Below are 41,127 nucleotides of genomic sequence, written 5' to 3' on the forward strand. Positions count from 1 at the left end.
TACAATTTGTAATTTAAATTCGTAAGAATATTTTTTGGACATAAAATAACCCCCAAAAGTTAGATTTTTAACTCTAACTTTTGGGGGTCAGTACACTGATCGTTGGTCTTTTTTAATTTAAGGGATCGATTACTTGGACGAATATTCCAGAACCTGTCGGCAATCCAATGACGACCTGTTCTTTGTTAGGGTCTTCAAGAATGATTAACTGCCCATATTGATCAATTTCTTTGACCTGGTAGATAGCACCTAGGGCAAGACCTTTTTGGTCCATATAATGCAAGTGACTTGTTTCTTCACTGGTAGCTACAATTTGAAAGTGATCGCCTGCTTGCAGACTAGCTAAATCTGTACGTTCTTGGCAAGTCTCGAGTAAATTGATTCCAGGCTTGGGGATCACTGAACCATGGGGATCGTGGCTAGGTTCTCCCAAATAATGATAGAGTCGGTTTATTAATTTGTCTGTTGATACATGTTCTAATTGGTCGGCCTCCTGGTGAATCTCATCCCATGAGTAGCCGAGGTGTTCGTATAAGAAGACCTCCCATATACGATGTTTTCGGATAAGGTCACTGGCTAAGTTAAGGCCCTTTCGAGTAACTTTCACGCCTTTATAGGGAATATAGGTAACTAATTCTTCTGCGACTAAGCGGTTGATCATTTCGGTGACTGAGGCAGCTTTTACCCCGACTGCTTTGGCGATGGCTTTGTTAGGGATCATCTGGGTATCACCACCAAGCTCTAAAATAGCTTTTATATAATCCTCTTTACTTGGTGTCAAGCTAATTCCTCCTCACTCTATTTTTATAATGATTATACCTTATTCAAAAGAAATTATAAAATTTTAAGAGAGGAAGCTCGTTAAAAAGTCAGCCAGTCTTTTCTGGTATTTTAGTTGACTTTTTAATGAAGACACAGTAAACTATTGTTTAACTAAAGGCATTAATAGAAGATAGTAGAGCGAGTCTAGGACGGTGCAAGCTAGACCAATATCGTAGGCAGCTGATAGGTAATAATTGGATAATGAAGTGCTAGCTCAGCTAGAATTAGGGTGGAACCGCGACTACAATCGTCCCTTTGATAACCAGTTTGGTTAATCATTGGGCTTTTTTTGTTGACAAAAGGGAAAGTAGGAGAAAGAATGCAAAAGTTAACAATCCAAGAAATGATCATGAAATTACAAAATTATTGGGCTGAACAAGGTTGCCTCATTCTACAAAGTTATGATACGGAGAAGGGGGCAGGGACAATGAGCCCCTATACCTTCTTAAGGTCAGTGGGACCTGAACCCTGGAATGCAGCCTATGTTGAACCTTCCAGACGTCCAGCAGATGGACGTTATGGAGAGAATCCTAACAGACTTTACCAACACCACCAGTTTCAAGTGGTGATGAAGCCTTCACCCTTGAACATTCAAGAATTGTATCTGGATAGCTTAGTTGTTTTAGGAATTGACCCTCTTGAGCATGATATTCGTTTTGTTGAAGATAACTGGGAAAATCCATCTCTTGGTTGTGCGGGCTTAGGTTGGGAAGTTTGGATTGATGGGATGGAAATTACTCAGTTCACTTATTTCCAACAAGTTGGAGGACTGAAATGTTATCCGACTACCTCTGAAATAACCTATGGTTTAGAGCGTCTGGCTATGTATATTATGGATGTTAACGATGTTTATGAATTAGAATGGGCTCCCGGTATTAAATACGGAGAAATCTTCAAGCAACCGGAAAAAGAACACTCAACCTATTCTTTTGATGTATCCGATGTTGATTTATTATTTAATAACTTTACTGCCTATGAAGCTGAAGCGCTGAGACTGATTGAGGAAGGTCTCGTTCATCCCGCCTATGACTACATTTTGAAGTGTAGCCATACGTTCAACTTGTTAGATGCCCGTGGCGTTATTTCAGTATCTGACCGGGCAGGTTATTTAGCTCGAATTCGTAAAATGGCTCGAGGAGTTGCTAGTCAATTTGTTGCTGAGCGACAAGCACTTGGATACCCGCTACTTCATGATGAGTCAGAACGAGCCAAGGCATTAGAGGACTAGGAGGATAGGATAATGAGCCATTATTTATTTGAATTAGGTTTAGAAGAAGTTCCCGCACGTTTCTTGTTAGGCATTCGTGATCAATTAAGTCAACGAATTGCTGACTTCTTAGCAGAAAAGCGGATCGCTTATGAAGAGATTGAATCATTTGCTACGCCAAGAAGAATTGCTGTTCGTATCCACAATATTGCTGACAAGCAAGCAGATATTCAAGAAAAAGTTAAAGGACCTGCTCTAAGAATTGCTCAAGATGATCAAGGGCAATGGACTAAGGCTGCTGAAGGCTTCGCTAGAGGGCAAGGTGCCAGCGTTGAGGAAATTATTGTTGAAGATTACAAGGGAGAAGACTATATTTATGTCGATAAGTTTATAGCCGGTCAAGCAGTCGAGGAAATATTAAAGGAAATACCTACGATTCTACAGGCGATGAACTTTCCCGTTACCATGCACTGGAGTAATTTGGAAACTAGCTTTATTCGACCTGTTCATTGGATGGTATCACTATTGGACAATCAGATTATTCCTTTTGAATTTGTCGGTATCACTAGTTCAAACCATACGCGTGGTCACCGGTTTTTAGGAAGTAAAGATATCGTCCTAGAAGATGAATCTCAATACGAGAATGCATTAAAGAAAAATTATGTGATCGCGAGCTTTGAAGAGCGCCAAGCCATTATTCGCCATCAAGTTCAAGAAATTGCTCAAGAAAACACATGGCGTATTCCGATGGACCTAGACTTATTGGAAGAAATAACAGCTATTGTCGAGTGGCCCACTGCCTTTTATGGTGAGTTCGAATCTTCTTATTTAGAGGTTCCAGAAATTATTCTTCAGACTGCGATGAAAGATCACCAACGCTATTTCTATGTTCAAGATCCGACCACTGAAAAAATGTTACCTTACTTTATTTCAGTGCGTAATGGAAATCAGGAGCATTTAGAGAATGTGGTCAAAGGAAACCTAAAGGTTTTAAAAGCTCGCTTAGAGGATGCTCTATTCTTCTACCAAGAGGATCTAAAGCATAGCTTAAACTTCTTTAATGAAAAACTAGACTATGTTAATGAGCATCAGGCCATTGGAACTTATGGTGAAAAAGAAGCCCGTGTAGAGGCTCTGATTCAATTAATTGCAAATCAACCAGGCAGAAGTTTGCCAACAGGGGAAGCAGTTGAAATAGCTGGGGAGGCTTCACGGTGCTATAAATTTGACTTAATGACAGCAGTAGTGGATGAATTTCCTGAACTGCAAGGGCAAATGGGTGAAATTTATGCTGAATATTATGGCTTAGACGATGCGGTAGCTAGGGCTATCGGTAGTCAATATTTACCTAATCAAGCTGGCGGTCAATTGCCAGCCACGGAAGCGGGCGCTCTCTTGGCCATGGCTGATAAATTGGATACTTTGATCCAATTCTTTGAAGCTGGTATTATACCAACGGGATCTAATGACCCGTTTGCTCTTCGCCGTCAAGCGAGTGGTATTGTTGAAATTATGCTTGATCGTCGTTGGGACTTTGACTTATTGACCATTCTTCATCAAAAGGTCTTGGACCCAGCTGTATTAACTGCTATCAAGGAATTTATCCAAGCTCGCGTCTCTAATCATCTGGATGCAGATGGGGTAGATTATGATATTATTCAATCTGTTACTCAAGTCAACCATTTAGATTTATTAGTAATGGTGGATACTGCTAAACGGATGCAGACATTGAAGTTGGATGATCCAGCTACTTATCGTAACTTTGTTGAGCAACTGACACGAGTTGTTAACCTAGGCCATCAAGTTGAAGTGATTCAACCTATTTCAGAAACGCTCGCTCAAACATCATCAGAGAAGGCTTTGATCTCACAAGTCATGGGGCTTGACCTGTTAGTTGAGCAAGTTGAATTATTTGGCACCCTCTATCGATTAGCTCCAACGATTGAAGCGTATTTTGAAGATAATATGGTTAATACCGATGATCCTACGATTAAAGGTAACCGTCAAGCGACCTTAAAAGTCCTTACGGAAGCGGTATTTAACCTATTTGATCCTAGACAATTAATTAGTAAATTTTAAAAACACTTAATCTTGATTAGAAAGGAGGCATTGGATGTCAAATTTTTTAGACACAGCTAAAATTCACGTTCAAGCTGGAAAAGGTGGGGACGGTATGGTTGCTTTTCGTCGGGAGAAATATGTTCCTGACGGGGGTCCTGCTGGAGGTGATGGCGGAAAAGGTGGAAGTGTCATTTTTTATGTGGATGAAGGTTTACGGACACTACTCGATTTTCGCTACAATCGCCACTTCAAGGCTAAAAACGGTGAAAACGGAATGAGCAAAGGAATGTATGGGGCAGGTGCAGATGATCTTTATGTCGCTGTCCCACCAGGTACCATTGTCAGAGACCTTGAGACGGGTCAACTGTTAGCTGATTTGACTCATGCCGGCGATGAGGTGGTCGTGGCTCAGGGAGGCCGTGGAGGCCGAGGCAATATTCGTTTTGCCACCCATAAAAACCCAGCGCCCTCCATTGCAGAAAATGGAGAGCCAGGCCAGGCCAGAGAACTATCTCTTGAATTAAAGTTATTGGCAGACGTGGCTCTTATTGGTTTCCCGTCTGCCGGTAAGTCGACCCTCTTATCAGTTATCTCTAATGCTAAACCTAAGATTGCCGATTACCCATTCACAACCCTAGTTCCTAACTTAGGTGTAGTTAAATTAGGTGTTGACCATGAATTTGTTGTTGCTGATACGCCAGGCCTGATTGAGGGTGCATCCGAGGGTGTTGGATTAGGTATTGATTTCTTAAGACACATCGAGCGAAGCAAAGTACTAGTTCATGTTGTAGATATGGCAGCCACTCATGGACGTGATCCCTTTGACGATTTCCAGCAAATAATGGAGGAACTTGAATCATATAATGAACGCCTTTTGCTACGTCCGATGATTATTGTTGCTAACAAGATGGATGAATCGATTGCTTGGGAGAACTTAAAAGATTTTAAAGAGAAATTAACTAGTTATTACCAAGCACATCCTGATATAGCAGTCAAAGACTTGTACGAAATATCTGCGTGGCAAAATAAGGGAGTCAAGGAATTGCTTTGGGCTATTGATAAAGAGATTCAAGCTACTGACTTCATCCCACTACAAGAAGAAGTTGAAGACGATCATGTTCATTATCAGTTGGAAGAGCAAGAAGATGATTTCCAAGTACATCGTCTGAATGGCGATTATTATTTAGTGACGGGTGCCAAGATTGAAAAGTTGTTTGAGATGACTAACAAAGCCCATGATGAAAGCATGCAACGATTTGCCCGTCAGATGAGAGCCATGGGAATTGATCAGGCTCTTAGAGATAAGGGAGCTCAAAGCGGAGATACAGTTGAAATTTCTGGTTACCAATTTGAGTTTTTTGAGTAGGTGATAGCATGAAGACAAAACGATCTGACTTTTTTGATGGTCTAAAAGGCCTAGCTATGCTCTTCATCTTAGCCTATTATTTCTTTCAACATTTGGTACCAGGTGGCTTTTTAGCAGTTAATATGTTCCTTTTTATTGCTGGTTTCTTTAACTTTAGACATTTTTATAAAGCCAGTACTAAGGGTAAGAAAGTTAATACATGGTTGTTCTATAAACGTCGGTTTAATCGTTTGTTTTTCCCTATGTTAGCAATGATTATTTCTGTGGCTGCATTTATTCTCTTGTTTGCCAGAGATTATCTATTTAACTTGCGGAACATGGCTTTTTCAGCCTTAGCTTTTTTGAATAACTATTATCAAATATGGCAAAATCAATCATATTTTGTTCAAGCAGCTAATCCATCGCCTTTTACCCACTTGTGGTATGTGTCTTTATTAGGACTTTTACTACTATTAACACCTCTTTTAGTGAGATTGATTTTTTCATGGAATAAAAAACCAGCTGTGGCTGTCAATTTCTTATTAGTTATTTCACTGATCTCAGCCAGTTTAATGGCTTATTGGTTTCCGGAAGGCGGAGATCCGACACGGGTCTATTATGATTTATTGACACGTGGTTTTGCCTATACCTTAGGTGGGGCTCTTGGATTTATCTTGCCTTTGGAATTAAATCCAAAGCCGTTAAATAAGAAAGCTAAACAATTACTGAACCTCATAAGTATTAGTTCGCTGGTATTAATCTTACTGATGGTTGTTTTCATGTATGGGACTCAGGCCTTTGCCTATCGCTTTGGTATGCTCTTATTTACCTTGTCAACTGCGATTCTAATTGCTTCAGCTATCCATCCTGAAACCTGGATCAATCGTTTAGTCACCTTGAAGCCTTTTAGCTATCTCGGTAAACGAAGTTATTCAATTTATCTATGGTATTACCCTATATATTTAATTGTTCCTAGTTTAATGGGAAGTTTCAGTTCAAATTTATGGCTAACTGTAGCCATTCAGTTTATCGTTTTAATGCTTTTAACAGAAGCTTCTTATCGGATATTTGAGCAACAGACTATTAGTTTACCTTTTGGACAGGATTTTAACTTCAAGAAAGCTCGAGCTCAAGTTCGTTATCTTAAAAAGCATCCTAAAGGACTTCGAAAAGTTAAAAGCTTGACGGCTGGTTATTTAATTATGGCTTTCTTAGCCGTTATAGCCTTAGCTATTGCTCCTGAACAAAAGGGTGAAATGGCCAATCAATTACAAGAAGTCATTGAAAGTAACCAAGAATTGGCTAGCTCAACTCAAACAGAAGACACTCAAAATACGAAAGTCGTCAACCATATTGAAGGTTTAAACCAAGAAGAGTTATTATATGCGAACGGTTTAGAAGTGACCTTTATTGGTGATTCAGTTCTTTTAGCTGCTGCAGAGGAGATTCAACAAGTCTTTCCTAAAGCGGTTATTGATGGAGAAGTGGGTCGACAACTATACAATAGCCTACCGGTTGTCAGTGGCTTAGCTAGTCAGGGATTGCTTCAAGATACAGTTGTAACAATCTTAGGATCCAATGGCACCTACACTCAATCTCAGCTAGAAGATTATATTCAAGCAATCGGACCAGACAAAGACATATTCTTTGTCAATGTTCATGTTAACCGGGTATGGCGTGAAGACGCCAATCAAAGGCTTCTAGAAGCGGCTCAACGTCACGGAAATGTTCACATCATTGATTGGGCTTCCCGAGTTAATGACAATCCACAGTGGTTGTATGAGGACGGTGCTCATCCAAATCCAGAAGGCGCTCATGAATTTGCAGTTCTTATTGCTCAGGAATTGTACCGACAAAGATAATAAGAAGGTTTTGACTCTTAGAATGAGTGAATACACGAGCAATCAATATTTTTAACATCTATGATCTAGCCCTCGGCTGAATTCTTGCTTAGTGACTAAGAATTTAAGCTGAGAAAATCAAGGCATTTTACTAGGTCATGGATGTTTTTCTTTTTTTATATTCGACATTTAGATCTAGGATAAATATAATAAAATGATGAAAGGGTGATTGAGTGGAAATTCAATTTTTGGGAACTGGAGCAGGTGTTCCGGCAAAATCAAGAAATGTTAGTTCCTTAGCTTTAAAATTATTAAATGAAATCAATGAAGTTTGGTTGTTTGATTGTGGGGAAGCTACCCAGCACCAAATCTTAAAAACTAGTTTGAAACCAGGTAAAATCAGCAAGATATTTATCACCCACCTACACGGTGACCATATTTTTGGCTTGCCGGGTCTATTAAGCTCGAGGTCTTTTCAAGGGGGTGACAATCAAGCACTCACAATCTATGGACCACCAGGAATTAAGGATTTTGTTCTGTCTAGCTTGAAATTCTCCAAGTCCAAGCTCAGCTACCAACTCGTTATTAATGAATTGAATCCTCAAGGGGGACATTTCGATATTGGTCATGGTTATCGTTGTGATTATTTACCCTTGGATCATGGGATCTTGAGCTTGGGTTACCGGATAACAGAACCAGATAAAGAAGGAGAATTGCAGATTGACAAGGTCAAGCATGCAGGTATACCGGAAGGACCAATGTATGGATTATTAAAGAAAGGAGAAACCATACAATTAGAAGATGGCAGAATATTTGATGGCAGGGACTTTATTGGTCCCAAGCAGGCAGGTCGAGTGCTAACCATTCTCGGTGATACTAGGCAACATCCAAATATTGATTGGTTGGCTGAGAATGCAGATGTATTAGTTCATGAAGGAACCTACGGTAAAGGTGAAGAAGAAATGGCCAAAAAACATTTCCATTCGACGGTTACCCAGGCTGCTCAAACGGCAAAACGGTGTCAGGTCAAAAGGCTATATTTGAATCATATTTCAGCCCGTTATCTAGGTCCGGATGCTAAGGCCTTGCAAGTCGATGCACAAAATATTTTTCCTGCCAGTCGCCTTGTCTATGACTTAAATGAATTTGAAATTCCTTTTAGTTAAACGACTTATTAGCTGTTTTTTGGCAGGGCATTTGATACAATGAGAGTTAGTTATAATATTAAGGAGGCCACATCATGAAAGGGCAGTGGAAAGTAGTCTTAGCTATTTTGGTGTTAATTTTAGTGGTGACATTTGCTATTCAAAATACGGCAACAGCAGAAGTTGATTTTATCTTTTATCAAACGCAAGTTCCTCTAGTGTTAGTGATATTATTTAGTGTTTTAGTGGGGGCGATTGTTGGACTGATCGGATCAATGACCGCTATCACCCGCAATAACAAGAAAAACAAAGAACTTCAAAAAGAAGTGAATCGTCTTAAGGATGAACGCAATACGCTTACCTTAAGTAAAGATAAAACAATTGCTGATCTTAAGGCTCAAATCAAAGATATCGAATCCAAGCAACACAATACAACAATTATCCCTCAAACTCAGTACAACGGGGACACAACAGAGGATTTAATTGACGCAAAAGATCCCTTAATTTAAGAAGGGGGTTAGAGTTCATGAAAAGAAATTTAGCCAAATACCAGTGGGAATATCCAAAAGATCGAGGGCTAGATTGGCAAACATTTCAAGCTGAAGTTAAACAAGCGGGGGCAAGTTACCATCCCGCTTTTTTAGAGTTGGCCTATAATCGGGGATTAGATACTTATACAAAACTAAAACAGGCTACTGACCAAGAACCGCAAATCTTTCACGATCCTTATCTCTTTTATCAAATGGATCTGGCAGTTAATCGCTTGCAAGAGGCCATTGCCAATCAGGAACAGATTACTATTTATGGAGATTATGATGCTGATGGGATTACCTCAACCCTAATCATGTATGAAGCCTTAGAATCCTTAGGTGCGAGGGTAAACTATTACCTACCTAATCGATTTACTGATGGTTATGGGCCTAATCTTGAGCGCTATCAAGAGTTGGTGGAAGCAGGGACTGAGTTGATATTGACAGTGGATAACGGGGTGGCTGGATATGAAGCGGTCTCATGGGCTAAGCAAGCAGGAATTGACGTAATAATTACCGATCATCATGAAATGCAAGGAGATTTGCCGGAAGCTTATGCCATTATTCATCCTCGCCATCCTCAAGGTCAGTATCCCTTCGGAGATTTAGCTGGTGCGGGTGTAGCCCTAAAGCTAGCTAGTGCCTTGTTGGATGAAATACCGGTGGAAGCCCTTGAGCTAGCAGCTATAGGAACGGTTGCCGATCTAGTTCCCTTGACTGATGAAAATCGGACCATTGTACTGAGTGGTTTGTCCTTGATGAAAGCGACTAGTCGCCTTGGATTAGCGCGCTTATTGGCTTCTCAAAATATTAATAGCGAAGATATCGATGAAGATACCATTGCTTTTATAATTGCACCAAGACTTAATTCTCTAGGCCGCTTAGGCGATCCGACCCCAGGTTTGGAGTTACTGGCAAGCTTTGATGAAGGCTTAGTGGACCAGTTAGTTGATCAGACCAATCAAGTCAACCAAGAGCGTAAAGATCTCGTAGACCAGATCTATGAGGAGTCACGAACATTGATTGAAAAGACTCAAGAGCGACCTTCTATCCTAATCCTATCTGGAAAGGACTGGTCTCAAGGTGTCTTAGGCATTGTGGCTAGCCGGTTGGTTGAACACTACCAACGGCCGGCACTGGTTTTCCAATATAATGGAGACTCTAATGAATACAAGGGATCGGGTAGGAGCATTCCTGGGGTGGACTTATTTCAACTGCTTAGTCAAAATTCTTCACTTCTAAAGGCTTTCGGTGGCCATGAGCAGGCAGCTGGACTAACAATTGGCTCTGAGAATTGGGAAGCCTTTAAGACGACCATATTAAGCCAGGCTGACGGCTTCCAAGCTCAAATTCAAAAGCCTGAAGTCAAAAAGATTGACTTGGTATTAAATCCTGAAGACGTAACCCTTGATCTAATTGAAGAAATTAATCAATTAGGGCCCTTTGGCATGGGAAATGAACGGCCATTGATTGCTATCGACCAAGCCCAAGTGCAAAAGATAAACTTTATAGGGAGTCAAAGGAATCATGTTAAGCTATCCATTTCAAGTTCTGACCAGTCTAATTCATTGTTAACGGCAATAGGGTTTTCAAAGGCTGATCAAGCCCAGGATATTCAAGAAAATCAGCAAATTAATTTATTAGGTCAGCTTTCGATTAATGAATGGCAATCACAAAAATCCGCGCAACTTTTGATAGAAGACTTATCTATCGAGGGGAACCAATGGATTGATTGGCGGTCTAGCCGATTATCTCCGGATATTTTTACTTTGGAGGAGGCCCTTTATGTCTTTAGACATCAACGATTGCTTGACTATTATCAAGATAAAATTCCTAGTAGTAGTATGGCAATGCTCTATAATCAAGATCAAGAGATTCCCAGTCATATAGAATCCTTGGTGATAGTAGAAGCGCCTAAGGATCTAGGCTATCTAAATAAGCTATTGGCTTTGGATTTAGCTAAAGTTTATTTAGTCAGCTATGTCCAAGAATCAAAATATCTAGCAGGAGCTCCTTCACGACCTGATCTGATTAAACTCTACGCTTATTGTAAACAAGTCAATCAATTTGAAATTAGGCCACAGTTAGCGTCAATTAGTTCTCAGCTCAAGCTATCCCAAACTAAACTTAAAATCATGTTTTTGATGTTTTTGGAAGCAGGATTTGTTACAATTAAGGATGGTTGGCTTGAAATGAACCGTGTAACTACCAATCAAAAGGTTGATTTAACTCAACTTGACTCCTATAAGGACTATTTAAAGATGATGGAAATAGAAGAATTGCTTAATTATCAGTCTTTGGCTGATATTAAGGATTATTTTGAAGGGAAGATACAAGATGATTGATTTAAAAGAATATATCGCAGCTGTACCTGACTATCCGCAAGAAGGAGTTATCTTTAGAGATATTACTCCTTTAATGGCTGATGGCCATGCTTTTAGTTATGCTACCCAACAAATTGTCGATTACGCTAAAGAGCTCGAAGTTGATGTAGCAGCTGGACCTGAAGCGAGAGGATTTATTATTGGGTGCCCCGTAGCCTATGCTCTGGAAATTGGTTTTGTTCCGGTACGTAAACCAGGAAAATTACCAAGAGAAACCGTTGAAGTCGAGTATGATCTTGAATATGGCACTGACACCTTGACGATGCATAAGGATGCAATTAAGCCAGGACAGAGAGTCCTAATTATTGATGACCTGTTAGCAACAGGTGGAACTGTAAAAGCAACGATTGATTTAGTTGAAAAACTAGGTGGTATCGTAGTCGGTTGTGCTTTTCTGATTGAATTGGAAGGTCTTAAGGGGTCTGAAAAATTAGAAGGGTACCCTTACAAGGCTTTACTTAAATATTAATTAGCAGAAATAATTTCTGTTCAATTAAAGCTTTGATCAATAGATTCAAAAATCGAATATTCCTGACTTAGAATCCTTGTGATCTACTCTTTGTCAAGGCGTGTGTCCCTTGTTCTCTAAGGGATGGATTCCTTGGTATTTAGCCAGATCCGTGGTTTAAGCTACTTTCTAAGTCAGGGATGTTCGATTTTTGTTTTTAAACAAATACGTAGGGCAGACTGACCATCAGGTTTTACTATTTATTGCGATAAATAACAAGTAAGAGATGGAATTCAGCTATTTTTATGAATACTTTATGAGGGTCGGCTCTTTGAAAAGGCTAACAAATTAGATTTAGATAAAATTTCTTTTTTAGCTAGCACCTGGTTTGACAAAGTGACAACCTATAATTATTATGAGAATGTCACTTTTTCATTTGAATAAATACCAAGGAGGATTTATGGCCAAGTTATCAGTCCGAAATTTGACCAAAATTTTTGGCAACCAAGAGCAAGTTGATCAAGCCCTTGACCTTGTCAAAAAGAAGGTTGATAAAAATGAAATTTTAAATCAAACGGGAGCGACCGTTGGAGTCTATGATGCAAGCTTTGATGTTAATGAAGGTGAAATCTTCGTTATAATGGGCTTATCTGGTAGTGGGAAATCGACTCTTATTCGTTTGTTGAATCGTTTGATCGAACCAACTAGTGGGGATATTTTAATTGATGGTGAGAATGTTTCAGATATGGATAAATCGACCTTAAGACAGACTCGCCGCGATAAGATTAATATGGTTTTTCAAAGCTTTGCTTTATACCCTCATCGCACCCTCTTAGAAAATGTTGAATATGGACTTGAGGTGCGCGGAGTAGATAAGAAAGAACGTCAAGAGCGAGCTGAGAGAGCTTTAGACAATGCAAATCTCCTGGATTTTAAGGATCAATATCCTGATCAATTATCAGGCGGGATGCAACAGCGAGTGGGTCTAGCTCGGGCCTTGGCCAATGACCCAGATATTTTATTAATGGATGAGGCTTTTTCAGCTTTAGACCCATTAATTCGTAAAGATATGCAAGATGAATTGATTGAATTGCAAGCTAGTCAGAAACGGACCATTATTTTTATTACCCATGACTTGAATGAAGCGTTAAGGATTGGGGATCGGATAGCGATCATGAAAGATGGACGTATCATGCAAATTGGTACGGGTGAGGAAATCTTAATGGAACCGGATAGTGACTTTGTTCGTGACTTTGTGGTGGACGTGGACCGTTCTAAAGTATTGACAGCCGAAAATATTATGGTTCCGGCTATTTCTGTTGACGTTGAAGGGGATACTGCTAAATCGGCTCTCCACCGGATGCGACATGATGATGTTAATGTCTTACTTGCCGTGACCCCATTCAATGAATTAGTTGGATTCTTGGATATTCGAGATGTGGCCTTAGCGACCAAAGGGTCTACCAAGCTAGGGGAAATCGTGGATTCCAATGTAGTAGCAGTTGAACCGACAGCATTAGTGGAGGATTTATTTGACTTAATGAATAATTCACCTGCTCCGATTGTTGTCGTTGATGACGATCAAAAAGTTCAAGGGGTAATTAGACGTCGTACTATACTTGACGCTCTGACACCTGAAGATGCAGAGGAGGATGAAGGATAATGCTTGAAAATATTCCAACGATACCAATGGCGCCTTGGATTGAGAAGGCTACTGCTTGGCTCACCGAAACATTTGCAGGAATGTTTAATTTTTTGCAGGCAAGTGGGAATTTATTGATGAATTCAATGACCGAAGCACTTCACATGGTACCAGCCATTGCCTTGATTATTATTTTACCGATTCTATTATATTTTATTTCTAATCGTAAGTTAGGCTTGAGTCTATTTGCTCTTGTCGGCCTATTCTTTGTTTACAACCAAGGTTTGTGGTCGGCCATGTTATCAACCTTAACCTTAGTGATTATGGCCAGCTTGATCTCAGTTGTAATAGGGATCCCATTGGGGATATTAATGGCCAAGAGCGACCGGGCTGAAAGTATTATTCAGCCACTCCTAGACTTTATGCAGACTATGCCTGCTTTTGTTTATTTAATTCCTGCCGTGGCCTTTTTTGGTATCGGTATGGTTCCTGGGGTCTTTGCATCTGTGATATTTGCCTTACCGCCGACCGTTCGGATGACCAATTTAGGTATTCGTCAGGTTTCAACTGAATTAATTGAAGCGGCGGATTCTTTTGGATCAACAGCTTGGCAGAAGCTCTTTAAGGTCGAATTACCTATAGCAAAGGAAACGATTTTCTCTGGTATTAATCAGACAACAATGTTAGCTCTTTCGATGGTTGTTACGGCTTCCATGATTGGGGCACCCGGACTTGGTGAAGGCGTCTTGACGGCCTTGCAGAGAGCTAGGGTAGGAAACGGCTTTGTTAATGGTTTGGCCTTAGTTATCTTAGCTATTATTATTGACCGTTTCACTCAAGCATTAACCATGTCACGAGTTGAAGTGAGCCAATTAGCAGATTCGCGAGTTAAGCAGAGACGTTTTGGGCAAATTATTTTGTCAGCTTTGGGAGTTCTCTTATTACTAGGAACTTCCTTCCAAGCTTTTGGAGGTATGGGAGATAAGATTCAGGTTGGAAGTACCCAGTATGATAGTGAAATTGCCTCAGCGCATGTCATCAAGAAGATTCTTGAAGATGAGGGCTTCGAGGTTGAATATAATGAACTTGATCCTGCGGTTCTCTTTTCTTCGCTTTCATCTGGTGATATTGACTTTACTGTATCGCCTTGGTTGCCAGTTACCCAAGGACCCCTATATGAACGCTATCAAGGACAATTTATTGATCTAGGCCCTAACTTGGAAGGTCCTCAAAACGGTTTAACGGTTCCTAGCTACATGGGTATAACTAGCATTGAAGACTTAAACACTCAGGCTAATCAAGTAATCACAGGAATTGAGCCTGGTGCTGGTATTACTGAAATGACTGAGGCGACGCTTGATAGTTACCCTAACTTGCAATCATGGAGTCAACAGACTTCTTCAACAGGAGCCATGTTGATTGAATTAGAGACGGCTATAGCTAATCAAGATGAGATTGTCATTACGGGTTGGACGCCTCATTGGATGTTCTCTGAATATGATCTTACCATGCTTGAAGATCCTAAGGAGACAATGGGAACGGAAGAGAACGTGCATACCTTAACCCGTCAAGGATTCCAAGAGGACTATCCTGAAGCTCAGAAAATTATTGATAACTTTTTCTGGGAAATTGAAGATATGGAATCTGTGATGTACGATATGCACCTAGGCATGACTGCAGAAGAAGCAGCTGCTAAATGGGTTGAGGAAAATCAAGAGAAAGTCGCTAGCTTCAAACGTTAACGTTTAGAATAACCCGCTTTTAAAAGCGGGTTATTTTTATGCTATAATAAGCAAGCTAGGGGTAGGAGGTGTCATTATGCGTCAAATTAAGCAAGCAAAGTATATTCAAATTGCCAGTCAATTAGCCGAAATGATCGCTAATGGTGAAATTAAAGAGGGGGAGAAAATATCTGCTAGAGGCTTTATCTCACAAACTTATCAAGTCTCATTCGAGACAGGACGTAAAGCTCTGATTGTCTTAAAAGATTTAGGGATTGTTTCTACCTTCAAAGGTAGCGGTTCCTTTGTAGCTTCCCAAGCCAAAGCCAAGCAATATGTTAAACAGTACAAGGATATTCAGAGTTTAGAAGAGTCCCGGTTGGAAATTTTGGATAATTACCAACAACAAAAAGCGATTTGGCAACAGTTTGAAAAGCAATTAAACCAGTATATGGATCAAATGCATAAAACGATAGATTATTATCCTTTTGTTCCCAATGAACTTTTATTAACAGAAAAGGCTCACTGGCTCAACTTGTCGGTAGCAGATATAAATCTATGGCATCAAACGGAAGCGACCTTGGTGGCTGTTCGTCGTCAGGGAGAATTGGTGATTTCCCCTGGGCCTTATTTTATCTTACAGGAGCAAGACCGGCTCTACTATGTTGGCCCCCTCTCATCGATTGAGCGAATGTATCATTTATTCTATGGTGAGGACGATTCCAAGCTCCAGCTTAACAAATAAAAGACTTTGGGCTATAATACCTGGGAACAAAAAAATCCCCTGAGGGGATTAAATCTTAGAATTGACGGTAAAGACTAACAACTTTGCCTAAAATGGTCACTTCATCTAGGATGATATCATCCATATAGTCATTTTCAGGTCGCAGAATATAGTGGTCTTTTCTTTTATAAAATGACTTGCAGGTTGCTTCATTATCAGCTGTCAAGGCAACGACAATCTCGCCATTTTCGACGGAAGGTTGCCTTCTAACGGTAATAAGGTCCCCATTTAGAATGCCTACGTTGACCATCGAGTCGCCGACAATTTCAAGCATAAACAGATCTTTAGAATCAAAGTGGGCTAGATCGGGAGCAATCGGGAAGAAATCAGTTGCTTCTTCAACGGCTAGGATAGGAGAACCAGCGGCTACCCGGCCCAAAACTGGTATGGACGTTGGTTGAATACCTAATTCGTCTAAGCCTTTTTGGGTTAATTCGATGGCACGTGTTTTAGCTGAGTCTTTAATGAGGTAACCATTTTGTTCTAAGCGGGAGATATGGCCATGGACGGTTGAGGTGGAAGCTAGTCCAACGGTTCGACCAATTTCTCTAACCGTTGGTGGATAGCCGTTATCTTGAATGGCATCGTAAATACAGCGAAGCACACTCAATTGTTTATCTGAGATGGTTGTCATAGTTTCACACCCTTAATTATTGTTGCTACAATTATAGCATGGCTTAGAGGTGTTTTCAAACAAATGTTCGCAAGGAGGAAATGATGTTAAGTAAAGAAAAAATGGCTCGCCTGAACGAATTGGCAGCCAAGAAAAAGTCAGGCACACTCACTGATCAAGAGCAAGCCGAGCGTAAGGCTCTACATCAGGAATATTTAAAATCGTTTAGACAATCTTTTGCAAATAATGTAGAGGGAATCAAAATTGTAGATCCTAAAGGAAATGATCTCACCCCAGAAAAGGTAAAAGATATTCAAAAAGAAAAAGGATTGCACGGGCGCGATCAGGAACTTTAATTAGGCATAGTATTTTACTTGGATTTAAGATAAGATACTTAAGTAGAATTAGTTTGGAGGAATGTAAATGGAAACTTGGATTTGGATTGTGATTGTTGTTATCGCTTTGATTGGTGGTTTTGCGGGAGGCTTCTTTATGGCTCGCCGTTATATGATGGATTATTTCAAAAAAAATCCTCCTATTGATGAGCGTATGATCACGCAGATGATGACTAGTATGGGACAGAAACCATCTAGAAAAAAAGTCCAACAAATTATGAATTCAATGAAGGTTAGAGATTAATAAAAGGCCCCTCCAGCTTTTTGGAGGGGCTTCTCTTTTATTTTTTTCCATCAATCAGTTGATTCAGCTGATTCCATTGCTTTTGAATAGTTTGGTCAATTTCGGCTAGCTTATCTTTATCGTATTTAGTCGAGGAATCGTAGGCAATGGGTTGACCAAATGCCAAGTAAGCTTGCTTACGCATAATGAATTGGATAAAGCCAATTGGAGGCTGAATGGCAACAGGAATAATAGTTGCTTTGGATAATTTCTGAATAAAGGCAGTTCCTGGCTTTATCTCATCACTATGCCTGCTACCGGTAGGGAAGATTCCTAAATTTTTATCACCTTGTTTGAGTAAGGTTGCCGCGTGCCGTATACTTTTTGTGGATGGATTTTGCCGGTTCACAGGAAACACATGCCCTTTATTGAGCAACCAGGCTAGTGGTTTAAAGCGAAACAATTCTTCCTTGGCCATAAAGGCCACGACTTTCGGTTGAATAGCTGCGGCTAAGAAGAAGGGGTCCGTATTAGATTGGTGGGTAGCAGCAAAAATAACAGGCTGATCCTTAGGAAGATGGTCTAAGCCATAAATTTTGCTTTTTCCATTAAAAATGAGCAGAACCCATCTGATAATTGATACGAGTATTGAATAATTGATCATAATATTTATCCTTTCCAAACGAGCTAAGTTTATTTTAGCAGTTCAGGGTGGATTTATCTATGCTAAGAAAGGAAGGATGACTGATGAAGAATTGGCGCTGGTTTATTCTAGGGATTCTCCTATTGGGGGTTCCATTAAGGTCAAGAGCAGCTGAAGTAAATTTATTGGCAGCTTTCCCCAGTGATCCCCAAGCATTTACCCAAGGACTTGAAATGAGCCCTGAAGGTAAGCTCACTATCGGAACTGGGGGTTATGGCAGCTCCTCAATAGGTTATTTGAATTTAAAGACAGGTCAAGTTGAAAAAAGGGTAGACTTACCAAAGGCTTACTTTGGGGAAGGAATTACCTGGAGCCCGGATTATTTATATCAATTATCATGGCGGGAAGGCAGTTTATTGATCAGACATCCTCATGACCTAAGACTTGTTGACAAGATCCCTTATCAAGGAGAAGGATGGGGGCTCGCTTATGATTCAGAAAGTCAAAGTTTATGGATGAGCGATGGCAGTAATAAAATCTACCAACGAGATTTGGACAACTTCGCTATTATGTCTACTTTGGATGTTAAATCTCAAGGGCGTCCGATCAATCGTTTAAATGAATTAGAATGGGTTGACGGTTTTATTTTTGCTAATGTTTGGTATACTATGACTATTATTAAAATAGACACGATGACTGGACAAGTGGTTAAAACTTATGACATTCAGCCACTAATTGATCAACTTGAATTAAGTGAAGACCAGCTGGCTCAAATGGACAGCCTCAATGGTATCGCTCATATTGAAGGAAATCGCTTTTATTTGACCGGCAAGCTTTATCCAGTTGTCATGGAAGTTGAATTAATGGAATAAGGAGCACGATATGACTCAAACAAAGAATAGTCCGATTCGCTATGAACTAATCAAAGAAGAAAAAAATACAGGTGCCCGCCTTGGAATCCTTCACACTCCCCACGGTTCATTTGAAACTCCTATCTATATGCCTGTCGGGACCCTGGCCACAGTTAAAAGCTTGTCACCGGAAGAATTAAAGGAGATGGGGGCTGAGATTGTCTTATCCAATACCTATCACTTATGGTTACGCCCTGGTGAAGATATTGTGGAAGAAGCCGGAGGCCTTCATTCATTTATGAATTGGGACCGGGGAATTCTAACGGATTCTGGAGGATTTCAAGTCTTTTCATTGTCCGATATTCGCAAAATAAAAGAAGAAGGTGTTCACTTCAGAAACCATATTTCTGGAGAAAAATTATTCCTATCGCCTGAAAAAGCCATCCAAATTCAAAATGCGCTTGGAGCAGATATTATCATGTCCTTTGATGAGTGTCCTGATTTCCACCATACCTATGAATACGTAAAAGATTCTATCAATCGGACCACTCGTTGGGCAGAACGGGGTCTCAAGGCTCACCAAAGAAGCCAAGATCAAGCACTTTTTGGTATTTGTCAGGGGGCTGGCTATAAAGATTTAAGGATTCAACATGCCCGAGATATGGTTAGTCTTGATTTTCCGGGTTATTCAATTGGGGGTCTGTCAGTGGGTGAGAGTAAGGAAGAGATGAATCAGGTACTGGACTACTTGACTCCTGAACTACCCAAGGATAAACCGCGTTATCTCATGGGAGTTGGTTCACCAGATGCTTTAATTGATGGTGTCATCCGTGGTGTAGATATGTTTGATTGCGTTTTAGCCACCCGTATTGCCCGTAATGGAACTTGTATGACCCACTCCGGCCGACTAGTTGTCAAAAATGCTAAATATGCTCGTGACTTTAACCCGATTGATCCTAAATGTGATTGTTATACTTGTAAAAACTATACGCGGGCTTATGTGCGTCACCTTATAAAATCAGACGAAATCTTTGGTTTGCGACTCGCTTCGATTCATAATGTTCATTTCCTATTGCAATTGATGCGCGATGTCCGTCAAGCGATTCGAGACGACCAGTTATTAGAATTTCGTGAAGCATTTTTTGAAGAGTATGGCTATAATCAGCCTAATGCAAAGATGTTTTAAGTGAAATCCCGTTCTATTCGTGTTAGACTTGAACTATTAGTTAGTTTTATTGAAAGGAGATATAATTCATGGAATTAATTGGAACTTTACTACCCATGCTTGTCATGTTTGGTATTTTATATTTTATGATGATCCGGCCTCAACAAAAGGCGGCTCAACAAAAGAAGAATATGCTGGAAGAATTAAAACCTGGTGACAGTGTGGTTACCCTAGGGGGATTACACGGTGTGGTTGATGAGGTGAGTCAATCCAGTCAGACGGTTGTGCTAGATTGTGAAGGGGTATATCTTACGTTTTCACTTCAAGCTATCGGTCAAGTGACTCAAGGCGGCAATATTGAAGAGCGTCAAGAAGAGATTGAGCGCGCTAATGAATTAGCCAAAGACGAAAATCTTTCAGACCTAGATTAACCCATTATTTAACCGGCCCCTTCAGGCCGGTTTTCTTTCTTGTGCTCTCGAACAAATGTTTGTATAATGGCAACAAGGTGGTGACAAAATGCAGTACGGGATCTTAACTTTTAAGGAGCCAAAGCCGAATTACTCCAAAAAGATACTTCATGTTGATATGGATGCTTTTTATGCTTCTGTGGAAGTAAGAGATAATCCTAAACTACGTGACAAGCCAGTTGTAATAGCCAGACATCCAAGGCTAACAGGTGGACGAGGGATCGTTGCTACCTGCAATTATAAGGCTAGAGAGTACGGGATTCATTCCGCCATGTCCGCCCAAGAAGCTCTAAATCGTTGTCCTAAGGCTATTTTTATTCCTGGACGCCATGATTATTACCGGCAAGTATCCAATCAAATTAGGGAAATATTTTTTTCCTATACTGATTTAGTGGAACCAGTGGCTTTAGATGAGGCTTATTTGGACGTAACACATAATAAGAAAAAGGCGCCCTCGGCGACCCTCTTAGCGCAAGAAATTCAAGCTGAAATCTATCAAAAGTTAAAGCTAACTTGTTCGATTGGGGTTTCTTATAATAAATTCATTGCTAAACTAGCGTCGGATTTCAAGAAACCGCATGGTATTACCTTGGTTGATCCTAGTCAGGCACATGAATTTCTGATGCAATTGGCTATTGAAGATTTTCATGGTGTTGGCAAAAAATCTGTGCCTCATTTTCATGAATTAGGCATCAAAAATGGTTATGACTTATATCAATGGGATTTGAAAACTTTAGAGTATCATTTTGGAAAGATGGGACACTCCCTTTACTTTAAAGTAAGGGGTATTTATGATGCGCCAGTTAACCCCCAGAGGGAAAGAAAGTCTTTAGGCAAGGAAACAACATTTGGCCAATTCTTAAGACAAGAAGGCGAGATCCAACGCGCCTTGGAAAAATTAACCCGACAGGTTAGTGATCGTTTAATTGAACTCAATATTAAGGCGACCACCGTCACGCTAAAGGTTCGCTATGAAGATTTTCAAACTCTGTCTAGACAAATTCAGCTCAAACAGGCCTTTAATGATTACGAGACCTGTTGGGAAACGGTATGGGACCTATGGATGGAACACGGTCAGTTAGAGAAATCGGTTCGATTACTGGGAGTTTCCGTATCAAACTTCCAAGATTCCGCCTATGAGTGGCTGGAATTAGATCTTGAATAGGATATCGTTCGTCTTTAGATAAGGAAATATGCTACAATAATTGAAGATAATCGCTTTCTTAATGGGTCTTGTAAAGGGCGTGAAGAGATGGGAAGAAAACAAAGACTAGTAGTCGATTACATCAAAAATTTGCCAATAGGTGAAAAAATATCTGTCCGCGGTCTAGCCAAGCAACTCGATATTTCGGATGGGACTGCTTATCGAGGAATTAAGCAGGCTGAAGATAAAGGTTACGTATCAACGATTGAACGGGTGGGGACCATCCGAATCGAACAAAAAGCTACACGTCACCGGGAATTACTCACTTTTAGAGAAATAGCACGGATAACAGGCGGAGAAGTTGTGGGTGGTGTCAATGGTTTAGATAAGCCTCTCAATAATTTCATTATTGGTGCGATGAGGGCTGAAGCTGTGAGCAAATACTTTGCAGCCAATACCATAATTATCGTTGGTAACCGTGAAAATATTCAACGACTGGCTCTGGAGAATAATGTGGCAGTCCTATTAACCGGTGGTTTTAACCCGAGTGCCTCAATTATAGAGTTAGCCAACACCAAACAACTACCTGTTATTCAAACCACTCATGATACTTTTACGGTTGCGACAATGATCAACCGGTCACTTTCTGACCAAGAAATTAGTCATGAAATTATTACAGTTGCGGATATTTATACGCCTCTTGATCAATCGGTAGCGTTACAGAGTGGTGATACGGTTGCTGATTTTCGAATATTGGCCAACCAAACCAGCTTATCGCGCTTTCCGGTGGTCTCAAATGGCCGGTTGATAGGCGTGATTACAGCTAAAGACTTAATGGGTTATAGTGAACAGACGCCGATAGAGCGTATTATGACCAAAGATCTAGTCACTGTTCAAAAGCATATGAGCGTTGCGTCAGTCTCTCATAAAATGATCTGGGAAGATATTGAGATGATTCCAGTGGTCGCTGACAATCAAAAGTTATTGGGCGTTGTTTCTCGTCAAGATGTGATGCGAGCCCTCCAGAGCGTCCAACAGCAACCCCAAAATATCAATACTCTTGAAGATGAAATCACAGCTTACATTGAAGAATTTCCAATTACAACTGAACGTTATTCTTATGATTACCGAGCCCTGGTCCAACCTCAGATGATTAATAGTTTAGGGACCATATCCTACGGCGTTTTGGTTGAACTGATTACCTATGCTGCCAATCAAAAGGTTCTAGATGCGACTAGTTTAAATAATATTGTTGAGCAAATCGATTTAAATTACTTTAACTTGATTCAAATTGGCAATGAAATTCAATTTTCAGTGGAAATATTTCATCTAACGAGGCGGTCGGCGCTGGTTGAGGTTAATGTTTATATTGAAAATAGTTTGGCCGCACGGGCCATCCTTACCCTGCAAATTATTGAAAGGAACTAACAAATGTATTTTACAAATCAAGACGTCGATTCCTTTATCGATGCCATTGGCCGTTACCAAACAATCATTATTCACCGACACATACGGCCGGATCCAGATGCTCTAGGCTCCCAGCTAGGACTTAAAGAATTAATTCTTTATAACTATCCAGATAAAAATGTCCTAGTAGCCGGTAGCTCAAGCAAAGGTTTAGCATGGATGGGTCAGATGGATTCAGTGAAGAAAGAGGACTATACCAATGCCTTAGCTATCATCTTGGATACGGCTAACCGTCCAAGGATTGATGGGGATTATTATGACCAGGCAGATGTCATTTTGAAGTTGGACCACCATTTACTGGTTGATTCCTATGGTGACTTGGAAATTGTTTATTCCCAAGCTTCTTCAACAAGTGAAATGATAACCCTACTGTCTTCTTCATTGGGAGACAAGCTAGCCATGAATGCCAAGGCTGCCAGTTTGCTCTATGCTGGTATTGTCGGTGATACTGGTCGCTTCATTCATGATAATACGACGCCACTTACTTTTGAAATGGCAGCCTTTTTAGCCAAACAGGATATCTCAACATTTCAAATTGCCGATCACTTTCAAACGATGTCAGTTAATCAGGCCAAATTTCAAGGTTATATTCTGGAGCAAATTCAATTATTGCCGGAAGGAGTAGCCAGTGTCGTTATTAGTCGAGAAGATTTGAAAAACTTTGATATTAGTGAGGAACAAACGAATTCAATCACTAATTTGCCAGGCTTAATTGATGGCATGAAGGCCTGGGCCATCTTTATTCAGCAAGAATCGACGGCCCCCAATTGGCGGGTCAGACTTCGGTCTAAAGGACCAGCTATTAATCAAATTGCTGAGCAATTTGGTGGTGGTGGCCATGCTAAAGCAAGTGGGGCTAATGCAGAATCAAAAGAAGAGATGGATCAAATTATTCACTTATTAAAACAAGCTGTTAAAGACTATCAAGCTAATCTGTCAGAAAAGGAGTGATTCCTTGAAATTCACAGAATTACCATTAAAAAATGAACTAATTCAAGCGATTCAAGATTTACATTTTAATGAATTGACACCTGTCCAAGAAGAAGTTATCCCAAGGGCATTGGCTGGAAGTGATTTAATTGTCCAATCTCAAACTGGGTCCGGTAAGAGCCATAGTTTCCTGATTCCAATCATGCAAGCTATTGATCCTGAACGGGCAGAAGTTCAGGCCGTGATCACTGCGCCTAGTCGGGAGTTAGCCAGTCAGCTATTTGAGGTAGCGCGACAACTTACGACCCACTTTGAGTCCAACATTCAAATTGTAAATTATATAGGTGGAACAGATAAAGAACGCCAATTGGACCGTCTTAGATCTGGTCACCAACCTCATATTGTCATCGGTACGCCTGGTCGGATTTTAGACTTAATGAGTGAACATGCCCTCTGGGTGCAAACAGGGAAAATCATGGTGGTTGATGAAGCCGATATGACTTTGGATTTAGGTTTTCTACCGATTGTCGATGAAATTGCTTCGAGAATGCCTGATTCTCTTCAGATGATGGCATTTTCTGCAACCATTCCTCAGCAATTATCTATCTTCTTAAACAAATACATGGATCATCCGGAAACTGTGGTGATAGAGAATCGCGAGATTATCTCCCCTTATATTACAAATTATTTGCTAAACACTAAAGGAATGGACCGCAAGCAACTTGTCTATGAACTCTTGATGATGGGCCATCCATTTCTTGCTCTTGTCTTTGTTAACACGAAGGATTACGCTAATGAATTATCTACTTATCTCAAAGAAAAGGGACTAAAGATTGCGACGATTCATGGCGACATTCCATCCAGAGACCGTAACCGTTTAATGCGTCAAATTAGAAATTTAGACTATCAATTTGTTGTTGCTACGGACCTGGCAGCTCGGGGGATTGATATTCCAGGAACTTCTCTAGTTATCAATACAGAAGTACCTCAGGAACTAGAGTTCTTTATTCACCGAGTGGGTCGGACGGGTCGTAATCAAGTCCCTGGTGATGCGATCACGTTTGTGACACCAGATGATGATCTAATGATCAGTAAATTGGAATACAAGGGCATTCAGTTTGAGGAAGTCCGACTCATTAATGGAGAACTTAAGTCAACTGACCAACGGTCACGGCGTATGGAGAGAAAGGGTCAGCAAAACCAAGAATCTGATCCGGAAATTACACGGATGATTAATCAGAGCAAGAAGAAAAAGGTTAAACCAGGCTATAAACGTAAACTGGAAAGAAACATTAAGGATCACCGTAAGAAGCAAGCTCGCTCTAAAGCGCGTCAGAAACGTCGTAGTCAGAGAAAAAAAGGCTGATCCACGTAAAATAAAACCATCCACTTGGATGGTTTTATTTATTGGTTGGGATATAAGCTATAGGATCAAATAATTAGTCGTGACTGTCTGATTTTTTAGCCACATCTTTAAAGTGATCAGTCTGATTGTAAGCGGTCATTTTGAATTGGCCATTCTCATATTTGACAATCGATACAGAGGCATTGTCAAGTGGCTCAACCTCATCAAAATCGGCCACCAAGGCTTCAAGCAAATTACGAATTGTCAATCCATGGCAAACGACAAGAATGTTTTGACCGGTTCCTGAATGTTTGTTTAGTAGCTCTAAAAGACCTGCTTCAACTCGATTCCAAAATTCGACATAGTTTTCCGCTTCACCATAAGGATCTAACTTTTTAATCAAGTTGAGCGTTCTTTGAAGAGCCAGTTCCCCACCAACAGGTAGATCATGGTCTACTTCTTGGGTGACTTTGGGCCAAATGTCTTTGGCAGGTAAGCCTTCAAAGCTTCCAAAGAATACTTCACGAAAGGCATACATGGGTTGGATGGTTAACTTGTCAGCATGTTGGTTTTCCTCTAGAATGATTTGAGCGGTATCAATCGTACGTTGGAGATCACTAGTATAAACAGCATCAAATTCTAATTCATTGAGGCCTCGACCACTGCGTCGGACATCAGCAATTCCTTTATCTGTCAGCGGGGCATTTGCCCAACCTTGCATGCGATTATATTGGTTGAAGTAGGTCTCACCGTGGCGAACAAAATAAAATGTAACTCCTTGACTCATAGTAAACCTCCTTAAAGTTGTACCTTTATTATAGCTATCTCTGGATATTTTGTCTAAAGAGATAATTAGGGCGCTTTTCAAATTTTATTTAGCATTGAATTTGAAGTGCATTTTCCTTTATTGTATGTTAATCTAGATTAATAATTCACCCAAAAGGAGTAGAAGATGGCAAGACAAGCAGCAGGTCGGTTGCAGAGGCTAAGGAAGACCTTTAAATTGAATAATCAACAATTAACCTTTGGTTCCTATGCAGCGGAACTTTCTTTTTATGTCATCTGGTCATTTGTTCCCATCATATTGGCGCTAGCAAATGTGATCGCTGTACTACCAATTGATAAGAGCCAGATTATTACTGGTATTCAAATAGCCCTACCAGATGAAATCGAGTCAATAATCATCCCTTTATTGACTGATTATTTGTTTTCAACATCTTCAAGTGTGTTTTCACTTTCCTTAATCATATCGCTGTGGCCGGCGTCAAATGTATTCAATACCCTGCAACGGGTGTTCAATACTATTTATAAGGCTAATCGCCGTAAAAATGCACTACTAGCAAGGGCTTTTGCTTATGTCTTTACTCTGGCTGTTGTGATAGCTTTAATTGTTTTGACCTTTGTTTTTGTTTTTGGTGAAGGTGTGATCGATTTTTTAGGCAGTCATCTCTCTTTTGAGTCGATTTTTATTTATTCTCTGCTTCAACAAACGTGGTTGATTACTTTAATTATTACCTTTTTACTTTTAGTGGTTATGTATCATTTTATTCCCAATGTGAATTGGCCAATTAAATATTCTCTGCCTGGCAGTTTATTTAGTTTTATCGGATTCAACCTAGTATCTCAACTTTTTCCACTCTATATGCGTTTTTCAGGTAAGGGAGCTGGTAATAATACGATTGGGGTCTTAGTGATTTTGATTATTTGGCTTTATTTTAATGCTATGGTCATTGTAGTGGGCGCTTATATTAATGTTTTTTTTCATGATTATCTAGAAGTGCCTTATTGGAAACTCAAGCAACGGACCAGCCATCCTAAAAGTTACCGCCAGCAAAGTGAAAATTTCAATCCCTATTATCATAGTGAAAAAGCCCTTAGTCATCAGATAAGGGTTGATTCTCAAGAAAAAACAATACTTTCAAAGGAGTGTCAGAGCGAATGAATCTTTCACGGCAATTAATCAAAAAACATGAAAATAGAGTCGATTATGGAATTATCCTCACGGTTATCTTATTAGCCATTATTGGTTTGGTCTCTGTTTATGCCACTACGGCTCTCATTGAAGGGCAGGATTTACGACCCACACTTTTTCATGCCTTATGGTATGGGGTAGGGGCCTTGGCTATTATCGTCGTGATGCAATTCAATGCTGAACAATATTGGCGGATGGCTAAATATTTATATGGCTTTGGCTTGATCTTACTTGTCTTAGTCTTAATCTTCTATGACCGCGAAGTAGCCTTTGAAACAGGGGCCACCTCCTGGTTTAGATTAGGACCTTTCTCCTTTCAACCATCAGAAGTATTTAAACCAGCTTATATTTTATTTCAAGCCCAGATTATTACCCAGCACAACAATAATGTTACAAAGCGGACGGTACGTTCGGATTGGCAGTTGTTGGGCAAGATGGCGCTAGCAGCCCTACCGCCAGTTATTCTGATTCAACTTCAAAATGACTTGGGAACCAATCTGGTAGTTTTAGCCATTACGGCTGGTATGGTCTTGATGTCAGGTATTTCATGGAAAATTATTTTGCCAGCTATTCTTTTAGCAGTTGGAATAGGTGGTGGATTAATCTTTATCATGGCAGAATATCCACAAATTTTGACTAATACTGGCTTGGTACATGACTACCAAGTAGCTAGAATTCATGACTGGCTTGACCCCTTCGATAACCCTCAAGGAACAGGTTATCAATTAGTTCAGAGTTTGAAAGCGATTGGATCCGGTCAATTAGTCGGTAAGGGCCTCGGTGTCTCGCAAGTGAGTGTACCGGTTAGAGAATCAGACTTTATCTTTACGACAATTGCTGAAAACTTTGGCTTTCTTGGATGTGCAGTTTTATTATTTATTTACTTCTTATTAATCTACCAAATGGTTCAAACTTGCTTTGATACAAAAAGTGAATTTTACACCTACATTGCGACGGGTGTTATTTCCATGATTCTCTTCCATATCGTTGAAAATATTGGAATGAACATTGGTCTCCTACCTATCACCGGGGTTCCTCTACCTTTTGTTTCACAAGGGGGATCAGCCCTATTAAGTAACATGATTGGTGTAGGATTGATCTTATCGATGACTTATCACCACAATAATTATACTTTTAATGGTCCGCGGGACTTTTAATCCAGAGACGATTAACGTTAAAAAACCTGCTAGGAAGACTGGTAACAGCTTCTTAGCAGGTTTTCATTTATAAATACCACAAAGTGAAAGTAAGACTCTATTTGGATTTAGAACGGTGTACTAAATCCTCGAAGAGTGATAAGCTAGGACTATCGTGGTCAAAGAGTAGTTCCGGATGCCATTGAATAGCTAATATATTAAGCTGATCATTGACGGCTTCAATGGCTTCAATTAAGCCATCACTTGCTTTGGCTACGGCCTTTAATGGCGGTGCTAGATCTTTAATTGCTTGATGATGGAATGAGTTCACCAGTAAGTGTCGTGGCAAGGATTGACTTGCATGACTTCCAGCCTCTACTCGGATGGAATGAGTGACATAATGGGGCATGGATTTTTGTACATGTTGAATGGAAAAATCGGCATTCTCATCAATATCTTGATAAAGAGTACCTCCTAGGGCGACATTGATTAATTGCATGCCCCGGCAGACACCTAAGATCGCCTTATGTCTATCGATAGCTGCTTGAATCAGACCTAATTCAAATTGGTCGCGTTCAGGTGAGGTGCTACCGAGAATTTTTCTCGGCTCTTCACCATAGAATAGGGGAGAGACATCCTGGCCCCCAGCTAATAATAAGCCATCAATAATTTCCAAGTATTGAAGACTGGATCTACGGTGGCTGATGGGAATAATTAATGGAAGTCCCCCGGCGCGCTCGATAGCTCTAGATAGACTTCTTGGTGAGTAATTTACAGGAAAGCTATCTACATCTTCTGGTCGATTTAATGATAGGGTATTGCCTGTAATTCCTATAATGGGCCGCATTTAATCCCTCACTTTCTGTTCTAAGGATAAATTTAACCTAGTATAACTAACTATTAATAAGGGCGCAAGTAATTAGAAAGAGACCATTATGACTAACATTCAAAAAGAAATCCAAAAACTAAAGCAAGGGCACTTAGCTCCGGTCTACTATATATATGGTAGCGAAGTGTTTCTTAAACATCAATTTAACGAAAATTTACTGGCTATGTTTGATGATGAACCTGACCTCGTGCATCTGGATCTATCAGAATCTAGCGTGGACGATATTTTAGATGAAGCTAATTTATTTTCATTTTTTGCTGAATATCGGGTGATTATGGTTGAGAATGCAGATTTTCTAACCAGCCAACCAAAAAATAAATTAACTCCTAATCAAGAAAAAAGGTTGATCGACTACATCCAATCTCCTAATCAACAATCCGTACTGGTATTCTATTGCTCCCAAGATCAAATTGATAAACGTCGAAAGATTGTTAAAGCTTTCGTTAAAGAAACGATTATGATTGATATCAGCCCCCTACAAGCTGCAGATGTGGAACGCTATGTCCATCAAACAATTCAAGATACACATTTGCAGATCACTCGTGAAGCTCAACGGGAGCTATTGGAACGAGTCAATTATCAGTTAAGTGAAGCAATGAATGAATTAGTTAAATTAAGATCTTACTCGACCTTGGGTAAACCCATTAACATTGAGGTTGTACGTTCCTTGGTTCCGCGAACTTTGGAGTCAGATGTCTTTGAATTAACAAATGCCTTATTGACCCAGCAACTTGAACGAACCGTCCAAATTTACCAAGATCTGATCTTAATGCGTAACGATCCGGTTCAGTTACATGCACTCTTAACCTCTCAATTTCGAGTAATGATTCAAAGCAAGATCTTATCATCGATGGGGTTTAACCAGGGACAAATTGCGAGTGAATTAAGCATTCACCCTTACCGGGTCAAATTAGCCCTTGAAAATTCCAAAATTATGACTTTGGCAGAGCTTAAGATTATTTATCAGGAAATCGTAGCAGTTGATTATGCTATGAAGACTGGCTACGGGAATCCCCAGACTCATTTTATTGTCTTATTGACAAAAATAGTACAAAATAAAAAAGTCTAGCTTTACAACTAGACTTTTTTAACATTAAGCTTCTAATAATTGAGCAATTCTTGATTTTTCACGGCTTGCTTTGTTGGCATGGATTAAACCACGGTTAGCAGAACGGTCGATTTGTCTGTAAGCTTCATTGACTAAAGCTTGCACATCACCTTCGCCTGATTCAATTGCTTTAAGAGCGTTCTTGATTGCAGTACGCATCTTTGAAGTTTGCGCATTGTTACGATCAGTAACATTATGTGCTTGACGAACACGTTTGATCGCTTGTTTGGAGTTTGCCATTGACGTCACCTCTTTCATCAAAGTTTTAACTGTGTTATTTTATCAACTTTAATTAACATAGTCAACAGTGTTAATTATACACAATATTTTAGGTGTATTGCAATATAAATTTTTAGTATTTTCTGATGACAGACAGTATAATAGGTTCTAATACAAGGAGGTATTGTTATGTACCATTTAAGAAAAAGTTTATGGTTATTTTCGCTAATCATCTTATTGGCACCGAGCCCGGTAATGGCTAACGAGCAATTATCAGATCGAACTTCAGAGCACGTGCAACAATTAGACACTGATCATCAAGCGATTTTGAAGCCGATGATTGCAGAGGGGGTTGAAAATTTTTACTCCTATGATCAACTTGATCAACTTTATCAAAGTTTACTTGACCAGATGCAGGCGAATACTTCCCTGACTTATGATGACCTTGCTTCTCATTTACCCAAAGCTTCAGTGATTGAAGACTTTGAGTCTAGTAACTATTATCATTGGATAGGGCAAGAGCAGGATTCATGGCAAGTCATCACCTTAGCTATTAATCAGGGACGGGTCAGCCAAGTAACGCGCGAGAACCGCCAGCCTAAGATGTTAGTCCCATTCTCAATCAAGGGTCAAGACTTATCAAATAAACTGGCCAATAATGAAATTGATCTGACTAGTTTGGTGGATAAGTGGGGTCCCGCTGAAACAGAGATGACCTTTATGTCAGATCCCGAGCAAATTCAATTTGGTTGGGTCTATGCTGGCGAAGAGGAGCGCCCAGCTGAAGAAGTAGTATCTGTCATCGTCACTGTTTCTGAAGGGGAGATTCATAGCTTTCAAATCTTGAACCAAGAGGAGTTAGCGAACCATTCATAGTGGACTTTCTGCCAAGTATATTAGAAAGGAATCAGTCATGAACGAATTTAAATTAAAAGCCCCCTATCAACCAGGAGGGGATCAGCCCCAAGCGATTGAAAAATTAAGTCAGGGTATTGAAGCGGGTTGCAAAGAACAAATTTTACTTGGAGCAACCGGTACAGGTAAAACCTTTACGATAGCCAATGTTATCCAAAATGTAAACAAGCCTACACTAGTATTAGCCCACAATAAAACTCTGGCTGGGCAGTTATATAGTGAGCTTTTGGAGTTTTTCCCAGATAATGCCGTTGAATATTTTGTTTCTTACTATGATTACTACCAGCCGGAAGCCTATGTTCCGGCTTCAGATTCCTATATTGAGAAAGAGGCATCCATCAACGACGAAATCGATAAGTTACGACACTCCGCTTCTTCCGCTTTATTGGAAAGACGTGATGTCATCGTAGTGGCTTCTGTTTCATGTATCTATGGTTTGGTCGACCCGGAAATGTACCGTGATCAGGTACTTTCTCTAAGACAGGGGCAAGAGATTAGTCGCGAGGCGGTTATCAGTCGATTGATAGATATGCAATTTGTAAGAAATGATATTGACTTTCAACGGGGAACTTTCCGAGTTAGAGGCGATGTTGTTGAAATATTTATGGCATCTAGAGATAGTGAAGTGATTCGCGTCGAGTTTTTTGGCGATGAAATTGATCGGATTCGGGAAGTGGATGTGTTAACGGGGGAAGTTAAGAGCGACTTGTCTCACTATCCTATTTATCCAGCGACCCACTTTGTTGCTAATAAAGACCAGACAGAACGCGCAGTGGTTACGATTCGTCAAGAACTTGAGGAGCGCTTGGAAGAATTAATTGATCAAAACAAGCTCTTAGAAGCTCAAAGACTTGAGCAGAGAACGAACTACGATATCGAAATGCTACTTGAAATGGGCTATACTAATGGGATCGAAAATTATTCCAGACATATGGATGGCCGTCAGCCAGGTGAACAACCTTTCACCTTGCTTGACTTTTTCCCAGATGATTATTTGATTGTAGTCGATGAGTCCCATATGACCATGCCTCAGATTCGGGGCATGTATAATGGAGATAAAGCGCGTAAAGAACAGCTGATAGAATATGGCTTCCGTTTACCGAGTGCTTTAGATAACCGGCCTTTACGCTTGGAAGAATTTGAAAACCATGTCAATCAAATCATCTACATTTCTGCAACGCCAGGACCTTATGAATTAGAGCATACTAATGGTGAATTTGTTGAACAAATTATTCGACCAACCGGTTTATTGGATCCAGAAATTGAAGTTAGACCCATTAAGGGGCAAATTGATGACTTGGTTAATGAGATTCATGACCGGGTAGCTAAGGATGAGAGAGTCTTTATAACGACATTAACTAAGAAAATGTCAGAGGATTTAACAGATTATCTAAAAGAGATTGATATTAAAGTTAAATATTTGCATAGTGATATCAAAACCTTAGAAAGAACTGAGATCATCCGTGATCTAAGGCTGGGAGTCTTTGATGTCTTAGTGGGAATTAACCTTCTTAGAGAAGGACTGGATGTCCCTGAAGTATCATTGGTAGCGATTCTTGACGCAGATAAGGAAGGCTTCCTAAGAGGCGAAAGATCACTCATTCAAACCATTGGCCGTGCGGCTCGTAATGAGAATGGCCAGGTGATTATGTATGCCGATACTATTACTGAATCTATGAGAACGGCGATTGATGAGACCTATCGTCGTCGTGAAATCCAACAAGCTTATAATAAAGAGCATGGAATTGTACCGAAGACGATTAAGAAGGAAGTTCGGGACTTAATTAAGATCAGTCAAGATGTATCAAGTGAAGAACAAGAAGAGAATATTTACCAGCAGTTCAAGTCCTTGTCACGTTTGCAAAGAGAAGAACAGCTTGAACGTCTAGAACTTGAGATGCGCGAACATGCTAAAAATCTTAATTTTGAAGCTGCGGCTGATTTACGAGATATTATCATGGAACTAAAGGCTCATTTTAAATAACAATTAGTAAAAGAACAAAGACGGTTGGCTGTTTTTGTTCTTTTATTCTCTTTAAAAAAGCCATCAATTAAGATACAATGGTTAGGATTTAGAAAGGAGTGATTTGGGGTGGAAAGACCATTTCGCTTATCTGCTTTTGATGGGGTTAAAGGCTTTGCTATTGTTGCTGTCGTTTTTTATCATATGTTTCCAGACCTATTCTCTGGTGGCTTTCTGATGGTGAATACATTTCTCGTCTTATCTGGTTACTTTTTTGCTTACAAGATGGAGAAAGATCAAACGCTTGGATCCAGCACGGATTGGAGAGCCTTAGTAAAATACATAAAACATACTTTTGAACGTTTATTTATTCCATTATTTTGGATGATTATGCTTATTGTTGTAGGACTTTACTTGGTTAATCGACAAGAACTACACTATATTCGTAGTGAGATACTTTCTGGATTAACCTTTACTAATAATTTTTTCCAACTACTAAATGAGAAAAGTTATTTTGTGCAGATGGCAGATGCTTCTCCTTTGACTCATTTATGGTATAACGCCATCTATCTTCAATCCTTTCTCTTAGCAGTTCCCATAGTTCTCCTGACCAATAAGTTAAAGTTGAACATTCCTGCTAAGGGTTTGATTTGGTTAGTGTTAGCTTCAGCTTCTCATTTATTGAGTTTATTTTTTTACCAGCCTGGCGCCGATCCTTCTCGAGTTTATTATGGTTTAGATACACGCTTTGCTAGTTTTGCCATTGGTTTGGCCGGGGCTTATATGACGCCGACGCTACTGAATTTTGTCAGGGGCTTAAGTTGGCGCCGCTATATTTATAATATTTGGGGACTATTTGTTCTCATTCCTATGCTGGCGCTTGTTTTTTATGCTGATAACACATCTGCGATTACTTATTTGCTCTATATGCCAGTATTTAATATTTTGAGTATGTTTTTGGCTTTTTTAATCGTTATTCGCACCCCTTTGGTTACAGGGCCCTTTGATATCAAACTTTTAGCAGCTTTGGGAAAAAGATCTTACTCTTACTACTTATGGTATTATCCTGTAATTGTTTTTGTCCTTAGTTTACATAGATTATTTAACGGTAATCAGTGGATTTTATCTAGTCTGATGATCTTGGGACTTTTATTTATAGGCGAAATCTTCTACCACCTAATTGAAAAGGGTCAGCCACGCATTTGGTGGGGCAATCATTTGACTCCGATTTATGACCTCAGGGATGCCTGGAAAACCATTACAAGCTTACAGATTTTTAATCCTAAGCCTTGGCTGTTTATAGCTTATATAGGTCTGTTAGTCCTTTTTGTAAATGGGATGAAGGAGTCGGCCGATAATAAGCGGGTGGCTTTGTTTGAATTAGAGTACCGACTCTATCAAAATCAGCCTAACTTACTGGAAAAACCCTATCCAGCTGAAGCGCCACTTGTTGAAGTTAAGGAAACTTTAAAGCGATTGGATGAAGTTATGGCTACAAACTTTATTCAAGAAGAAAGTAAGATTGATCCTGTAGACACTATGATTAAGCAAGCGCAATTGGCCTTGGAAGGCTCCACTGGATTAGAACACGAAATTAGCCAAACTCAAGAACAGTTACAAGAACTACGTGACGATCTGGCGGGTTCTTATCCTGGCGTCCTAGAAGCCTTGACCCCTCAGGAACTAATCTTTGCTAGTCAGGTTCCTGTTACCTTCTTCGGCGATTCTCTGATTCAATTAACAGCACCATACTCACTCGGACTATTTCAAAACGGTAATGAATACGGACAAAATAGCTTGCAAGTATGGGATGCTGTTCCAATCTATCAAAAGTTAATTGATGAGGGATTTGTTAAAGAAAATGTCGTCATTAATCTCGGGACCAACGCTTCATTAGACCTAGAAGCAGTTGAGGATTTGGTTGCCTTATCTGGCGACCGTGAAGTTTTCTTTGTCAATACTAATTCACGCGTTCAACACGTTGCTGAAGTTAATCAAATTGTTAAAGAAATTTCTGATAAATATGACAATGTCCACCAAATTGATTGGTATTCTTACCAACAAGGTCATCCTGAATGGTATGGCGAAGATGATATTCATCATAGTATGGAAGGGATGGAACAGTTTACCATCTTAGTGGCTAAAGAGCTCTATCAGACCTTGCAAGTAAATCAATAAAAATAACTTGCAAGTCTCGTTGACATCATGTAAGATATTCAGGTAGTCATTTGTTGCCGCCTTGTGCCGACATTTGACTGACAGCCTTTGGCTCGGTTGGACGCATCACCGATGTTCTACTTAGCTTTGGGATAAAATACTAGAAGAGGTGAAAGAAATGGCATTATCAAAAGAACGTAAGCAAGAAATTATTAAAGAGTTTGCACTTAAAGAAGGAGATACAGGTTCTCCAGAAGTACAAATTGCTCTATTAACTGCAGATATTAACTCTTTAAACGAACACATCAAAACGCATAAAAAAGATTTCCACTCTTACCGTGGATTGATGCAAAAGATTGGTCACCGTCGTAACTTGCTCGCTTATTTGCGTGAAAACGATGTTACTCGTTACCGTGAATTAATTAAGCGCCTTGGATTACGTCGCTAATCATAAAAAAAAGGAATAGCTTTGCTATTCCTTTTTTTTATGATTACTGATAAGATAGTCAAGGAAGGAGAGTAAGGGTACTTATTCGGCTACTAAACAAGCATGAGCGGGCATTCTCTTAAATATCCGTTGATGTTTGTCTAGTAGCCTTCCTATGAAAGATAGAAAGAGGGACATTATGACTCAAGTTTATACAAAATCTACGACTTTAGCAGGTCATCCTCTGACCATTGAAATTGGTCAGTTAGCTCGCCAAGCCAATGGAGCGGTGACTGTGCGCTACGGTGATACGGTTGTTTTATCAACAGCTGTTGCTTCCAAAAAACCTTCAAGCATGGATTTCTTTCCACTAACTGTTAATTATGAAGAAAAGATGTATTCCGTTGGTAAAATTCCTGGAGGCTTTATCAAGCGGGAAGGGCGGCCTTCTGAGAATGCAACTTTAACTGCTCGTTTGATTGACCGTCCAATTCGGCCCATGTTCCCAGATGGGGTTCGAAATGAAATTCAAATTGTCAATACGGTCCTATCTGTTGAGCAAGACTGCGCTCCAGAAATGGCAGCCATGCTAGGTTCCTCGTTGGCACTTGCTTATTCAGATATTCCTTTTGATGGGCCAATTGCGGGAGTCAATGTTGGGCGCGTGAATGGTGAGTTAATCATTAATCCAAGTGTTGAACAAGGATTGGCTTCGGATATTCACCTGACTGTTGCTGGAACAAAAAAAGCAATTAACATGGTTGAATCCAGCGCAAAGATGGTTCCTGAAGATGAAATGTTGGAGGCCTTATTATTTGGTCACAAAGCCATTCAAGAGCTTGTTGCTTTCCAAGAAGAAGTTGTACGAGACATTGGCAAGGAAAAATTTGAATTAACACTTGCTGAGACCATGCCAGAAATCAAGCAACAAGTCGAAGATTTATATAAAGAAGCCATGATCCAAGCTATTCAAACACCAGAGAAATTAGCTCGTGAGGAAGCAATCGCTGATGTGATGCAGACCGCTGAAGTATATTTTGAAGAAAAATACCAGGACGATCCATCATACGGCGATATAATGAAATCAGTTAATTCCAGTCTTCAAGACTTGGAAAAAACAGAGGTTCGTCGTCTCATTACCCACGAAAACACTCGTCCTGATGGCCGTACCATTGATGAAATTCGCCCATTAGATTCTCAAGTAGGCTACCTTCCACGTACCCATGGTTCAGGCTTATTCACGAGAGGACAAACTCAAGCCTTGTCAGTTGCAACCTTAGCTCCCCTTGGTGAGCATCAGGTTATTGATGGCCTGGGAGCAGAAGAAGGAAAGAGATTCATCCACCACTACAACTTCCCTCCATATTCTGTTGGCGAAACAGGAAGAATGGGTAGCCCTGGCCGTCGTGAAGTTGGTCACGGGGCTCTTGGCGAGAGAGCTCTATTGGAAGTGATCCCAGATGTCGAAGACTTCCCTTATACCATCCGTTTAGTGGCTGAAGTGCTTGAATCAAATGGATCTTCATCTCAGGCTTCTATCTGTGCGGGAACTCTGGCTTTAATGGATGCTGGTGTTCCGATTAAGGCTCCAGTAGCTGGAATTGCGATGGGTCTTATTATGGATCCTCAAGACGAAAGCAAATACACCATTCTTACTGATATTCAAGGATTGGAAGACGCCTTAGGTGATATGGACTTCAAGGTAGCAGGTACTGCTGAAGGAATTACAGCTCTTCAAATGGATATTAAGATTCAAGGTATTACCGAGGCTATTCTTAAGGAAGCCTTGACTCAGGCTAAGGCTGCTCGACTTCAAATTTTAGATAATCTAACTCAGACAATTGCTGAGCCAAGAGAAGAATTGAGTCCATACGCTCCGAAGATTGAAATGATTAAGATTGATCCAGATGATATTCGTATTGTCATTGGTCGCGGTGGTGAAACAATTAACGGTATCATTGAAGAGACTGGCGTCAAAATTGATATTGATGATGACGGGAACGTCTCCATTGCTTCAAGTGATCAGGCGATGATCAACCGTGCCAAGGAAATTATCGAACAATTAACACATAAGATTGCTCCTGGCGATATTTATACCGGTGAAGTTAAACGGATCGAGAAGTATGGGGCTTTTGTAGAAATTCTACCAAAACAGGATGGTCTTCTTCATATTTCAGAAATTGAGAATCATCGGGTTGAAAAAGTGGAGGATGTCCTATCTTTAGGTGATAAGGTCGAAGTTAAAGTTAAAGACGTGGATGACAAGGGAAGAATCCGTTTGACACGCAAAGAGTTGCTTTAATTCATAAAGATTTCATGACTATTTAAGCCATGTTGGCATGGAGTGGATCGAGTCAATATTTTGACTGGCTTCATCCCTAGCCACATGGTTTTTTATATTTATTTCTACTTTACTAGTCCGTTATCTCTCATATCTTCAGCCTTAGCTTTCTTGAACAATGTACTTTATGGTACAATAGATGTAATTGAAATTATGAAACAGTTAATTATATTATAATGAGGTGTAAAATGAGTAAAACAATAAAAATTATTCCTCTTGGCGGTGTCCGCGAAGAAGGAAAAAATATGTACCTAGTTGAAGTGGGGGAATCCATTTTTGTCTTAGACTGTGGTCTTACTTTCCCTGAGGAAGGATTGTTAGGAATAGATGCAGTGATTCCTGATTTCACCTATCTTGAAGAAAATCGTGACCGAGTGGTTGGGATCTTCTTGACAAATGGTCACGAAGATGCAGTAGGAGCTGTTCCTTATTTGCTGGATGTTGTCAGTGCGCCTGTCTTTGGAACCGAATTAACGATTGAGCTTGTTAAAATCCAGGCCAAGCAAAGAGGACTAGTTGATCTAGATAATTTCTTCAGCATCGATGAAGACACTGAAATTGAATTTGCGGATGCTTCCGTGACTTTCTTCAAGACTACTCATACCATTCCGGATTCAGTCGGGATTGTAGTAAACACTGATCAAGGCAAGATTGTTTATACAGGTGACTTTCGCTTTGACCCTTCAGCGGCAGAACTTTATCAAACTGACTTTAACCGCTTAACCAATCTAGGTGAAGCAGGAGTCCTAGCCCTATTATCTGATTCAGCTAATGCTGAGACCCCTGTGCGACCAGTAGGTGACTTAGCTATTGTATCGGAGCTTCAGAATGTTTTTCAAAATGCAGAAGGCCGAGTTGTGGTTGCAAGTATAGGAAGTAATATTTCGCGTATTCAGCAGCTTCTAGATGCAGCTCACCATACCCACCGGCAAATTTTCTTTGTCGGAGAGAGTCTACTAGACATTATTGATGTCGCTATTAAATTAGACAAGATTAAGCTACCTAGCCGCAAGGTAATCGGTAAGTGGAAAGACTTGGATTCAATGGATCCTAGCAAGGTAGTTATCGTTCAAACAGGTGAAGTCGGTGAACCTCTGCAAGAGTTAGAGAAAATGGCTACAGGCATGCATCCGGATGTTAATATTGAAGCCACAGACCTAGTCTATTTAGCGACAACTCCGTCGATTGCCGTTGAGACCCAAGTAGCCAAAATTAAAGATTTGGTTTACCGAGCGGGTGCTACGACCCAATCGATTACTGACCATATGGCCGTATCCGGTCATGCTAGTCAAGATGACTTGAAATTTATGATTAATTTCTTGAAACCTAAATATTTAGTTCCGGTAAACGGAGAGTCTCGGATGCTAGTAGCACACGCTCAATTAGCTAAGGAATTAGGCTATAGTGATAGTCAAATTTTCCTTACTCATATCGGGGATGTGATTGAATATAAGAACCATAAGATGACCATGACTCAGACTGTAACAGCTGGGGATACCCTGGTAGATGGTCTCGGAGTTGGGGATATAGGAAATGTGGTTTTACGTGATCGACGGATCTTGAGTGAAGATGGTATTTTTGTTGTGGTTGCGACGATTTCTAGACGTCTCGAAAAAGTTTTAGTGGGACCTCAGATCACTTCGCGTGGCTTTGTCTATATGAAGACTAGTATTGATTTGATTCAAACATGTTCGGATATGACTCTAGATGTTTTAGAAGAGCATCTTGCCAGTGATAATTTTGACTGGGGAGACTTAAAAGGAGACTTACGGGAAAAGCTAGGTAAGTATTTGTTTAAAGAGACTAAACGACGTCCTGTTGTCTTACCTATTATCATGGAAGCTTCTAGCTATCAGCCCAATAAGTCTAATCAAAATTAGGAGGTACTAGATGAATCAAAGATCAAAAAGGCTCTTGCTGGATCTGCTATTAGCCAGTGTTCTAGCTATTCTTTTAGGATTAGGTCAGGAATATTTATTAGCTGATCTTATCAGTCCATTTCCTTTGGCCTTATCTGTGGGTCCATTAATATGGCTTAGTTTGCGGTATGGGCCAGCGAATGGTATCATTGCTGCTTTTATAACAGGCTTGGCTTTAATAGCTATTTTACCTAGTTCGCTCACCAAATTTGAACAAGTTGTTTACTATATACTACCTTTACTAACTGCTGGCCTAGCTGGATTGTTTGCAAGAAACACTCAGAGAACTTTAAATAATTTGAGGTATGCTTCGACTTATTTAAATATTTATACTGCTTCTTTCTTGGTCGTGCTTTCTAATTTATTATTAAACCATTGGCTATTACCAAGTCTTTTAGCTGAGCCTGAGATTTACTCAGTGACTAGCTGGCATTTTTGGCTAGGTATCTTTTTATCAGCCTTACTGTGGGGAAGTGTATTGAGCTGCTTGGCTAAGTTGACGCCTAGTCTAATGATTCCTAAGAGAAGTCGATTTTTATCAAGAAAAGAAACAACTTCACTTTTAAATTAATTAAAAAAAGCTGAAAACTTGTACTGACCCCCAAAAGTTAGAGTTAAAAATCTAACTTTTGGGGGTTATTTTATGTCCAAAAAATATTCTTACGAATTTAAATTACAAATTGTACAAGAGTACTTAAAAGGTCGGTTAGGGTACGAGTCACTGACCAAAAAATATGACGTTTCCAGTTCTTCCTTAGTCAAAAAATGGGTAGCTCAGTTTCGAGAGGAAGGCCCGTCAGGGCTTAAGAAAAGGAAGTCAAACAAACACTATCCATTGAATTTTAAACTGAATGTATTAAGATTTAAGCAGGAGACCGGCGCTTCTTATCAGGATGTAGCTATTC

At 40.0% G+C, this 41,127-nt stretch carries 37 protein-coding genes; 31 read left to right on the forward strand and 6 right to left on the reverse strand.

The window, feature by feature from the left end; all coding sequences use genetic code 11:
* Positions 1-112: 112 nt before the first annotated feature.
* Positions 113-781 carry a metal-dependent transcriptional regulator gene (locus T408_RS0106130; protein WP_028119159.1) on the reverse strand — a complete coding sequence of 223 codons (669 nt, stop codon included), beginning with the start codon at positions 779-781 and terminating at the stop codon, positions 113-115.
* Between the two features lie 360 nt (positions 782-1,141).
* On the opposite strand from T408_RS0106130, the gene glyQ reads away from it, so the two are divergent.
* From glyQ to T408_RS0106185, 11 genes are all read left to right on the forward strand, one after another.
* Positions 1,142-2,050 carry a glycine--tRNA ligase subunit alpha gene (gene glyQ / locus T408_RS0106135; RefSeq protein WP_028119160.1) on the forward strand — a complete coding sequence of 303 codons (909 nt, stop codon included), beginning with the start codon at positions 1,142-1,144 and terminating at the stop codon, positions 2,048-2,050.
* A gap of 12 nt (positions 2,051-2,062) precedes the next feature.
* Positions 2,063-4,108, forward strand: a complete 2,046-nt coding sequence (gene glyS / locus T408_RS0106140) for a glycine--tRNA ligase subunit beta (RefSeq protein WP_028119161.1) — start codon at positions 2,063-2,065, stop codon at positions 4,106-4,108.
* Between the two features lie 34 nt (positions 4,109-4,142).
* Positions 4,143-5,456, forward strand: a complete 1,314-nt coding sequence (gene obgE, locus T408_RS0106145; RefSeq protein ID WP_028119162.1) for a GTPase ObgE — start codon at positions 4,143-4,145, stop codon at positions 5,454-5,456.
* 8 nt (positions 5,457-5,464) lie between these two features.
* Complete coding sequence (locus tag T408_RS0106150; protein WP_028119163.1) at positions 5,465-7,297, forward strand: acyltransferase family protein; 1,833 nt, start codon at positions 5,465-5,467, stop codon at positions 7,295-7,297.
* 212 nt (positions 7,298-7,509) lie between these two features.
* Positions 7,510-8,442 carry a ribonuclease Z gene (gene rnz / locus T408_RS0106155; protein WP_028119164.1) on the forward strand — a complete coding sequence of 311 codons (933 nt, stop codon included), beginning with the start codon at positions 7,510-7,512 and terminating at the stop codon, positions 8,440-8,442.
* Between the two features lie 74 nt (positions 8,443-8,516).
* A complete protein-coding gene (locus T408_RS0106160; protein WP_028119165.1) occupies positions 8,517-8,930 on the forward strand; it encodes a LapA family protein in 414 nt (137 codons plus the stop codon).
* A gap of 17 nt (positions 8,931-8,947) precedes the next feature.
* Complete coding sequence (recJ, locus tag T408_RS0106165; RefSeq protein ID WP_028119166.1) at positions 8,948-11,296, forward strand: single-stranded-DNA-specific exonuclease RecJ; 2,349 nt, start codon at positions 8,948-8,950, stop codon at positions 11,294-11,296.
* The gene (locus T408_RS0106170) at positions 11,292-11,804 is read left to right on the forward strand and encodes an adenine phosphoribosyltransferase (protein ID WP_028119167.1); all 513 of its coding nucleotides are present in this window, start codon (positions 11,292-11,294) and stop codon (positions 11,802-11,804) included. Before recJ ends, T408_RS0106170 begins: the two co-directional genes overlap by 5 nt.
* A 439-nt stretch (positions 11,805-12,243) precedes the next feature.
* Positions 12,244-13,446, forward strand: coding sequence for a quaternary amine ABC transporter ATP-binding protein (locus T408_RS0106175; RefSeq protein WP_028119168.1), 1,203 nt, complete (start codon positions 12,244-12,246; stop codon positions 13,444-13,446).
* On the forward strand, positions 13,446-15,167 hold the full coding sequence (locus T408_RS0106180) for an ABC transporter permease/substrate binding protein (RefSeq protein WP_028119169.1): 1,722 nt from the start codon (positions 13,446-13,448) through the stop codon (positions 15,165-15,167). The genes T408_RS0106175 and T408_RS0106180 overlap by 1 nt, the downstream gene beginning before the upstream one ends.
* A gap of 76 nt (positions 15,168-15,243) precedes the next feature.
* Positions 15,244-15,891 carry a TrkA C-terminal domain-containing protein gene (locus tag T408_RS0106185; protein WP_028119170.1) on the forward strand — a complete coding sequence of 216 codons (648 nt, stop codon included), beginning with the start codon at positions 15,244-15,246 and terminating at the stop codon, positions 15,889-15,891.
* Positions 15,892-15,946: 55 nt separating this feature from the next.
* On the opposite strand, the gene lexA is transcribed toward T408_RS0106185, so the two are convergent.
* Positions 15,947-16,564: a transcriptional repressor LexA gene (lexA, locus tag T408_RS0106190; RefSeq protein ID WP_028119171.1), complete on the reverse strand. Its 618-nt coding sequence runs from the start codon at positions 16,562-16,564 to the stop codon at positions 15,947-15,949.
* Positions 16,565-16,647: 83 nt separating this feature from the next.
* Here lexA and T408_RS0106195 point away from each other — a divergent pair, with 83 nt between their 5' ends.
* Together T408_RS0106195 and T408_RS0106200 are read left to right on the forward strand one after the other, a co-directional pair.
* The gene (locus tag T408_RS0106195; RefSeq protein WP_028119172.1) at positions 16,648-16,899 is read left to right on the forward strand and encodes a DUF896 domain-containing protein; all 252 of its coding nucleotides are present in this window, start codon (positions 16,648-16,650) and stop codon (positions 16,897-16,899) included.
* Between the two features lie 67 nt (positions 16,900-16,966).
* Positions 16,967-17,182: a YneF family protein gene (locus T408_RS0106200; protein ID WP_028119173.1), complete on the forward strand. Its 216-nt coding sequence runs from the start codon at positions 16,967-16,969 to the stop codon at positions 17,180-17,182.
* Positions 17,183-17,219: 37 nt separating this feature from the next.
* Here the strand turns inward: T408_RS0106200 and T408_RS0106205 are convergent, their stop codons facing one another.
* Positions 17,220-17,825, reverse strand: a complete 606-nt coding sequence (locus tag T408_RS0106205; RefSeq protein ID WP_028119174.1) for a lysophospholipid acyltransferase family protein — start codon at positions 17,823-17,825, stop codon at positions 17,220-17,222.
* Between the two features lie 83 nt (positions 17,826-17,908).
* On the opposite strand from T408_RS0106205, the gene T408_RS0106210 reads away from it, so the two are divergent.
* From T408_RS0106210 to T408_RS0106240, 7 genes are all read left to right on the forward strand, one after another.
* Positions 17,909-18,676 carry a glutaminyl-peptide cyclotransferase gene (locus tag T408_RS0106210; protein WP_028119175.1) on the forward strand — a complete coding sequence of 256 codons (768 nt, stop codon included), beginning with the start codon at positions 17,909-17,911 and terminating at the stop codon, positions 18,674-18,676.
* Between the two features lie 10 nt (positions 18,677-18,686).
* Complete coding sequence (tgt, locus tag T408_RS0106215; RefSeq protein ID WP_028119176.1) at positions 18,687-19,841, forward strand: tRNA guanosine(34) transglycosylase Tgt; 1,155 nt, start codon at positions 18,687-18,689, stop codon at positions 19,839-19,841.
* A 68-nt stretch (positions 19,842-19,909) separates the two neighbouring features.
* Positions 19,910-20,251 (forward strand): preprotein translocase subunit YajC, encoded by a 342-nt coding sequence (yajC, locus tag T408_RS0106220; RefSeq protein ID WP_028119177.1) that lies wholly within the window; start codon positions 19,910-19,912, stop codon positions 20,249-20,251.
* Between the two features lie 88 nt (positions 20,252-20,339).
* Positions 20,340-21,455 carry a DNA polymerase IV gene (gene dinB, locus T408_RS0106225; protein ID WP_028119178.1) on the forward strand — a complete coding sequence of 372 codons (1,116 nt, stop codon included), beginning with the start codon at positions 20,340-20,342 and terminating at the stop codon, positions 21,453-21,455.
* Between the two features lie 87 nt (positions 21,456-21,542).
* Complete coding sequence (locus tag T408_RS0106230; protein ID WP_028119179.1) at positions 21,543-22,862, forward strand: DRTGG domain-containing protein; 1,320 nt, start codon at positions 21,543-21,545, stop codon at positions 22,860-22,862.
* Between the two features lie 3 nt (positions 22,863-22,865).
* The gene (locus tag T408_RS0106235) at positions 22,866-23,852 is read left to right on the forward strand and encodes a DHH family phosphoesterase (protein ID WP_028119180.1); all 987 of its coding nucleotides are present in this window, start codon (positions 22,866-22,868) and stop codon (positions 23,850-23,852) included.
* A 4-nt stretch (positions 23,853-23,856) separates the two neighbouring features.
* Positions 23,857-25,197 carry a DEAD/DEAH box helicase gene (locus T408_RS0106240; protein ID WP_028119181.1) on the forward strand — a complete coding sequence of 447 codons (1,341 nt, stop codon included), beginning with the start codon at positions 23,857-23,859 and terminating at the stop codon, positions 25,195-25,197.
* A 73-nt stretch (positions 25,198-25,270) separates the two neighbouring features.
* Here the strand turns inward: T408_RS0106240 and T408_RS0106245 are convergent, their stop codons facing one another.
* Positions 25,271-25,963, reverse strand: a complete 693-nt coding sequence (locus T408_RS0106245; protein WP_028119182.1) for a histidine phosphatase family protein — start codon at positions 25,961-25,963, stop codon at positions 25,271-25,273.
* A gap of 165 nt (positions 25,964-26,128) precedes the next feature.
* Here T408_RS0106245 and T408_RS0106250 point away from each other — a divergent pair, with 165 nt between their 5' ends.
* Together T408_RS0106250 and T408_RS0106255 are read left to right on the forward strand one after the other, a co-directional pair.
* Entirely contained in the window at positions 26,129-27,118 is a 990-nt protein-coding gene (locus T408_RS0106250; protein WP_028119183.1) for a YihY/virulence factor BrkB family protein, read from the forward strand.
* Positions 27,115-28,305, forward strand: a complete 1,191-nt coding sequence (locus T408_RS0106255) for an FtsW/RodA/SpoVE family cell cycle protein (protein WP_028119184.1) — start codon at positions 27,115-27,117, stop codon at positions 28,303-28,305. The genes T408_RS0106250 and T408_RS0106255 overlap by 4 nt, the downstream gene beginning before the upstream one ends.
* Before the next feature lie 97 nt (positions 28,306-28,402).
* Here the strand turns inward: T408_RS0106255 and T408_RS0106260 are convergent, their stop codons facing one another.
* Positions 28,403-29,131: a gamma-glutamyl-gamma-aminobutyrate hydrolase family protein gene (locus T408_RS0106260; RefSeq protein ID WP_028119185.1), complete on the reverse strand. Its 729-nt coding sequence runs from the start codon at positions 29,129-29,131 to the stop codon at positions 28,403-28,405.
* Between the two features lie 88 nt (positions 29,132-29,219).
* Between T408_RS0106260 and holA the strand changes: the two genes are divergently transcribed.
* On the forward strand, positions 29,220-30,242 hold the full coding sequence (gene holA, locus T408_RS0106265) for a DNA polymerase III subunit delta (protein WP_035420294.1): 1,023 nt from the start codon (positions 29,220-29,222) through the stop codon (positions 30,240-30,242).
* A 24-nt stretch (positions 30,243-30,266) separates the two neighbouring features.
* Here the strand turns inward: holA and rpsT are convergent, their stop codons facing one another.
* A complete protein-coding gene (rpsT, locus tag T408_RS0106270) occupies positions 30,267-30,521 on the reverse strand; it encodes a 30S ribosomal protein S20 (RefSeq protein WP_028119187.1) in 255 nt (84 codons plus the stop codon).
* Positions 30,522-30,689: 168 nt separating this feature from the next.
* On the opposite strand from rpsT, the gene T408_RS0106275 reads away from it, so the two are divergent.
* The 8 genes from T408_RS0106275 to T408_RS0106310 all read left to right on the forward strand — a co-directional run.
* A complete protein-coding gene (locus T408_RS0106275; protein ID WP_028119188.1) occupies positions 30,690-31,376 on the forward strand; it encodes a hypothetical protein in 687 nt (228 codons plus the stop codon).
* Positions 31,377-31,413: 37 nt separating this feature from the next.
* Positions 31,414-33,399 carry an excinuclease ABC subunit UvrB gene (gene uvrB / locus T408_RS0106280; RefSeq protein WP_028119189.1) on the forward strand — a complete coding sequence of 662 codons (1,986 nt, stop codon included), beginning with the start codon at positions 31,414-31,416 and terminating at the stop codon, positions 33,397-33,399.
* Between the two features lie 108 nt (positions 33,400-33,507).
* Positions 33,508-35,556 carry an acyltransferase family protein gene (locus tag T408_RS0106285; RefSeq protein WP_028119190.1) on the forward strand — a complete coding sequence of 683 codons (2,049 nt, stop codon included), beginning with the start codon at positions 33,508-33,510 and terminating at the stop codon, positions 35,554-35,556.
* 157 nt (positions 35,557-35,713) lie between these two features.
* Positions 35,714-35,983: a 30S ribosomal protein S15 gene (rpsO, locus tag T408_RS0106290; RefSeq protein WP_028119191.1), complete on the forward strand. Its 270-nt coding sequence runs from the start codon at positions 35,714-35,716 to the stop codon at positions 35,981-35,983.
* Positions 35,984-36,161: 178 nt separating this feature from the next.
* On the forward strand, positions 36,162-38,264 hold the full coding sequence (pnp, locus tag T408_RS0106295) for a polyribonucleotide nucleotidyltransferase (RefSeq protein WP_028119192.1): 2,103 nt from the start codon (positions 36,162-36,164) through the stop codon (positions 38,262-38,264).
* Positions 38,265-38,491: 227 nt separating this feature from the next.
* Entirely contained in the window at positions 38,492-40,183 is a 1,692-nt protein-coding gene (locus T408_RS0106300; RefSeq protein ID WP_028119193.1) for a ribonuclease J, read from the forward strand.
* 10 nt (positions 40,184-40,193) lie between these two features.
* A complete protein-coding gene (locus T408_RS0106305) occupies positions 40,194-40,793 on the forward strand; it encodes an energy-coupled thiamine transporter ThiT (RefSeq protein WP_028119194.1) in 600 nt (199 codons plus the stop codon).
* A gap of 72 nt (positions 40,794-40,865) precedes the next feature.
* On the forward strand, positions 40,866-41,127 hold a 262-nt coding region (locus T408_RS0106310), incomplete at its 3' end, for a helix-turn-helix domain-containing protein (protein WP_028118119.1).

The organism is Hutsoniella sourekii ATCC 700629 (assembly GCF_000518205.1).
Taxonomy (GTDB): domain Bacteria; phylum Bacillota; class Bacilli; order Lactobacillales; family Aerococcaceae; genus Hutsoniella; species Hutsoniella sourekii.

Bases quoted from the DNA above. Each gene is read 5' to 3' on its own strand.
- glyQ (WP_028119160.1), top strand. From the start codon at position 1,142: ATGCAAAAGTTAACAATCCAAGAAATGATCATGAAATTACAAAATTAT.
- glyS (WP_028119161.1), top strand. From the start codon at position 2,063: ATGAGCCATTATTTATTTGAATTAGGTTTAGAAGAAGTTCCCGCACGT.
- obgE (WP_028119162.1), top strand. From the start codon at position 4,143: ATGTCAAATTTTTTAGACACAGCTAAAATTCACGTTCAAGCTGGAAAA.
- T408_RS0106150 (WP_028119163.1), top strand. From the start codon at position 5,465: ATGAAGACAAAACGATCTGACTTTTTTGATGGTCTAAAAGGCCTAGCT.
- T408_RS0106160 (WP_028119165.1), top strand. From the start codon at position 8,517: ATGAAAGGGCAGTGGAAAGTAGTCTTAGCTATTTTGGTGTTAATTTTA.
- recJ (WP_028119166.1), top strand. From the start codon at position 8,948: ATGAAAAGAAATTTAGCCAAATACCAGTGGGAATATCCAAAAGATCGA.
- T408_RS0106175 (WP_028119168.1), top strand. From the start codon at position 12,244: ATGGCCAAGTTATCAGTCCGAAATTTGACCAAAATTTTTGGCAACCAA.
- T408_RS0106180 (WP_028119169.1), top strand. From the start codon at position 13,446: ATGCTTGAAAATATTCCAACGATACCAATGGCGCCTTGGATTGAGAAG.
- T408_RS0106185 (WP_028119170.1), top strand. From the start codon at position 15,244: ATGCGTCAAATTAAGCAAGCAAAGTATATTCAAATTGCCAGTCAATTA.
- lexA (WP_028119171.1), bottom strand. From the start codon at position 16,564: ATGACAACCATCTCAGATAAACAATTGAGTGTGCTTCGCTGTATTTAC.
- T408_RS0106195 (WP_028119172.1), top strand. From the start codon at position 16,648: ATGTTAAGTAAAGAAAAAATGGCTCGCCTGAACGAATTGGCAGCCAAG.
- T408_RS0106200 (WP_028119173.1), top strand. From the start codon at position 16,967: ATGGAAACTTGGATTTGGATTGTGATTGTTGTTATCGCTTTGATTGGT.
- T408_RS0106205 (WP_028119174.1), bottom strand. From the start codon at position 17,825: ATGATCAATTATTCAATACTCGTATCAATTATCAGATGGGTTCTGCTC.
- T408_RS0106210 (WP_028119175.1), top strand. From the start codon at position 17,909: ATGAAGAATTGGCGCTGGTTTATTCTAGGGATTCTCCTATTGGGGGTT.
- tgt (WP_028119176.1), top strand. From the start codon at position 18,687: ATGACTCAAACAAAGAATAGTCCGATTCGCTATGAACTAATCAAAGAA.
- yajC (WP_028119177.1), top strand. From the start codon at position 19,910: ATGGAATTAATTGGAACTTTACTACCCATGCTTGTCATGTTTGGTATT.
- dinB (WP_028119178.1), top strand. From the start codon at position 20,340: ATGCAGTACGGGATCTTAACTTTTAAGGAGCCAAAGCCGAATTACTCC.
- T408_RS0106230 (WP_028119179.1), top strand. From the start codon at position 21,543: ATGGGAAGAAAACAAAGACTAGTAGTCGATTACATCAAAAATTTGCCA.
- T408_RS0106235 (WP_028119180.1), top strand. From the start codon at position 22,866: ATGTATTTTACAAATCAAGACGTCGATTCCTTTATCGATGCCATTGGC.
- T408_RS0106245 (WP_028119182.1), bottom strand. From the start codon at position 25,963: ATGAGTCAAGGAGTTACATTTTATTTTGTTCGCCACGGTGAGACCTAC.
- T408_RS0106250 (WP_028119183.1), top strand. From the start codon at position 26,129: ATGGCAAGACAAGCAGCAGGTCGGTTGCAGAGGCTAAGGAAGACCTTT.
- T408_RS0106255 (WP_028119184.1), top strand. From the start codon at position 27,115: ATGAATCTTTCACGGCAATTAATCAAAAAACATGAAAATAGAGTCGAT.
- T408_RS0106260 (WP_028119185.1), bottom strand. From the start codon at position 29,131: ATGCGGCCCATTATAGGAATTACAGGCAATACCCTATCATTAAATCGA.
- holA (WP_035420294.1), top strand. From the start codon at position 29,220: ATGACTAACATTCAAAAAGAAATCCAAAAACTAAAGCAAGGGCACTTA.
- rpsT (WP_028119187.1), bottom strand. From the start codon at position 30,521: ATGGCAAACTCCAAACAAGCGATCAAACGTGTTCGTCAAGCACATAAT.
- T408_RS0106275 (WP_028119188.1), top strand. From the start codon at position 30,690: ATGTACCATTTAAGAAAAAGTTTATGGTTATTTTCGCTAATCATCTTA.
- uvrB (WP_028119189.1), top strand. From the start codon at position 31,414: ATGAACGAATTTAAATTAAAAGCCCCCTATCAACCAGGAGGGGATCAG.
- rpsO (WP_028119191.1), top strand. From the start codon at position 35,714: ATGGCATTATCAAAAGAACGTAAGCAAGAAATTATTAAAGAGTTTGCA.
- pnp (WP_028119192.1), top strand. From the start codon at position 36,162: ATGACTCAAGTTTATACAAAATCTACGACTTTAGCAGGTCATCCTCTG.
- T408_RS0106300 (WP_028119193.1), top strand. From the start codon at position 38,492: ATGAGTAAAACAATAAAAATTATTCCTCTTGGCGGTGTCCGCGAAGAA.
- T408_RS0106305 (WP_028119194.1), top strand. From the start codon at position 40,194: ATGAATCAAAGATCAAAAAGGCTCTTGCTGGATCTGCTATTAGCCAGT.